The following is a 47,488-nucleotide window of genomic DNA, read 5'->3' as shown; positions in this document are numbered from 1 at the left end:
GATGTTCGAGTAGAGGCACCGGCCGCCGCAGAAGTCGAGGATGCCGCATGCCGTGCAGGGACCTCCGACGGTCGTCACCGGGAGGTGGAGGGGATCGGCGGTCGCAATATGTCCGACATAATAGTCCTTCATCCCGACCATGATGGGGCAGGGGGCGATATGCCCGTCGGTCATGATGCTGTAGTTCGCGTGGCCGCACCCGCACCGGAGCATGCTCGGCCGGGATAGCAGCATGTCCTGCACCGGGTCCATGAAGGGGTACCACCGGAGCACCCGGCCCTCTGTGCGCATCGTCTCGACCCAGAACGCGACGAGCGACCGGATGCCGGGGTTATAACTCTCCTTCACCCATGCGGCGTAGTCCCGCAGGTGGTAGTCGTTCCAGAAGTTCGCGTCCATCTGCCAGTGGACGGCCGGGAACGGGAAACGGTCGTTTGCCGTGAGGTAGCGGACGGCTTCCACGATATCGGTATCCTCGGTCACGGTCATCCGGGCGATCACCTCGCCGGCAAATCCGCCTGCCGCGAGAACCCGCAGGTTTCTCGTGATCCGACCAAACGTCCCCTCCCCGCGGTGAGCGTCGGTGAGCCCCTCGGGGCCGTCGATCGAGACCAGGATGGTGTCGAACCGGTTTGCGGTCGCGGGCTCGAGGCGGTCGAGGAGGGTCCCGTTCGTGTGGAGGATCAGGGCCGAGACCGGGGCATCGCGGGCGATCTCGCGGACGCGCTCGACGGCGAGGAGAGGTTCCCCGCCGTAGAAGGTCAGCACGGCATCGGGGTCCTTTGCAAGGAACCGGTAGAGATCGGCAAGGTCGATATCGAGGTCGACCGGGAGATCTTCGTCGACGGCGATGTCGCACGTCTCCGGGGGGTCGACGGTGAACGCCTTCCCCCGGCAGTAGGTGCAGCAGAGGTTGCAGTTGTCGGTCAGGATGAGATGATAGTACACGGGTGGTCTCGTACTATTTGGGCCGCCGGGCGAAAAAAATGTGGGGATCTAGGCCCCCTCTCCGCTGGTTTCCGGCTTACCATATCGGATAGTATAGATTCGACGTTTGAGAACGACCCGGCGCTCATGGGTCTTCACAGATCAAGAAACTCCTCTTTCGTAAGGTGGGCCTGCTTCAGGATTGAGAGGAGTGTCCCTCGCGGGATAGGGTCGCGTCGGGGAACGATAACAAGCAGCTTGTTTCCGTCTCCCCGATCTTATAGAGGGCTACATGACTTCCCTTTCCTCGATGGGGGGCGTAGTCGAATCCGGCTGCCTTCGGTTTCTTTATGACGTCGTCGGAAGAGATCAGAGGCAGTTTTGTCATGCCTCAACCTCGATGACCGAGGTGAACTTACGGGGTGATTTCAGTATCGGCTCAAGATCCTGCAATATCCCGAGTTCTTTTGCATTCTCAAGGTAGAGTTCGATCGCTTCACGGATGTTGTCCAGAGCTTCCTCCGGCGTATCGCCGCAACTGGCGACCTCAAGTTCCTGGCACCTGGAGACATACGCCCCTTCTTCTTCCCAGATCAGGATGGTTAACCGTACCTTTGTCAATCATGTCACCTCCAATAATTAACAGTTCATTTGCTCTTTATATTATTCTTCTCACAGAAGTTCGAGCGGCAAGCAGATTAAGCAGATTCTACCTCCTGGTTATCTCCGGGTTAAATCACTGTATGCCTGTTCGTTGCCACCGGCCGCAAAAAAGAATACACCACAGGAGAAACCGACTCGTATGTCTGAAGCAAAAGAAAACCTCGCCGAACAGGTCATCGACCCCCGTGACCTCGTCGCCTACCAGCCGGGCTCGATCGTCAGCCGGATGCTCGTCTACACGAAGGCCGGCACCATCACGGTCTTCGCCTTCGATGCGGGTGAAGGCCTCTCGGAGCATACCGCACCTTACGATGCCGTCCTCCAGGTCCTCGACGGGGAGACCCTCGTCACCATCGCGGACAGGGAGTATCCCATGAAGGCGGGCGACCTGATCATCATGCCGGCAAAGATTCCCCACGCGGTCCACGCCGTTACGCGGTTCAAGATGATGCTGACGATGATCCACGCGTGACCTGCGCCGTTGCAGGTCACTGCCTTCAGGTTTTTATAGGTTGGTGACCCGTCTCCCCCCATGCGCACTCCACGAGAACCTCGCCCGGTGGGAGGTCCGGCACCTGCCGGCTACCTGCCCATATCAGACTACGGAATCATCGGCAACCTCAGGACGGCGGCGCTCGTCGGACGGAACGGCTCGATCGACTGGTGCTGCTTCCCGTACCTCGACAGCCCGAGCGTCTTTGCCGCCATCCTCGATACCGGCCGCGGCGGGCGCTTCTCAGTCTCGGCCGTGGGAGCAAGTTCCGGCGAGCAGGGGTATATCGAAGACACCAACGTCCTGATCACCCGGTTCACAACGGACACCGGGAGACTTGCCGTGACCGACCTGATGCCGCTTGCAGGAGAGATCGCCGGCCGCGGCGGGTCGCATGCCCCGCCGGTGATCATCCGCATCCTCGAGTGCGAGGAGGGTGTCGTGGATGTGGCGGTCGAATGGTCGCCGCGGTTCGACTACGCCCGGATCCAGACGTGGATAGAAGAGGTCCCGGGCGGGTGGCTTGCCACCGGCGGCGGCGAGGCGCTGTTTCTCTGCGGTCTTGAGAGCGACGAGAGCGACGCGAGCAGGCGGGATGCCACCCTTCGCGCCCGGTTTACGATGCGGAAGGGCGACCGGAGGCTCCTTCAGACCCGCTGGGGTCTTGAGGACATGACCTGCGATCCCACCCGCGCCGAAGCGGCGCTTGCCGGGACGGTCCAGGTCTGGCGGACCTGGGCGCACTACGAGGATCTGGCGCAGACACCGCGCTGGGCCGGGGAGTGGCTCCCCTATGTCACCCGGTCCGAACTGACCCTGAAACTCCTGACCATGGCCGACACGGGAGCGATCGCCGCCGCGCCCACGACATCCCTTCCCGAGGAGATCGGCGGGGTCCGGAACTGGGATTACCGCTACGCGTGGGTCCGCGACGCCTCGATGACGGCCCAGGCCCTGGTCTCCCTCGGCCACCCCCGGGAGGCGATTGAGTTCCTTCAGTGGATGGAGCGGACGGCCGAGGCGCACACCGGAGCGCGGCAGCCGCAGGTGCTTTTTGCGTTGCACGATGCAACGGCCGATCTCACGGAGATCGAACTTGAACACCTGGAGGGCTACCGGGGCTCGCGCCCGGTCCGGGTAGGGAACGCCGCCGCCTACCAGTTGCAGCTTGAGATCTTCGGGGAGCTCGTCTCAACCGGCTACGAGCTCGCTCGCCGGGGCGTGAACCTGGGACCCGAAGCCCTCCGGTTCCTCTCTGCCGTCGCCGATTACGCCTGCAGGAGGTGGAAGGAGCCCGACCAGGGGATCTGGGAGATCCGGGGCCCGCCACAGCATTTCGTCTACTCGAAGGTGATGGTCTGGGTCGCTCTCGACCGGGCGATCTACCTCGCGGAGCACCACGGCCTCTCCGGCGACGTGGACCGGTGGAAGAAGGCCCGGGAGACCATCCGGGAACGGGTGCTCACCGAGGGATACGATCCCGAGGTGGGTTCGTTCGTGCAGGCGTTCGGGTCGAAAGCGCTCGATGCGGTCAATCTCAGGATCCCACTCGTGGAGTTTCTCCCCTTCGACGACGAGCGCGTGCAGGGGACGATCGATGCAACACTCGAATACCTGACGAAGAACGGCCTCGTCTACCGTTACCTCACCGACGACGGCCTCCCCGGCGGGGAGGGAGCCTTCGGCCTCTGCACCTGCTGGCTGGTGGACGTGCTGGCCCTGTCGGGGAGGGTGGAGGAAGCGAGGGAGATCTTTGATGGGATCGTGGCCCGGGCAAACACCGTAGGCCTTTTCCCCGAAGAGTTCGACCCCGAGACCGGGGAGTTCCTCGGCAACTTCCCGCAGGCCTACACCCACATCGGCCTCGTCAACAGCGCCCTGTACCTCGCGCATGCAGAAGGGCGGTGGGTCCCGGAGCACGCGCCGGCAGGCATCCCCCGGGAAGGGCTGCGGTGAGGCAGGGGGATCTCATTCTGCTGGCATCGATGCATGGTTTTTATGGCCACGCGTGACAACACGGCAATGATGGCTCCCTCTATCTCTCCCGACGAGTCGAGGACGACGGCGTGGCACGCTCTCCCGACAGATGATGTGGCCGGGCGGTTCGCTTCGCCTTCGGAAGGCCTCTCCGACATCGAGGCCGCCCGGCGACGGGAGATCTTCGGGGAGAATGCCCTCCCGCAGAAGCGGCCGCCGACGGTCTTTGAGGTCTTCCTTCGCCAGTTCATGAGCCCGCTCATCTACGTCCTCCTTGCGGCCGGGATCATTTCCATCCTCTTCGCCGACTTCACCGATGCGGTCTTCATATTCATCGTCATCCTGATTAACGCCGTCATTGGTACGTTTCAGGAAGTGAAGGCGGAGAGGAGCGCAACGGCCCTCCAGCAGATGCTCAGGATCTACGCACGGGTGAAGCGGGGCGGCCGCGAGGCGACGGTCCCGGCGGAGGACCTGGTCCCCGGCGACCGCGTTTCCCTGGAATCGGGCGACCGGGTCCCCGCCGACATCCGCATCCTCACGGCACGATCGCTCACCGTCGACGAATCGCTCCTGACCGGTGAGTCCCACGCGGTCAGGAAGAACCCTGATCCCGTGAATGCAGCCCTCCCTCCCGGCGACCGGCTGGGTATGCTTTATGCCGGCAGCACCGTCATGACCGGCCGCGGTAGGGGGGTCGTGGTCGCGACGGGCCAGCACACCGAGATCGGGCAGATCGCCGAGACGGTCACAGCATCGGAGACGGGCAAACCACCGCTCGTCCTCCGCATGGAGGATTTCTCCCGGAAGATCAGCATCGCCGTCCTTGCTGCCACCGGACTGCTCGCGATCATCGTCCTCGGCCAGGGGGTCCCTCCCCTTGAGGTCTTCTTCCTCGCCGTCGCGCTCGCGGTCTCGGCGATCCCCGAAGGGCTTCCGGTCGCCCTGACGGTCGCGCTCTCGATCGCTACGTCACGGATGGCGGGGCGGAACGTCATTGTCCGGTTCCTTGCGGCCGTGGAGAGCCTCGGGAGCTGTACACTGATCGCAAGCGACAAGACCGGCACCCTCACCGTGAACCAGCAGACCGCCCGTCTGGTCGTCCTGCCCACGGGTGAGGAGGTCTCTGTCATGGGCGCCGGGTATGTGGGTGAGGGGGAGGTCCTCGATACCCACGGCGCCCCGGTAGCCGGCGCTGCCCGTAGCCGCCTGGAGCGTCTGGCCCGGGCTGCGACGATAACCAACGAGGCCGCCCTGGAGCAGACCGATGAAGGAGACTGGGCTCACCGGGGCGACGCGATCGACGTGGCGTTCCTCGCGCTCACCTACAAGCTGGGGCTCGATCCGGCTCATATCCGCGAGAGCGCACCTCCCATTGTCGAGATCCCCTTCGAGTCCGAACGGCGGTATGCCGCCGTCTGGTATCCTGAGGGTGAAGAAGTCATGGTGGCGGTCAAGGGGGCTGTCGAGACGGTCCTCCCGTTCTGCCGGACCATGGCCACGGGGGAGGAAGGGAATGTCCCCCTCGACCCTGGCCGCGTGCAGGAGGACCTCGACAGCCTCACCTCCCGGGGATACCGGGTGCTCGCCGTGGCCCGTGGCCGTGCAGAGGGACCGGTCTCTGCGGAGAACCCCGAGCTGCCTCCCCTCGAACTCCTCGGCCTGGTCGGGTTCATCGATCCGATCCGGCCCGACGTCCCCGATGCCATCCGGCGGTGCCGTGACGCCGGGGTCGATGTGGTGATGGTGACGGGTGACCACCCCGCGACGGCCCTCGCCATCGCCCGGGAGCTTGCTATCGCGGCCTCTCCCGACGAGGTGATCACCGGCGCAGAACTGGGAGACGGCGAGATCGCGACATTCTCTGAGTTCGTCGACCGGGTGCAGGGTGCCCGGGTCTTCGCCCGGGTGACGCCGCTGCAGAAACTCCGGATCGTTGAGGCCTACCGAGAGAGCGGGGCCTTCGTCGCGGTCACCGGGGACGGGGTCAACGACGCGCCGGCGCTCCGGAGCGCGAACATCGGGGTCGCGATGGGTTCGGGGACCGATGTCGCCAAGGATACGGCGTCGCTGATCATCACCGACGACGACTTCGCCTCGATCGTCGCCGGGATCGAGGAGGGCCGGTACGCCTACGACAACGTCCGGAAGGTCGTCTATCTCCTGGTCTCGACCGGATTCGCGGAGGTGCTCCTCTTTCTGGTCGCTCTCCTCATCGGTCTGCCGTTACCGCTGCTCGCGGTCCAGCTCCTCTGGCTGAACCTGGTGACGAACGGTATTCAGGGGGTAGCGCTGGCGTTCGAGGGAGGCGAGCCCGGCGTCATGAACCGGCCGCCACGGAGGCCGGAGGAGGGGATCTTCAACCGGTTGATGCTGGAGGAGACGCTTCTCTCCGGTACGGTGATCGCTCTCATCGCGCTCGGTGCCTGGTATTGGTTTCTTTCATACGGGTGGGACGAGTTTGCGGCCCGGAACCTGATCGTCCTGCTGATGGTCCTCCTTGAGAACTTCCATGTCTTCAACTGCCGGTCGGAGTACCTCTCAGCTTTCCGTGTCCCGATAAGCCGCAACTACTTCCTGATCGCCGGTGTCGTCGCCGCACAGGGCATCCACATTCTCGCGCTCTATGTGCCCATCCTCCAGGACGTGCTCCAGTTGCAGCCGGTCTCCCTGCTTGAGTGGCTCACGTTGCTCGGCCTCGCCTCTCTCGTCGTGGTCGTGATGGAGATCTTCAAGGCGGTGAGGGAACACCGCCCTCCAGGTCACCAGACCGGGTACGGGGTCGGATAGACCTCCCACCGGTAGGGGAGGAGGACCTCGCCCACCCGGCTGCCGTCGGCAAGATCGGTCATGATGACGCTCCTCTTTGAGATCGTGTAGAGGGTCTCGTCCATGAAGAGCGACCGCTCTACCGCGTCGGGTGAGTTCCAGGCGTAGGAGGCGTCCCTCTCGGCATGGGCGACCGTGCCCACGAGAGTGAGCCCCTCCTCAGGGCTCACCCGGTAGATGTAGGCCCCCTGCCAGGTTGTGGTGGCATATGAGCCCGGATACCGTGACGAGGGATTCTCGATCCTTTTGACCTCGCTCACCGGGAGGACGAGGAGCCCCTTCTCCTCGATAAAGAGGAAGGCCTTGTGATCGCGAAGCGCGAGAGAGTCCGTCCCGGCCTCCCCGATCACGACGCTGTCGACCTGAACCGGTTTGTTCACGTCCGAGACGTCGAAGAGGGCAACCTTGAGGCCCGCGACCGAGACGCCGCCCCACTGGTTCTCGCTCGTCTCCTTCCCGACACCGATGATGTGGTCGGTCCCAATGGGGTGGAGGTAGTCGGAGTAGCCCGGGATCTTGAGCTCACCGAGGATGCCCGGGTGCTTCGGGTCCGAGAGGTCGATGACGAAGAGGGGGTCGATCTGCTTGAACGTCACCAGGTAGAGCCGGTCGCCGGCGAACCGGGCGGCGTAGATCCGCTCGTCCGGCGCGATATGTTCGAGTGTCCCGATGGTCCTCATCGCGGGATCGAGGACATAGACGTTGTTGTACTGGACCGACCCTTCCCGCGTCCATCCCTCGACGGTCGTTGCCACACGGAGGTTCCCCTCGTACTCGTCGAGCGAGAACTGGTTTAAGAGGTGCCCGGGGACCTCGCCCATCGCCCGGTAGTCGATCGCTCCCCGCTCGATCGCGAACCGGTGGATGATCGTCCGGTCACGGGTGCCGGTGCCGTCCGGCGGCGCCTCGAAGACTACGTCGCTGGAGACCGGCCCCATGTTCCGGTACCCGATGTAGAGGTTCTCCTGCGACGCAAAGAGGGTGGTGTCGTAGCCGAGGAGGAAGGTCTCGGCGTCGGGAGCGCCCGTGTCGTTCCGGACCGAGAAGCCGCCTGCGGTGTAGAAGACGTAGTTCTGCAGGGGACTTATCGGACGGTAGACGTCGGGCTGGATCGGCTCGCCGCTGCCGCCCCTCACCTCGGGAAGGGCGATCCTGTCCCGCACCCAGACCGGGGGCTCCTGTGTGATGGTGTAGACGTAGTCCCCGACCATCCGGGCGTCATAGTAGTTCCCGGTGAAGGTCACGTCGCGGACCCGCTCCGGGTCTTTTCGGTCGCTGATGTCGTAGACGTAGGCATGCGTCACCGTCCGCCAGACCGGGACCGGCGTTACGCTCCCTTCCACGGCGGTCATCTCCTCATCCGTCGTCGTGGCAAAGACCACCAGGCGGTCGCCGGCGAGGAAGAGCGCCTTCGGGCTCCCGTCGATCCGGGTCTCGGAGATGGTCTTCGCATCCTCCGGAGGGAAGGCCTCGATGATCACGAGCCTCTCGCCCGAGATGATGTAGATGTACTTCCCGTCGTTCTTCAGGAAGTCGGCCTCGTCCACGCCCTTCACCTGCACGTTCGTCGTGGAGTAGTCGCCGGCTGAGGAGGTCGGGGCGGACGTCGCCATCGGTGCCGGTGCGTAATCGCTTTCAGGCATGACGCCCCCGGTGGTCCGGGGGTAGCCGCTGCCGTTCCACCCTCCCTGTGCGTGTTCTTTCAGGAACGCTTCTATCTCCTCGTTCGATGCAAACTTCTGTAAATCTCCGTAGGCTTCTCTCCCCGCGTCCTCCGACGCGAAGGCGGTCCCGATGATCGCGGCGATCACCAGGCAGCCGATGGCGACTACCGTCGCCGGTTTCCAGTTCCCCATAGTCATCACCTTCCGATGAAGGATGATGCACGCGCGTGGGTATCAGGTTTGCGTAACCTACGAATATTTTCGAAGTCTTTTACCGTGGCCCGAAGGGCATATCCCCTCTCCCCTCAAACACCTGTGATAGCGATCCCGGCATTCGTGCCGGGCACGATGACGGAGGCTGCCGGTTACGTTCACATTCGACGAAGAGATTGCTGCCCTCAAAGCAGAACGCGATAATCTCCTCCGGTTCCCGGAAGAGGAGTTCATCGAGATCATCCGTGAGGTCGGGTTCTCCTGCGACTGCTGCGGACGGTGTTGCACCCGCGAGTTCAACGGCCACGTCTTTCTGCTCGAGGAGGACACCGACCGTGTCCGCAGGTTTGCGCCGGACGCCATCATCCCGGCGCCGGACTTCGATGCCTGCGACCAGCAGGGACACTTCTACGTATCGGGTTACGCCCTCAGGACAAAGCCGGACGGCTCCTGCATCTTCCTCTCCGACGGCAGGTGCAGCATCTACGCTCAGAGGTTTGCCATCTGCCGGATCTATCCCTACATGCTCCATCGAGAGGCCGACGAGACGGGCGCCGTCGACTGGCGGCAGATCGGCGGCTTAAACGAGCACGGGTGCTACAATACCCCGATCGACGCGGAAGAGTGCGCCCGGATCGCCCGGGAGACCCGTGCCTACGAGGCGGCCTTCATCGACCAGGCGATCCGGTTCCGGCGGGCTCTCCGCGACCTCTTTGCCGCCGAAGGGTTGCGCTACGTCCGGCGGACCTACGACCTCCTGATGCGGGACTTCCGGAAGGGTGCGGAGGTCGAGGTCCGGGTCTTCCACCGCGGCCAGTTTGAGCCGCATTGGGTCACCCGCGCGATGTACGAGTGATCATCCGGGCCCGACCGTATCTATTTCTGCTTCCCGCACCCTGGGTGCCTGATGGAGACCGTGGTCCTCCTCACCCTGCTGGTGCTCTCCGGTGGCGCCGTCCTCTTCATCACCGGCGTTGTCCGGGTTGACGTCGCCGCCGCTCTCGTGACTCTCGCGCTCGCGTGGCTCGGCCTCGTCACCCCGGTGCAGGCCCTCTCCGGCTTTTCGAGCAGCGCGGTGATTGCCATGCTCTCGGTGATGGTTCTCGGCCGCGGGCTCGACCGCACGGGGGTGACCGTCCGGATCGCCCGCGCGATAGTCGGGCTTGCCGGTCGTGATGAGCGGCGCCTGACCGCCGCCGTCTCGCTCGTCGCCGGCGGGATCTCGGCGTTCATGCAGAGCGTCCCACCGCCGTCTTCCTCCCCCTGCTCCTGCGGGTCTCGTCGCTCACGAGGGTCCCGGCATCGCACCTTCTCCTGCCGGTTGGCTACGCTGCAACTATCGGGGGGACTATCAGCATGGTCGGGGCGGGCACCCTCATCATCTTGAACGACCTCCTCAGACAGCGCGGGTATGTGCCCTTCGAACTCTTTGCCGTCGCCCCCGTCGGCCTGCCGCTCCTGCTCATCGGGATCGCCTTCTTCTACTTCTTCGGGGACCGGGTCCTTCCCCGGCGCGAGGGAACCAGGCTGACGCCTCAGGAGGAGTTGATCCGGAACTGGCGCCTGCCCTACCAGATATCCTACCTGCGGGTCCCTGCTAAAAGTCCCCTCGTCGGGAAGACACGGGAGGATGTCCACATGATATCGGGTTACGCCCTCCACCTCATCTCCATCGCCGAGGGCGGCGAGATCGTCTACACGCCGTGGCGGTATACCCGGTTCGCCGCCGGACAGGAACTCAGCATACTCGGGGAGGACCGGGACATCGAACGGTTCAAAGATGATTTCGATCTTGAATGGGTCCGGGCCGGGGAGAGCACCGCAAATGTCATGGCCGATCCAAACGTGGGGTTTGCAGAGGTGATCGTCCGGCCGTATGCTCCGGTCATCGGCAAGACGCTCCGCTACCTCGAGTTTCGGGTCACCTACGGTGCCGAGGTGCTGATCCTCCTCTCCGGAGAAGAAGAGCGGCGGAAGGACCTTGCCGACATTCCCCTGCGGGCAGGCGATGCGATGGTCGTCCTGGGCCGCTGGGAACGGCTCCGGGCGTTCGGCACGAGCCGGAACTTCGTTCTGGTGACTCCCGTCGAGGGGCGGATGGGGGTTCGCGAACGTGGAGCAGCGGCCGCCGTCCTCTGTTTTGCTGCCGCCGTCGCCCTCACCTACACGGGCCTATCGATCCCGGTGAGCCTCCTTTCAGGGGTGATCGCAATGATCCTCCTCCGGGTCATCCCGGTCGGCGAGGTCTACCGGGCCATCGACTGGCGGACGCTTGTCCTGATCGCCGGCCTCCTCCCGCTTGGCATCGCCATGGATACGACTGGAACCGCACAGTTCGTCGCCGACCGGTTGGTCGGCCTGGTCGCCGGGTACCCGACGCTCCTCATCCTCGTCGCAGTTGCCGTCCTCGCGACCACGTTCTCGCTCGTGATGTCAAACATTGCGGCAACCGTTCTCCTGGTCCCGCTCGTGCTCGTGATGGCGGGCTCGCTCGGCCTCGACCCCCGTGGATTGGCGCTCCTCACCGGGATCTGCACCTCGAACTCCTTCCTCCTCCCCACGCACCCGGTGAATGCCTTGCTGATGGGCCCCGGAGGCTACCGGAACCGTGACTATCTCGTGGCGGGGGGCGCTCTGACGGTCATCTTCATCATTGTCGCCGTCGGGATCATTTCCCTGCTCTATTTCTGACCGCTCCTCCCCTCGAAGGGGTAATCGTCGGTGCTGTGTCAACTCTCTCCGGGTAAACCTTTATGGGGCTCTGTGGCGACCAAGGATTCACTATGGAGCAGGAGTATGATCTCGTCGTTATCGGGACCGGGGTCGCCGGTTCCGACATCGCCTGGCACTGCAGGGATGCCGGGATGCGGGTAGCGATCGCCGATCAACGTGACTACGGGGGGACGTGCGCCCTGCGGGGTTGTGTCCCGAAGAAGGCGCTTGCCGGCGCCGCCGAGACGGTTGCCCGCGTCAGTAATCAGCAGGGGAACGGGATATCCGGGGATGTCTCGATCGACTGGCCGCGGCTGGTCGCCTTCGTGCGTTCGTTCACGGATCCCATCCCCCGGCGGAAGGAGGAGGGGTTCCAGGGGGCGGGGATCGAGACCTATCATGGGTCCGCCCGCTTCATAGGCCCGAACCGGGTCGTGATCGGGGACGATACCCTCACGGCCCGGTACGTCGTGATCGCCGCCGGTGCGCACCCCCGCCCCCTCGGCGTCCCGGGGGAAGACCTGGTGACCCCGAGCGACGACTTCTTCTACCTTGAAGCGCTCCCGGAGCGGATTGTCTTCATCGGCGGGGGCTACATATCGTTCGAGTTCGCCCATGTGGCTGCCCGGGCCGGCTCGTCGGTGACGATCCTCCAGCGGAGCGGGCGGGTGCTCTCGGGATTCGACCCCGATATCGTCGACCGGGTGGTGCTCGCGTCGCGTGAGGCCGGGATCGACGTCCGGGTGGATATGCCCCTTCTCTCGGTCGAGAAGAACGCCGCCGGCCTCCGGGTCCGGGCCGGGAAGAAAGGACAGGAGAAGACCTTCGATGCCGATATGGTCGTCCACGGCGCCGGCCGGGTCTCCGCGATAGAGGGCCTTGACCTTGCGGCCGGAGGGGTCGAGACCGACCGGCGGGGGATCGCGGTCAACGAATACCTCCAGAGCGTCTCGAATCCGGCGGTCTACGTCGCCGGGGACGCGAATGCGAAGAGTCCGCAACTGACGCCGGTGGCGGTGAGGGACGCCCATATCGTCGTCGACAACATCCTGCACGGCAACACCCGGACCGCGGACTACTCCGTCGTCCCGAGTGCCGCCTTCACGACCCCGCCCATCGCGTCGGTCGGGCTCACGGAAGAGGCCGCGAAGGAGAGGGGGATATCCTACATCGTCCATGCCGGGGATCTCTCGGCGCGCTTCACGAACCGGAGCACCGGCGAGAAGCATGCCGGCTACAAACTCCTGATCGACGGCGACTCCCACAGGGTCCTCGGGGCCCACCTCATCGGGCCCCACGTCGAGGAGGTGATCAACGTCTTCGCCCTCGTGATCCGGCACAACCTGACGGTGGAGGACCTGACGCTGGACGCGATCCCGTGGGCCTACCCGAGCCACACCTACGACATCATCCACATGGTCCACCCGCTGGTGAGGAAGTGAGATAAGTGATAAGCTGGAAGGTGATGCGGTTCGACTGATTGGGGACTCTTAGTTAGGGGCGCCAAACGGGTGGGGCAGTCGGCACCCCCGTTTCGGAAAGAGACGGTTTTTCACTTCTGGGCTTATAGCAGGCGTGATTCAGACTGCTGAAACAACCGAAACTATGAGCATATCTGGTCTGGTACACTGGACCGTGGGGATATCGCCACGCGGGGAGGGGCTGACAGGGAGGGGGCTGGCCCCCTCCCCTGTCTCTACCCCGTAAGATTCTACCTGTGACCCCCATTCGAAGACCTCCGGTCTTCTCAAACTCCTGCCGTTCCGGCAGTCGTTCCCCGCCCGGCCTCCGGCCTCCTCCTCCGCACCTGCGATGCTCATGCTCCGGCCCCATGGCCCGTCGCAATCTGCACCTGACGGTGCTCCAACTCCTGCCGTTCCGGCAGTCGTTCCCCACTCCAGGGGCGGGGGCAGTGCGTGGCGATATCCCGTAGAAAACCGTGCATGAGTTGTGACTGACTGAAGGACAGGAACCCGAACATCGGGGTACACAATCTCCACGATCCAGTGTAACGGATTCTCCTGGCTCCAGCCACTTTGACGGTCACAATCGCACTTTTAGCGCTTCCACTGCTCGATAAAAAGTGGCCAAAAAAAGATCGTGCCAGGGGGATTCGGGCCCCGGCCCCCGTTCTCACGCACCGGCGTCGGCGCCTTCTTCCTTTGCGCCCGTGCTCTCTTCAGCCGGTTTCTTCGCGGGCTTCTCGGGCTTCACGTAGGTGATGGTGTAGCGCTCCACCACGTGCTCCACCACCGGCGAGAAGTACTCCGGCTCCATCATGAGGCTCCCGAACGGGCAGCCCTCGACGCAGTCGCCGCAGGCGATGCAGCGCATGCGGTCTATCTCCCAGACCTTCTCTTCCTTATCGAGGCGGATCGCCTCGCACGGGCACCGCCGCGAGCAGAGGCCGCAGGAGCGGCAGGTGGCCGGGTCGAAGGTGACGTGCCCCCGGGTGAAGGGCCCCGTCCGCGCCGGGACTGCCGGGTACGGCCGGGTGTCCGGCCCGCCTGCGAGGTTCCGGAGAACCGTTCTTGTCATCTGAAAAATTCCCATCCCAAACTCACCTCTCCGTGCAGCTGATGCAGGGGTCGATCGAGAGGACGACGACCGGGACGTCGGCAAGCTGGGCGTTCGGGAGCATCTTCACCAGTATCGGGATGTTCGCGAGCGTCGGTGTCCTGATCCGGGCCCTGGTGAGGTGTTTGGTGCCGTTGCCCCGCAGGTAGTGGATGACCTCGCCCCGCGGCTGCTCCACACGGGAGAAGTACTCGCCGTCCGGCGTTCCCCTGACCTTCACGTCGAGGGGTCCTTCGGGAATCTGGTCGATCGCGCGCCGGATCAGGTCGATGGAGGCATAGACCTCCTTGACCCGGACGGCGCACCGGGCGTAGCAGTCCCCGGCGGTCTCCACGACCGGTTTGAAGCCGAGGTCACCGTAGGCGGCGTAGCCGGTCTCGCGGTGGTCGATCGCGACCCCGCTTGCCCTCACGGTCGGGCCGACGGCCCCGAGGGCGTAGGCGTCGTCCTTCCCGACGACACCGAGGCCCTGGAGGCGGTACTTCACCGTCTCGTCGTTCAAGAAGACGTCACCGAGGTCCCGGCACTGCTCCTCGAAGGGGTCGAGCGCGCGGTGCATCTCCGCGAGCTTCTCCGCCCCGATGTCGCGCCGGACCCCGCCGACCTTGCAGGTGCCCTGGATGACCCGTCCCCCGCTGGTGTCCTCGAGCACGTCGAGCACGCTCTCCCGGAGGCGCCAGGACCGCATGAAGAGGTTCTCAAAGCCCATCCCGTCCGCAAAGAGGCCGAGCCAGAGGAGGTGGGAGTGGAGACGCGAGGTCTCCGACCAGATCGTCCGGAGGTAGCGCGCCCGATCGGGGACTTCGATCTTCATGATCTCCTCGATACCCTGACTGTAGCAGAGTGCGTGCATGAAACTGCAGATCCCGCAGATCCTCTCCGCCACGTAGACATACTCCGTGAACTCGCGCTTCTCGATCAGCCGCTCAAGCCCCCGGTGGATGTAGCCGATGGAGGGGATCGCCTCCACCACGGTCTCGTCCTCGAGGACGAGGTCGAGGTGGATCGGTTCCGGCAGCACCGGGTGCTGCGGCCCGAACGGGACGATTATGCGTTCCGGCATTGGTCACCCCCCCTTCTCGTGACGCTGAACGGATACTTCTCCGCAGTCTTGATGAACGTCCCTTTGAAATCGATGTTGATCCCGACAACAGGGATCCCGAAGAGGTCGTGCATCTCGTTCTCGTAGACGAACGCCCCCCAGTAGATACCGGAGATGCTCGGGATCTCAGTATCAGGCCCGAGTGTCAGGCGGAGGTTTCTGTACTGGTAGTCCCTGTCGAACGAGTAGTTGACCTCGTAGGCCCCGCCGATGTCCGTGCACCCGATCTGGACAAGGCGGTACCCGCCGGCCTGGAGCCCTTCGACCTCGCGCATGAGGTCCTCCGGCGCGACGCTTATGGTAGTCTGCTCTGCGTTAACTGTCATGTGCTCTCACCTGCCTCTGCCGCATGCCGCGTTTCTTCTTTTGCCTGGGCGCTTCCGGTCATCTTCGCCCGTTTCTCCTCGAGGATCCCGAGCGCCTTCACGACACCGTCGATGATCATCTCCGGCCGCGCCGCGCATCCCGGAACATAGACGTCGACGGGGATAACCTTGTCGACACCTCCCGCGATGTTGTAGCACTCCCGGAAAATGCCGCCGGTTGCGGCGCAGATGCCTATCGCAACGACGACTTTCGGCTCCGGCATCTGCTCGTAGAGGTTTTTTACCACCGCCCGGTTCAACTCGTTGATCCCGCCCGTGATCATCAGGATGTCCGCGTGCTTCGGGTTTCCGGTGTTGATGATGCCGAACCGCTCCACGTCGTAGAGCGGCGTTAAGCATGCAAGCACCTCGATATCGCACCCGTTGCAGCTGGACGCATCGTAATGAAGGATCCAGGGTGATCGCTTCAGGAATGCCATGGTACTCATGCACCTCCGAGCATCATATAGGAGAGGATCGCCAGGTTCACGATCCCGAGGATCGCTGCGAGCCACCCACTCTTCAATGCAGCCTGCCACCGCGCCCGTGCGGTGACGTTATCGACGAAGATTTCCGCAAGGTAGGTGATAGCGACCGCAACGATCCCGATCACGGGGTTCCAGGCAAAGAAGAGGAATACGAACCCGAGGAGGAAGACGTTCTCGTACCAGTGGGCGATCTCGACCTGCGCGAGCGTGGAGCCCGAGAACTCCGTCGTGATCCCCTTGACGATCTCCTGGTGCGCGTGGTGCGACGTCGATATGTCGAAGGGGGACTTCCTGAGTTTGATGGTGAGAATGACCGCAAAGCCCAGGAAGACGCCGGGGAGGTAGAGGATCGCCGGCACGGTTGTTGTAACGATATCCGCGACGTAGAAACTCCCGCTGACCATGTAGAACCCGACGGCTGCAAGGATGATCATCGGTTCGTAGGCCATCAGCTGGATCAGTTCCCGCCCGGCCCCGACATGGCTGTAGGGCGAGTGGACCGCATAGGCCCCGAGCACCAGGAAGACGTGGGCGAGCGTGAAGGCAAAGACGATCAGCAAGAGGTCCCCTCCCGCGAAGAAGAGCGCGCCGGAGAGGGCGATGAAGATCAGGTAGGCGAGGACGTAGAAGTTCTGCGCCGTGGTGACGACGGCCCGCTCCTTCTCGAAGAGTTTGCCGACGTCGTAGAAGGGCTGCAGGAGCGGCGGCCCGACTCTTCCCTGCATCCGTGCGGTGATCTTCCGGTCGATACCGGCGATGAGGCCGCCGGTTATGGGCGCGAGGATGAGGAAGAGGACTGCGCCGATGAGCCAGTTCATAACGCCACCCCCGCAAGGGCCCAGGAAACCAGGATCAGGACGATGCAGACCGTCGCACCCGGTCGGAAGAGTTTCGCCTCACCGAAGTACTCGGTGAGGTAGTAGTTCCGCGTCTGGGCTTCCCGGGTCATGCCGAGGGAGCCTGCAAAATGCAGGTCCGGCGTCGCGGGCCTCCCGCCCATGTAGGCCGGGAGGTGTCTCGCGGTCCTCTTGAAGAGGAGGAACGAGACGGGGAGGATCAGCAAGAGGGCTATCATCAGGAGCATGATGGCGACGTTCGCATCTGCGAGGTGTGCCGTAACCCCATAGATAGCGAGGACGTAGGGCTCAATCAGTATCGAGGAGATGACCGGGAAGAGGAGGACGGCCGCTATCACGAGGCCGGTGATGATATAGAGCGGGGCCCAGGACTCTTCGAAGAACCCTTTCTCGACCCGTTCCGTGTTCCGGGTGACCGTGACGAGTTTACCCATCCACTTCGCCCAGAAGAAGACCGTGACGGCGCTCCCGTAGGCGAGGATGGCGATGAAGATCAGGCCGAAGGGGACCTGGACGAACGCCTCGATCGCCGCCCACTTGGAGATCAGCATGCCGAACGGCGCAAGGAACATACCGGCGATCCCGATGAACATCATCACCGCCATCTTCGGCATCCGGACGATCAGGCCTTCCATGTCCTCGATGTTGCGGCTCCCGGTCCGGTGCTCGATCGCCCCGGTTCCAAGGAAGAGGAGCGACTTCGCGACGGCGTGGAAGACGATCAGGAGGATCGCCGCCCAGACAAGCATGTAGGTCCCGACACCTGCACAGGCGGCTATCAGGCCGAGGTTCGCTATCGTCGAGTAGGCGAGGACCGATTTCGCGTCGCTCTGGGATATCGCTATCGCGGACGCAACCAGGAAGGTCACTCCGCCGACGAGGCCGATGGAGAACCCGGCGAACGTTCCGGCAAAGACCGGCGAGAACCGGACCAGGATGTAGACACCGGCCTTGACCATGGTGCTCGAGTGGAGCAGGGCCGAGACCGGTGTCGGGGCCACCATCGCCCCGAGGAGCCAGGAGGAGAAGGGCATCAGCGCAGCCTTCGTGATCCCGGCAAACCCTATCAGGACGGCCGGGATCAGGACGACGGCCGCGTCGGAGGAGGCGAGCACCCGGGCGAGATCGATCCCGCCGCTCGTCGCCTCGGTTGCGGCGAGGAAGATGAGCGCGACGACGAAGGCGACCCCGCCGAGGAGGTTCATCACCAGAGCGCGGAAGGCGTTCTTCGTTGCTTCCTCGGTCTCCGAGTAGCCGATCAGCAGGAAGGAGCTGATGGTGGTGACTTCCCAGAAGAAGAAGACCCACATGAGGTTATTGGAGAAGACCAGGCCGAACATCGCGGCAAGGAAGGCAAAGATGACGAAGAAGAAGAACGTCTGCCGGTCGCGCACCTCCGGGTGGTGATGGTGATACGTCTCCATGTACCTGACCGCATACACCGCGATCAGGCTCCCGATGAGCCCTATGATGAGGGCCATGATGATGGAGAACTGGTCGATGAAGAGGTTGTTGACCGCATGAAGGTTCCCCGAGAACGTTGTCTCGAGGTAGACCACCAGCGCCGCCTGGATGACGGCCAGCACGATTGCCAGGTAGTTCCTGAACTTTGCGCCCATGTAAATGATGAAGAGCGCGAGACCCATCTCGATGGCCACCATGGCGAGGCTGACTGTCTCCGACGGCGCGGCAAAGTAGACCGCGCCCTCGAATGCATACCGCATAAGCAGGTATATCGACGCCCCGCCGATAGCGAGAGCTGAGAGGGCGACCACCGCGTACCGCAATGCCGTCCGCTTCACGAACAACAAAAGACATGCGACGAGGATGGGGAACAGTATAAGAAAGAGCAGCGTCTGCAACTATTGTCCCTCGTAGGGTAACTATGCCCTACTGACATAATTAATCATTCTAAATGGGCACCCGGCGGTATCGGTCGGCGCACGTCCGGCACCGCTGCATCCCGGGTCACGGGAGGGGTGGCCGACCGGAAGACCGCGAAGACGCTCGTTTTCGCTTCTACTCCGGCCTGCACGGCAGCACACCCCGCACGCCCCCTTCATGCTCGCCGGGAGCGTCCCCGCGGTAGCGCGGGATGAAGTGGATATGGACGTGCATGACGTTCTGGCCTGCCGCCTCCCCGACGTTGACGCCGATGTTGTAGCCGTCGGGGTGCCGTTCACGATCGGTGAATTCCCTGCAGCCGTCGATGAGCCGCGCCAGAGCCATCCTCTCCTCGTCGGTCGTATCGAAGTAACTCGCCACATGCCGGAACGGGATCACAAGCAGGTGGCCGGGGCTGACCGGGTGGATGTCATAGCGGGCGTAGCAGAGGTCGTTTTCAAGAACAATATCTTCCGGGGCCGGGTTGCAGAACGGGCATGGCATGGCCTCTGCTCTTGTCCGGATAACTCATGAGGGTTTGGGCCGGGCCGCTCTCAGCCGAGCAGGCGGGCGAGGAGTTTTCCGACGAGGCCCCGAGAGAGGGCGATGGCGTGCTCGGTGCAGATCTCGTGGCAACAGTAGCACCGGATGCAGCGCGCAGGGTCAATCGTCGCCTTGCCCTCCGTGACGACGATCGCGTGTGCCGGGCATATCCGCTCGCATTTCCCACAGCCGATGCAGGCCGGCGCGTTCACGCCGGGGCGGGGGGCATAGATTCTCCCGAACCGCTGGACGACGGCGAGCATCACCCGCCGCCAGACGCCCGTCCTGCTCCCGGCGTAGGTCGAGGGTTTCCGGAAGTCCGGGACCGCGAACTTCTCGGGGTCGTCGCCGACCGTCCGGACTGCCTCCGGGTCGAGAAGTCCGCGCGCGGCCGCGCTTCTCGTGCTCCCGATCTCGAGCGGGTCCATGCCGATGAGCCGCGCGAGGACGGTATCCACGGCCGAGTAGTCGCTTCCGGCGAGGATCACCCCGATCCTGCGCGGGCTGCCGGCCTGGGGGCCGTCCCCCTCCATTCCGACAACTGCGTCCACGACCTGGAGCCGGGGCTTCATGCACTCGTTGAGGTCGACGAGCATCCTCCCGAAGGCGTACTCGTCCTGGAACCGGAAGTGGAAGACCGGTTTCTCAAGTCCCGGGATGAGCCCGAAGAGGTTCTTCGCCGCCCCGGTCATCCGGGTCCACATGTGGGTTTTTACCTTCGAGACGACCACGATCGCGTCGGCCTCGACGGCCGGGGTGATGATCGGGAACTGTTTCATCGTCTCCCCCTCCGGGAACGGGACGATCGCTGAGTCGGTATCGTAGTTCAGGACGGCGCCGGTCTCTTCCGCTACCGCTGCAAACCCGCTACGCGAATACGCCCGCCGCAGGTTCGCCTCGCTGTAGATGATCCCGGCTCCCGGGCTGTCGCCGATGACGACCCGGCACCCGTGCTCGATGAGGAGCCGGGCGACGGCAGCAACGACCGTCGGGTGGGTGGTGACGCACCGATCCGGCTCCTGACCCTGCAGGAGGTTGGGTTTGAGGAGGACCTGTTGCCCCGGCGCAACGAACCTCCCGATGCCGCCGGCAAGGTCGACCGCGCGGCGGACGGCGAGATCGACCCTTTCCGGTGTATAATCGTCGCATCGAACGACGGCGACGGTCGCATCCCGCCCGTCCGGCTGCACCACTTCACTCCTCCCCGAGGCGGCCGAGCGCCTCTTTTGCCGCGAGCATCGCCGCCCCCTGCTTTGTCCGCGCCTCCCCCTCGCCGAGAGGCGTCCCCCCGACGGCCACCCGGGCGGCCCAGACCGGGCAGCTCCCGGGCCCGGTCTGGCGGAAGGCGTACTCGAGGCCGCCGAGATTCTCCCGGGCGACGAACTCCTGGAGCCTCCCCCGGTAGTTCCTGTGGACGTCGCACTCCGCGATCTCGCTCTCGAAGATCGCGAGCACTACCTCCCGGGCAGCATCGAGGCCGCGGTCGAGGTAGATGGCGCCGATCAGGGCTTCGAACGCGTCGGCGATGATCGAGTCGGTCGGTGCCTGCCCCCGTCTCCTGATGACCCCATCGATGCCGAGACCCTGCCGCCGCACGATCTCGGCGAGTTTTGTGTTCCTCGTCACCTGGAGCCTCCGGTTCATCTCCCCCGGCGGGAGAACGTACCCGGTGTAGAGGTGGTCGGCGATGACGAAGTCGAGGACGTAGTTCCCGAGAAACTCAAGCCGCTCGTTGTCGTCGACCACCGTTACCGGGTACTCCCCGCCGTTCGCGTACGACCGGTGGGTCAGCGCCCGGTCGTAGAGGGGAAGGGCCGTATCGCGGACGTCGGTGAGCCCGAACGGTGGGCGGGCGAGGAGTGCTCGTACCTCCGCCTCCCGGTCACGGCTGAGGGGGAGCTCCGGGCGTCCGCGAGGCTCCTGCCCGAGGAGGCCGCCGGTACGAAGTTTTTCCCAGATGGTGGAGAGTCTCATGGTCGTTCGATACAGAGCATCTTGCTGCTCTTGCTGCTATAAAATGGCTTATGTCCAGTTGGATAAATCTTTGCCGAAGCCGGGGCCCGGGAAACCTTTTCGTCACCGGAAAATAGATCTCTATTCGTGAAACAGTCCGTAGCAGGTGAGGCGGGCGGCAGCGTCTACCTGGACATCGAGTTTGGCTACGTCTACGGCACCTGCCGGAGGGTCATGATGCCGATCGAGATAGGAGCGGTTGCCCACCGGCCGGAGGACGACAGCGTCCGCTATACGGGCGAACAGTTTCGCTACGATATCGATGTCGAGATCTGGAAGAAGGTGACCGACTCATGCGGCAAGACCGTCGGTGTCGCAACGACCGTGGCGAATATGGGCCATGAGGAGTACGGGAAGGTCTACGACCACGCGTTCCGGGTTCGGGAGAGCGAGATGCCGGCAGCACGGGCTACCGCCCGGCATGCGTCCGCCGACCTCCGCTCCTTCATGGAATCGGTTCTTTCGACGGGGGATATCGGTGAAGTAGTGGTCTTTGCGGCGGATATGGAGAAGAGAGCCTTCAGGACCGCGGGGGTCTCGCTCGACGGGTGCATGCTCACCGACCTCCAGAGGGAGATCCGGCGGCGTTTTGAGATGAAGCAGGTCCTCTCCCTCGACCGCCTCTCCCGCCTCATCGATTTTCGTGCCGACGGCTCCGTCGTCGCCTCGACTCATTTCCGCTACCCCGTTCCCGATGAGTACCGCCACCTCCTGAACGTTCACCGGGGGATGGGCGACGCCGTCCGGACATTCCTGCTCGCGCGGGAGTTCCAGGAGAGGCTCCCCGCTCTCGAGGCGCGGGTCCGGTCCCTGGTGGAGACCTGCGAGAGTGAGGGGTGACGGTTCATCCCCGGTGCTCGGACCCTGTCAGCAGAACGGTGCGCCACTTCTCTCTTGCCGCACAGAACGGTCCGGCGCTGGTTCAGCTAGTTCGGCTGCCTCCTGAATCAGCGTACGCGGTCCGGTCAGGAGGACATCGATCTCCGTGCCCGGCAGGATCTTCCCGGTCCCTGCGGGGACGTGAAGGCAGGCGTTCGCGCGGACCGCCGTCATCTGCGTCCCGGCTTTCCGGGGCAGGGGGGTGGCGGTGTACCGGCCCCCGGTCCGGGATACCGTCAGGAGGATGAACTCGTCGAACCCGGGATCGGCCAGGATCGCACCGTCGAGCCGGGCACGGAGGGTCTCCGGGGGCGGGGCATAAAACCCCCACGTCGCGAGCAGGGGGAGGAGAAGTTCCCGTACCGCGGCCATGGCGGCGATTGGGTATCCCGGCACCCCGATGACCGGTTTGCCGTCGACTTTTCCGATGATCGAGGGTTTTCCCGGTTTCATGGCGATACCGTGGACAAGCACCTCCCCGAGGTCGCCGATGACGCCGGCGGTGAAGTCCCGGGTGCCTGCCGACGATCCGGCGGAGACCAGGAGGAGATCGTTCTCCCGGATGCCTCTCGCGATAGCCTTCCTGAGTACTTCAGGATCGTCGCGGGCAATCGGGTAGCGTCTCGGTGAGGCGCCGGTCTCTGCAACCCAGGCCGCCGCCGCGGCGGTGTTGCTCTCGATCACCTCTCCCGGCCCCGGCCGCACGCCTGCCGGAACCAGTTCGCTCCCGGTCGGGAGGAGGCCGACCTCCACGAACCGGATATCGAGTTCGGTGATCCCGTAGGTGAGGAGCGCCCCGATGTCGCAGGGGCGTATACGGTGTCCGGCAGGAAGGATCATCTCACCCTCGCGGATTTCGCTGCCGGCGGGATGGATATGCTCACCGGGGGTCACCGCCTTCCTGGTGCGCCAGGCACCGTCCTCGCCGACGATATCTTCGATCATGATGACCGCATCGTGGCCGGGAGGAATCGGGTTGCCCGTATTCACCCGGTGAAACGTCCGGAGGGAGACGTCTCTTCCGTGGCCGGCACCCGGTGTCTCGCTGCTTACGACGGCGAAGCCGTCCCGTGCCGCAACATCCGTTGCCGGAACCGTCAGGGGCGAGCAGATGGATCTTGCCGTCACCCGCCCTGCCGCCCCGGCTACCGGGACCCGTATCGACCGGTCCGGGCACTTAAACGCGGAGAGCATCATCTCCCGGACTTCTGCAAGCGGTTGCAGCGTGAGGTATCGCCTCACCATAGTGCCACGTCCAGCCCGCCTGCGGTGCCGGGACTTCTGGAGTCCAAAAAAAGGTTAGTTCCGGGTGTAGAGATTTGCATACACCGTCTTGCCTTTCGCGGTCGGGTGGCGTTCGCCGAGGTCCCCGATGTAGTGGGTGAATGTAGCCGTCTCGCCGTCGACCTCCTGCTCCACCTCGCCGACCATCTGGAACCCGGGGAGCGGGTTTTCTATCGTCCCGTAGACGTAGATGTTGCCTTTCACCATCTGCCCGCCGACGCGGCCCTTGGCGTTGCCCTTGATAATGACCGTGCCACCTTCGCCGTGGGTGGAGACGTGAATATCCGCATCGCCACCGATAACGATCGTCCCGCCGTTGATGAACGTGGCGGTATCGTTGCCGACGGACCCGGCGACCCGGATCAGCCCGCCCTGCATGCCGCGCCACTCGCCGCGAGGCGATGCGCCCAGATGGTGTCCGGCGTTTCCGTCGATGACGAGTTCGCCGCCTTCCATCCCGATGCCGCAGAACGAGTCCACGTTGCCTTTCACGTGGATCTTCCCGCCCTTCATCCAGCCGCCGATATACATGTCGGCGTTGCCTTCGATGACGATCTCGCCGGCGGTCATCTGCTGGCCGATGCGCTTCACGCGGGTGCAGTCCCCACGGAGGATGATCTTCGTCTCGGCCGCCGTCGCGCCGCCGTCGCCGGCAACCGCGAAGTATGTTCCCAGTGCGCTCTTCTGCTTGCCCTCCCAGACGTCGAGGGCGGCTATCTCGGCAGCCTTTTTGCCTGCAACGTTGTCCGGAGTGATATTCTGCCCCTCAAGCATGAGTTCGGGGGGGTTGGTCAGGGTGAGGATTACTGTCTTCATGGTTATCGCCTCATTCTGTTGCGTCGACCTCGATTACCCGCGGGTTGTGGAGGTGTTCTTCGAAGAGCGAGTAGTTATCGAGCTTCACGCTGTAGTGCCTGAGGAAGTGCTCGTAGATGTCTCTCTGCACCTGTGCGTTCTCCGGAACCTTGACATCGACCCAGACGGTCCGCTTTGCCGGCTCTGCGACGACCTCGCCGTCTCTGACGGTCACGACGCCGTCTTTGACAAGCCAGGCGCACCGCGAGAAGGCCTTCTCGATCATTGCAGGGTCGGAGGGCATGTTCTCGGGGTTGAGGGCGTAGACGGCGATGTCGGCGTCCATGCCAGGGGCGAGCCCGCCGTAGGTGTTGCTGATGCCGAGCGCCTGCGCCGGTCCGGCCCGGGTCATCTGCGCGATCTCATACAGCGTGAGTTCGCGGTCGATACCGTCGATTGAGGTCGCGTCGATCGTCTTGTCCAGCCACTTGAACGTCTTCATCGTCGCGTCACGCGCAGCCCTGCTCATCAGCCAGGTGATGACGCGCGGGTAGCGGGTGAACGGCCCGGCGTTCGGGTGATCGGTGGTGATGAACGTCCGCATCAGGTCTTTGGAGAAGAGGGCCAGCTCCAGGCCGACCGCCCACTGGATGGTGCAGACCTTGACCTTCGGGCTGTAGATGTAGGGGACGACGCCTGCGGCCGTCTCGAGCTCGACGTCCACGTTTGCCCACTTCAGGTGGTTGAGGGAGCAGAGGTGGTGCTCGAACGGCCCGTCGGCGGTCATTGTGGTCGTCTCGTCAAGCGTCACCTGGCCCATATCGACGGTGAGGTTGTCGTGGGCGTTCACGTAGTCCATCACGTCTTTTGCCTTCGACTCGAAGTTCCCCCAGGAGTCGCCGCCGTAGGAGTGGAACTGGAGGTGCGTGATGTGCATCACCTGTTTGCGGCCGAAGTCGTTCTTCGGTGCGTAGCCCTCGGCGAGTTTAAGCGACTCAAGGGTGTCGACGTAGTTGCCGGGGTTCCCGAGGTTGTTGCAGTGCAGGTGCACCGAGTGCGGGAGGCCCAGGTGTTCGTTCGTCTCGATGAGGCCCTTCACGATCTCTGCCGGGGTGATGTCGAAGTAGGGAACCGGGTCGTGGATGTTGACACAGTTCAGCCCCCATCCCCAGGCCTCGGAGCCGCCGGGGTTGACGACCTTGATGCCGAACCCGCGGGTGGCCCGGAGGAGCCAGGCGGTGTAGGCGGCGTTGTTCTCGATCTCGTTGTTCTTGAGGTACTCGAGGGTGAACCAGTTGTTCCCGAAGACCGGCATCGCGGCGTTGTCGATGATCGGGGTGTCCCGGATCTCCTCGTGGACGTGCGGGGAGTGGAGCGGGGGCATCGCCGCCTCGTTGACGAAGACGTAGCCCATCCGCGCGTAGTCGTAGCCGGTCTTGAACGTCGAGGGGACCGAGAAGCCCATCTCCATTCGGCTGCACGTAGGGGATTTGAGGGGGCTCTTGAAGAGTTTGTCCTCCGGCCTGAAGAGCCGGCCGACGTTCACCTTCGGCCCGACGACGTGGGAGTGAACGTCCACGCCGCCCGCCATCACGGTCATGCCGGCGGCGTCGATCGTCTTCGGGTTCGAGAGGGTGCCCGTCTCGACGATCTTGCCGTCTTTGACCCCGATGTCCATCCGGTCGCCCTTGATGCCCTGCAGGGGATCAACGACGAACCCGTTCTTGATGATGAGTTCGCTCATGCTTTACTCCTCCGCGCGGACGCCAGCCGGGGCGGCCTTGATCTCGGCCTTCGCGGCCCCCTCTGCTTCGAGTTCGCAGAGCCGCTTGTGGATCCGCTCGAAGAGTTCCTCATCGCTGATGACACCCTCGGGCGGATCGATGACTTTGCGGTACTGGATCGGGACGTTGTCCATCCGGTAGACGATGCCCGGGACCTCGACCCCGACGATTCCGACCGGAATATGGAGGTCGGAGATCTCGCTCGCCATGCAGATGTTCGGATCGATGGTGATCCAGGGGTGCTTTCGGAGATGCTTGACCGCCTCGATCGGGAAGTGGGCGCCGGCATCGGTTCCAATGTTGATGAAAGCGTCGACCTCGTCGCGCATGGCAAGATCGACGGAACTCGTCTCACCGGGGTTCATGTGGGCGATGTCCTTCTTCGTCAGGTCGAGACAGTAGGGGAACCCGTACTGCCATGACCAGACCGCGCCCGGCCCGGTGATGTTGTAGTGGCCCCGCATCGCCATGATCGTCCACTTGGTGTAGTCGTTGAGGTCCCGGGTCAGGCTGATGGCGATATCCACGTTGTGGTTCCGGCCGTCGGAGTGGCAGAGCCCCATGCCGTAGAAGATGGTGCCGAACCGGGCCTTCTTCATGATATTGGCGACCTCGAGGATCTGCTCGCGCTTGATCCCCGCAACCTCCTCGGGGATCTCGTGGCCCCGGACGACGGCGCGGAACGCGTCGAAGAGTTCGTAGTCGTGCCCCTGCCTCACCTGCAGGTAGATGTCCGCCACCTGGGCGGTATCGGTGTGGCGGGGATCGATCACGATGATCTTGCGGCTTTTCTGGCCTTTGCCCGTGAAGAAACCGCGGGGGAAGATCGAGTAGCGGGACATGTGCCGCGGGTGGGCGTGAGCGGGGTTTGCGCCCCAGTAGAGGACGACGTCCGCGCGGTTCTTTGTCTCACCGAGGGTGCAGCTCGGGTAGCCGTTGTCGAATATGGCAAGGAACGAGGACCCGTGGCAGATGGACGCGCAGTTGTCGAGCACGGCCCCGGCTTTCTCGGCGACCTTGGCCGCGGCGGCCATGCCCTCGCAGTTGGTCGATCCAAACCCGTAGATCAGGGGTTTCTTCGCGTTGTAGAGGACTTTTGCCGCGTAGTCGACTGCCTCGTCGTAGGAGATATCCTTGTAGGTGCCGTCCGGCTGGCGGAGGCGGGGAAGCTTAACTCTCTCGCCACCCGTGGCGTGGTGGAAGATCTGGTTGCCGATGGCACAGGCATTTTCCACCTCGATGATCTGCTTTCCATCGTCCGATACGGTCACGACAAGGTCGTCGCAACAGACGCCGCAGTATGGGCATCCAACGTTCTCAACTTTCTTTGGCATTACTGATCACCTCTCCACAACCCGACGGCCCCCTGGACGAGTTCGAGTGCGCTCTTCCGACGTTCGCCGTTCACCGGTTCGACCGTTACGGGGAAACCGCTGTACTGGGGCTCCCCGGTCGCCTGGGTCCGCGGGGGAACAATCTGGTTTGCCCAGACGCCCTGTGGGATGAATGCAAGGCCGGGGTAGAGCGACTGACGCCCTTTGACGGCCTTGACGACCACGCTTCCGCATTCGCTCGTCACCCGTACCAGCTGGTTCGGGACGAGGCCCAGCGCCTTGACGTCGTCATCGTGCATCTCGATGATCGAGCAGGCCTCGAAGTATTCGGGGGTCGTTTTGCCCTTTTCCATCGCAACGCCTTCTTCGATGGAGCGCTGGGTGATCATGTTCAATGTAATCCTGTTCGCCATGGTTTTGCCTCTATGTGGTTGGTGAGATCAGCCTCCCGACACTCCGGCAAATCGGTTCCCGTAGGGCGTGACGCTCCCGATGAGGTGTGTTACGGGGGATCTGCTCGCCTGAATGAGAGGAACCTCTCTTGACGGAGCACGGGTGGATCACTTTGTCATAACTTGTAATGGTATGTATTTAACTATTCCGTATTTGTAAGTTATTTCAGGTGATCAACTTTACATCGCGAACCCTGAAGGGCTCTGTTTTCAAATATGGCGGTATTTTTGTGGGATATTAGGAAAATGGACGTTTTAATTCGGGGGTCTCGCTGTTGCCGGTCTGCCCCGTGTGTATGTCGTTCGGTTAACCTGTCGATGTCGGGGTATGGATCTGCCGGGAGCCGGCATGCGGGTCCGTGTCGGTGGTCTCTCTCAGGAGTCCGGGTAGTGGGGGTACTATATAGATATGCCTCTTTTACTTCTGGCAGTAATAAGGTAAGTTTCTAAAATCGCGGTCAGACATGGTCTGAATTTACAATAATTCCTTTCTGAGGGTAGATTTATATGTCCCGGGGTGCAACCTATAAAGTCGGGTACTTTCAGCCTCTCACTGGTGTGAGTTGTTTTAACTATTGCTATTAGTATTGTCTATTTTATTATTTAATTATACTCTTCCCCTCAGGATCGTCTGACGGATTGTCTGACAGTCCGGGGCGGCGAAATCCTTTTTAAGTTTCGCGTTCAACCATTTGAACCGTTCAATCTCAATTTTAAAATATCCGTTTGGGAATATAATTAATATGAATATTACTTTTTGCAAAAAAGTCCATCTAAATTCGCAAATTTTATTAATAACTCTCCTTCTACTCTTATAGTCCCTTTTGGGACGTGCAGTAGCGGCCTTCAGAGAACCGGAGCGGGTGTTTGCCCCGGCCTCTTTCATGAATGGAATGCATTGAACAAGGGTAAAAGGATGAAATACTATGGCTAAATACACGGAAACAATTGACCTCTATTCTGACGACGGAAAGCTGCTCAAGAGCGGCGTCACCCTCGACAGAGTCAGCCCGCTGGTTAACCCGGCCACAGGTAAGATCATCGACCTGACCAAGCGAACGATCAACGTAAACCTCGGGGGTATCCAGGATGCGCTCAAGGTTGGCAAGCTTGGAAAGGGCAAGATCAAGGGAAGAGAACTGGATCTCCCCATTATGGAGAACAAGGACGCCATCGTCGCCAAGATCAAGGAGATGATCCAGGTTGAGGAAGGCGACGACACTGAGATCATGGAGTTCAACGGTGGAAAGCTCCAGCTCGTCAAGGTCCCATCGAAGCGCCTGATCAACGCGTCCACCTACGACGCCGCGATCACCTCGGTCGCAGCCGCAACCACGTTTGCGATCGTCGACCAGTTTGACATCGACGCCTTCAACGCATCCACCGTCAAGGCGGCCTGCTGGGGCAGTTACCCGCACACCCAGGATCTGGAAGGCGCACTCGTCACGTCGATCCTGACCATCCCCCAGAACAACGAGGGTATCGGCTACGCGCTCCGGAACATCCCGGTCAACCACACCGTCATGATGACCAACCGGAACGCCCTGCAGGGTGCAGCACTCGCATCCACCCTCGAGACCGCCGGTATCTTCGAGATGGGATCCGCCGTCGGGCCGTTCGAGCGCGCCATGCTGCTCGCCTACGCCTACCAGGGCCTGAACGCCAACAACATGGTCTACGACCTCGTCAAGGCAAACGGCCAGACCGGAACCATCGGCACGGTCGTCCAGAGCCTGGTCGAGCGCGCCATCGAGGACAAGGTCATCGTCCCCGGCAAGAAGGGCGGGTACTTCCAGTTCTACGACACCAAGGACCCCATGCTCTGGAACGCCTACGCCGCTGCGGGAACCATGGCAGCCACCATCGTCAACTGTGGTGCCGGACGGTTCGCCCAGGCGGTCTCCGCGACGCTCCTCTACTTCAACGACCTGCTTGAGCACGAGACCGGTCTCCCGAGCACCGACTACGGCCGTGTCATGGGTACCGCTGTCGGGTTCTCGTTCTTCAGCCACTCGATCTACGGCGGTGGCGGCCCCGGTATCTTCAACGGCAACCACGTCGTGACCCGTCATGCAAATGGTGTGGCCATCCCGTGTGTGGTCGCTGCAGCGGCGCTCGACGCCGGAACCCAGATGTTCTCGCCCGAGAGCACCTCGAAGATCTATGCCGACACCTACGGTAAGATCGACGTCTTCAACAAGCCGATCAACCAGATCGCAAACGGAGCCTGAGCAGAGATCCAGAATGATGAAGGCCACATTCCCACGGGCGAGGATCGTGCCCATACGGGTGCTCAACCCTGAGATCGCTGAACACCTGCTCGATATGCCTGCCTGCATCCGCCGGATGACGATCCATGGTCGCGGTGCGATACAGCGCCCATCGGCCTTGCGGACCCCTGGAACGGGGGAGGCCCGGCGGTCACCCGGGACCCGCGGTGCGGCAGGTGCCTCTATACCTGGAAATATGGCTGGGAATCGTTCAAAATCGGAAATAGATAAGATATCAATCACTTTGAGGTGAATAAAACAATGGCATACAAGCCCCAGTACGGTCCCGGGACATCAATTGTCGCCGCGAACCGGCGCAAGCAGATGAACCCCGGCCAGAAGCTTGAGAAGGTTCGTTCCGTAACGGATGAGGACATCGTGCTGATCCTCGGTCACCGCGCACCCGGATCGGCATATCCGAGCGCCCACCCGCCGCTCGCCGAGCAGCAGGAGCCCGAGTGCCCCATGCGCAAGCTCGTCAAGCCCACCGAGGGTGCCAGGGCCGGCGACCGGGTCCGCTACATCCAGTTTGCCGACTCGATGTTCAACGCCCCCTCGCAGCCTTACCAGCGGACCTACACCGAGTGCTACCGCTTCCGCGGCATCGACCCCGGTACGCTTTCCGGCCGTCAGATCGTCGAGTGCCGCGAGCGCGACCTCGAGAAGTACGCAAAAGATCTCATCGAGACCGAGATGTTCGACCCCGCTCTCGTCGGCATCCGCGGTGCGACTGTGCATGGTCACTCGCTCCGTCTTGCTGAAGACGGCATGATGTTCGATATGCTCCAGAGGAACGTCCTCGGTGAGGACGGCGTCGTCAAGTACGTCAAGAATCAGATCGGCGAACCCCTCGACCGTGCGGTTGCCGTCGGCAAGCCTATGGACCAGAACTGGCTCAAGGCCCACACGACGATCTTCCACTCGCTCGTAGGAACCTCCTACCGCAATGACACCGAGTACGTCGAGTACGTCCAGCGCATCCACTCGCTGCGGACGAAATACGGCTTCATGCCGAAAGAGGAGTGATTACAATGGCAAAGATTGAGAGATCCCAGAAACTGTTCCTGAAGTCGCTCAAGGAGAAGTTCCAGGGGCAGGACGTCGAGTCCGAGACCGCCGAGTTCTACAAGTTCAACGGCGTCCGCCAGTCTCCCCGTAAGATGGAGTTCATGAAGGCCAGCCGCGCCGTCGAGATGGACCGCGGTGTCTCCATGTACGATCCCGAACGCTGCCACCTGGGCGGCATCCCGATGGGCCAGCGCCAACTGATGACCTACGAGGTCTCCGGCACCGGCGTCTTCGTCGAAGGTGACGACCTGCACTTCGTCAACAACGCTGCGATGCAGCAGATGTGGGACGACATCCGCAGGACCGTTATCGTCGGCATGGACCTTGCCCACCAGACCCTGCAGAAGCGTCTGGGCAAGGAAGTCACCCCCGAGACGATCAACGAATACCTTCACATCTTGAACCACGCGATGCCCGGCGGCGCCGTCGTCCAGGAACACATGGTCGAGACTCACCCCGGCCTCGTCGACGACTGTTACGTCAAGGTCTTCACCGGCGACCAGGAGCTCGCCGACGACATCGAGCCCCAGTTCCTGCTGGACATCGAGAAACTCTTCACCGCCAAGCAGGCCGAAGAGCTCAAGGCCGAAGTCGGCAAGAGTATGTACCAGGCGATCCACATCCCGACCGCGGTCTCGAGGACCTGCGACGGTGGAACGACCTCCCGGTGGTCTGCAATGCAGATCGGTATGTCCTTCATCGCTGCCTACCGCATGTGCGCCGGTGAAGCGGCTGTCGCCGACCTCTCCTACGCCGCAAAGCACGCAGGCGTCATCCAGATGGGATCCCACCTGCCCGCCCGGCGTGCCCGTGGCCCCAACGAGCCCGGTGGCATCAAGTTCGGTCTCTTCGCCGATATCGTCCAGGCGAACCGGAAGTATCCCAACGACCCCGCCAAGGCTGCCCTCGAGGTCGTCGGTGCCGGAACCATGCTCTACGACCAGATCTGGCTCGGCTCCTACATGTCCGGCGGTGTCGGATTCACCCAGTACGCGACCGCGGCCTACACCGACAACATCCTCGACGAGTTCACCTACTACGGTATGGACTACGCCAAGGACAAGTATGGGGTCGACTGGAAGAACCCGAGCCCGAACGACAAGGTCAAGCCGACCCAGGAGATCGTCAACGACCTGGCCACCGAGGTCACCCTCAACGCCATGGAGCAGTACGAACAGTTCCCGACCATGATGGAGGACCACTTCGGCGGGTCCCAGCGTGCCGGTGTCATCGCCGCCGCGTCCGGTCTGACAACCTCTATCACGACCGGCAACTCCAACGCCGGCCTGAACGCCTGGTACCTCTCCATGCTCCTGCACAAGGACGGATGGTCGCGTCTCGGCTTCTTCGGCTACGACCTCCAGGACCAGTGCGGGTCTGCGAACTCCCTCTCCATGGAGTCCGACCGCGGCCTGATGGGAGAACTCCGTGGCCCGAACTACCCGAACTACGCGATGAACGTCGGTCACCAGGGCGAGTACGCCGCGATCGTCGCGGGTGCCCACTACGGACGCAGCGACGCGTTCTGCTACAGCCCGCTCGTCAAGGTCTGCTTCGCCGACCCGAGCCTGAGGTTCGACTTTGCCGAACCCCGCCGCGAGTTCGCGAAGGGTGCAATCCGCGAGTTCATGCCCGCCGGCGAGCGTTCGCTCATCATCCCGGCGCGGTAAACTCCCCCATTACCCCTTTTTATTTGCACGTCCTCACAATCCGGTGATCGCAAACATTCCTGCCGATCATATGGAGAAGGTGGAGCGAGTGGTTCTCACTCGCCCACGTATTATGAAAGTGCGCGTTTTTCATACAGAATAAGTCGATATTTCGCTATATCGTCGCCTTTTCTAGCGCTCCTGTTCATGAATCGCCCACCCTGCTCACCGGGGGGCGCGCGGGGGTTGGAATGTGACGCGTGGTGCTGGTAGGCGAAACCAATGTTGCAGAGATGCCCTATGCTCGGGGGTGCCTGGAGATCCGGGCAAGTGTGAGAATCGGAGACTAAAGCCCGAAAACGGCTTTGTACAACAGATGGATATGTTAGACTCGTGGAAAGTGCCCCATACCGGACCGTGGGGACTGCGCACCGCTAGGTGCGAGGCAGGAGTTTGAGCACCGCCAGGTGCGATTGAGGAGGCCGGAGGCCGGGTGGGGAACGACTGCCGGAACGGCAGGAGTTTGAGAAGACCGGAGGTCTTCGAGTGGGGGTCACATGCTCCCATAAGTGGCGGAGACAGGGGAGGGGGGATGCCCCCTCGAAGACCAAAGGTCTTCTCATGCTCGCTACACTCGCACTCCCCGTCAGCCCCACTCCCAATGGGGATATCCCCTCGGAAGCCGTTTTCGGGCTTTCACAGATCATTGCCGGTATGATCGGAGGAAGCCGCTCCTGGCCCATGTCCGGCACCCGTGCAATCCTCTTCCAGCCTTGCACTTTCTCTCCCCACCAAACCCCCTATATTGCCGGAGTTCAAACACTCCCTCTGGAGACAGGAGGGGTTCATGGAGGTGACCGGCGACCGGATCGTCCTGCACGTGGATATGGACAGTTTCTTCGCCTCGGTGGAGGTCCGCCGCGACCCGTCCCTTGGCGGGAAGCCGGTTATCGTGGGCGCCGACCCGAAGGGGGGAGCGGGCCGTGGCGTGGTGAGCACCTGCTCGTATGAAGCCCGCCGCTACGGGGTGCACTCCGGCATGCCGATCTCCCGGGCGTATGCCCTCTGTCCACGCGGTGTCTACCTCCCGGTGGACCGCTCGCTCTACTCCCGGGTCTCGGCGGAGATCATGGCGATCCTCGCCCGGCACGCCGGCCGCACCGAGCAGGTGAGCATCGACGAGGCCTACCTCGACGTCAGCGACGCCGGCAGTTTCGCAGCAGCGGGAGCGCTTGCCGCCGCGGTCAAGCGGGAGATCCTGGAAGAGGCCGGGCTCACCTGCTCGATCGGCGTCGCCCCGTGCAAGGCCGTGGCAAAGATCGCGTCCGACTACCAGAAACCCGACGGGCTGACGGTCGTCGCCCCGGATGAGGTCGCGGCGTTCCTCGCGCCCCTGCCGGTTGGAAAGATCCCCGGCGTCGGGAAGAAGACCGGCGAGGCCCTCCAGCAGATGGGCATCCGGACCATCGGCGACCTCGCACGCCGCGACGTCCAGGACCTTATTGCCCGGTTCGGGAGGTGGGGCGTCCTGCTGCACCGCCTCGCCCGGGGCATCGACGATCGCGAGGTGCAGGATAGAGAGGAGTGCAAATCCATCTCCCGGGAGACGACGTTCGATCAGGACAGCGCCGACCCGTCCCTCCTCTCCGGAACCGTCGCGGGGCTCGCGGACGACGTCGTGGGGACGCTCGCCGCCGAAGGCCTCCGGTGCCGGACCGTCACGGTCAAGGTCAGGTATCGCGGCTTTCAGACGCATACCCGGTCCCGGACACTGGAACGGTTCACCGCGGACCCCGGGGTGATCCGGCGGGTTTCGTCTGCGCTGCTCCTGCCGTTCTTGAACGGCACGGCCGTCCGGCTCCTCGGGGTCAGGCTCTCGACGCTCGAGGGCGGCCGCACCCGGCAGACCTCGATCGACGAGTTCTGCTCCCCCTGATGCATTGGATGGGCGAACCTTCTTTACGTGGAGGACGCACTAGCCGGTATGCCCGATGTCTGGATCCTGCTCCTCGCCGCCGTGCTTCTCCTCCTCTTCGCGGTGCCGTTCGTCCAGCAGCAGATAACCAGGGCCCGCCGCCTCCGGGCGATCCGGGACCTGGAGGCGGAGCGCCGGACCCGGGTCATCGCCCTCATCCACCGGCAGGAGCGGGTCGCATTCCTCGGCATCCCGTTCTACCGCTACATCGACATCAACGACTCCGAAGAGATCCTCCGGGCGATCCGGCTCACGGATCCGGAGATGCCGATCGACTTCATCATCCACACCCCGGGCGGCCTTGTCCTCTCCTCCGAACAGATCGCGATGGCGCTCCGGCGCCATAAGGGGAAGGTGACAATCTTTGTCCCCCACTACGCCATGTCAGGCGGGACGCTCCTCTGCCTCGCCGCCGATGAGGTGGTGATGGACGAGAACGCCGTCATCGGTCCGGTCGACCCCCGGATCGGGGAGTACCCGGCGGCGTCGATCCTGCGGGTCCCACACGTAAAACCGCCGGAAGAGATCGAGGATGAGACCTTCATTCTGGTCGATATCGCATCAAAAGCCCAGAACCAGATGCGGGAGTTCGTGGCCGGCCTGCTCCACGACCGGATGGACGCCGGGCGGGCGGACCACCTCGCACGCCTGCTCGCGGAAGGAACGTGGACCCATGACTACCCGATCACCTTCGAGCAGGCGCGGGACCTCGGGCTTCCCGTCACGGTCGGTATGCCCGATGGGATTTATCGACTGATGGACCTCTTCCCGCAGGCGATGTCCCGCCGCCCGTCGGTCACCTACATCCCGATCCCCTATCGGGAGGAGAAGAAGGGGTAACACCCGGGGCATCCCAGCACTTATCCCGTACCCCGAAAGAGATCTTCTCAAGGATGTCTTCTGACCTGCAGCTCAGTCTTGATGCGTTCGACCGCACCCGACCTCCCCTCTGCGACGGCCTCCCGGACCACAATGGCTTCATCAGTCTCTGCTGCCGGTGCCCCTTCGCGGTCCGGGAGAGGGGTGCTGTCTTCTGCGAGGAGTTCGGCGTCACCATCCGGGCGCGGGCGAAGTACGGGCTCCGGGGCTGGCGTGAGGTCCGCGCTGCCGTCGTCGCTCGCGACGATGGGGTATGCTCGGTCTGCGGATCGGCGGGGGACCTCCACGTCCACCACCTCGACCTCGATCCCACAAACGATGACCTGGAGAACCTGCTCACCCTCTGCGGCTTCTGCCACGCCCGGGTGCATACCGAACTCCGCCGTGAGGGTGGGGCCGGGCGGGTGGCGCGGGTGATCCCGACGGTGCGGGGCCGTGCCGACCGGGACCCCGAGCGACGGCCTCCCGGCCGGACCGATGCCGCCTGACCCCCCTATCAGGGGCTGCTTTCTCCATGCCGGTACCGTCTGCAGCAGCGGAACGGTTATATCGTATGCCCGCTACCGATTGCCTGACCACGGGGGGAATGTCCGGAATGAGCATTACGGGAAAGCTCTTTGGGAGAGGTGGATCCGAAGATCGAGAGGGTCCGGAGACCGATGCTGGAGTGAGCAGAAAAGCGGTCTCTCTTGCCCAGCAGGGGCGATTCAACGAGGCGATCGGTTGTTTTGATCGGGCACTCGAGGAAGATCCGGCCAACGTGAAGATGTGGAACAACAAGGGTGTCTTTCTCGACCTCATCGGCAAAGACCAGGACGCGCTCGCCTGCTGGGAGAAGGCGCTTGCGATCGATCCCGGGTTTGCTCCGGCCTGGGTCTCCCGGGGGATGCTCTACCGGCGCCGCGACCGGCTCGATGAGGCGCTCGCCTGCTATGACCGTGCCGTGGAGCTCAACCCGGACTCCGCCGTCGCCTGGTACAACCGGAGCGGCGTCTTTGTCGCGATGCGCCGGCTTGACGAAGCGGTCGCCTGCTATGAACGGGTGCTCTCGATCGACCCTCATTTCGTCGCGGCATGGACCGATCTCGGCTACGCTCACTTCCTCCAGCACCGGCACGAGGAGGCCATCGCCTGCTACGATCGGGCCATCACGGACGATCCCGGGGGCGTCCGGGTCTGGAGCCTGAAGGGCGGTGCCCTGTACGCCCTCGGCGAGTACCGCAAAGCGCTCGAGTGCTTTGATAAAGTGCTCTCGATCGACCCGAAGTACGCCGCCGGGTGGAGCATGAAGTGCAGCGTCCTCTACCACCTTGGTATGTACCGCCACGCACTCACGTGCGCCGACAAAGCGCTTGAGATCAACCCCTCCTGCGAGCTGACCGCACAGGTCAGAAAGATGCTCCTCTCTCTCATCCAGAAATGGTGATGGGCTCCGTCCCCCTTCTTCCGGGTCCGCACCACCCGGATAACTCCGGAAGGTTGACGCCCGGCGCCGTCCAACCGGAGACTGTCATATCGGGCGGGAACTCTCCCCCCGGGGAGACTCCGACTGCCTATTACCCGGCAATGCCAACAGGTGGATGTAATCCATGCCAGTCGACCAGATCCCCATAGGCACGTTCTCGCGGATCACCCGGCTCTCGCAGAAGGCGCTCCGCCTCTACGACGAGCGGGGGCTCCTCGTCCCCGCGGCAAGAGACATCTGTACGGGATACCGTTATTACACTGTCGCCCAGGCTGAGCGAGGCATTCATATCAGGCACCTGCTCTGGCTCGGGTTTTGCCTGCCGGAGGTTGAGACCATCCTCGCGGCCCGGGAACGCGGCGATGCCGGGACAGTCCGGGATCTCTTTGCGCGGCGTCTTACTGCAACCGAGCGGGAGGCCGGGCGGCTGCATGCGATCGCGGAAATCCTGCGGATGCAGGATCCGTTGAACGGAGGATTCCGTATGTCTGTTACCGAACCTGCTATAAAAGAGATCCCGGCCCTGCGGGTGCTTACCCGCCGTGAGCTGGGTGTTTACCAGGAGACCATCCCCAGACTGATCGGGGAACTCTGCGGCTGTCTCTTCCCTGCTGACGGGCGGCAGCCCGCTGCAAAGGTGACCGGGCCGATCATGTTCATCTGCCACGACGAAGAGTATCGAGAGACGGACGCCGATATCGAGATGGCAATCCCTATCGTAGGGCCCATCAACCTCGACGGGTCCCGGATCGAGGTCCAAAACCTTCCGGGCGGCCGATTTGTCTCGGTACTCTACACGGGCCCCTATTCGGGGGTGGGGAAGGCCTACGAGCGGCTCTTCGCCTACATGGGCGAGCACGGTCTTGCACCGGCCGGCCCCTCGCGGGAACTCTATCTCAACGACCCCGCAGAGGTGCCGGAGGAGGAACTCCTGACCGAGGTCCTGTTCCCGGTGATCGCTCTCCCGGCGTCCCCCTGAACCGGGGACGGTCACCCTCCCGCTGCATCGACGTTAAAGACGTGGCAGCCCCATCCGGGGATGTCGAGGTAGAGCCCCGGGACGAGGAGGCTTTCCCCGTCCCGGTCGTACTGCGCCAGCCCCAGGAGGTCGACGAGCCGGACCGTCTTCCCGGCGAGGTCGGCCCACGGGAGCGGGACATAACACTGGCCCCGGTCCGGGGCGTAGTTGACGGCGACGACGAAGCGCTCCCCTCTCCTCTCCCGGGCGAAGGCGATGTAGCCGTCGTGGGACGGGTTCCCCTCCCATGCCGGGTTGCAGTCGAGGAGCCGCCATTCCCCGTCCCGGAATGCCGGCAGGCGGAGGCAGGTCAGGAGATTCCGGTAGAACTCTTCGATAGCCCGATCGGTCGGCTCCTCCGGCTCCCGGCAAAGATGCACGGGGACCAACTTCCGCCGTCCGGTAAACTGCCCCTGGTGGAAGAACCGGAGTCCGGGGCAGAGATAGGCGAGGACGGCGGCGGCCCGATGACGATCGGGAGGAAAGACCGCTGCCGCCCGGTCCTCGTCGTGGTTCTCGAGGAACCGGACGGACTTATCCTGGTATTCGAGGTCAGCCCGGAGGTGCTCCCGCACCGGCCGTGCCACTCCGTTCCGGAGCCGGTCATAGAGCCGTTTGTCGTAGGTGTAGTCGAACCCCTGCTGCTGGAGCGTCCACTCTAGGTCCCAGTAGACCTCCGCCATGAAGACGAAGTCCGGGTGGTCTCCATGCACCGCCTCGATTGCTTTCGGCCAGAAAGGTGCTATACTCCTCCCCCAGGTCTCCCGGAAGACCTCCGGGAGGAGAAGCATCGCCATATCGCATCGGACACCGTCGCACCACTCCGCGATCCTCTGGATCTCGGCGGTCATCGCCTCCTCGAGGGTCGGATTGGCGTAGTCGAGTTGCAGGGTGTCGGGCCAGCTGGAGTTGTAGGGATCCCTGCCGTGGGCGAGGACGGCCGATCCACTGTGGAGGTCCACCCGGGTGAAGTCCTGCGGTCGGCCCGCGAGGTCCTCCTCCGTGCCGCGGATATAGTAGTCCGGGTGGTCCCGCACCCAGAGGTGGTCGAGGGCGGTGTGGTTCGGGACGAAGTCGAGCATGAGGAGGAGCCCCTCTCCGTGCACGCGGTCGCGGAACCTGACGAGCGCCCCCGCATCTCCGAGGTCCGGGTGGAGCCGGTAGTCGGCGATGGCGAACCCGGAGCCGCAGATGTCCTCCTCTCTGAGGTCAGGGAGAAGGCTCCGGTAACCGCTGAGCCACTCCTCGTTCGAGCCCGAGACCCGGCGGCCGGCCTCCCCGGTCTCCCAGACCCCCATAAGGTAGACCCAGTCGAACCCGCAGGCCGCGAGTCCCGTGAGCCAGGAGTCGGGGATATCGTCGAGGGTGGCACGGGGACGCCCGGTCTCGCGGGCGAGACGTCGGAGGTGGATGCGGGCGTTGATCTCGTAGAGGGAGGGGTGGCGGGGGGCGTTCATCGTGGTTCCCCTGGATTCCCGGGATGATAGAGGTATCCCTGGACTCGAACTCTATTTCTCCAGGCGAGTCGTTACTCGAAAACGCTTCGCGTTTTCTCGAACTCCTTCCCCTTCGGGGAAGTCGTTCCCCTCACCAGATGGGAGAATGAAGGTCGTCGTCCCGCTGGAGCCCACGGAATGACCGGTGCCCCTGAACTGCATCGATGACCCGGCCGTTCGTCGCCCGCATCATGGCTTCGAGAGGCAGATGTATCCGGGCATCCAGGCAGTTGTAGAGAAAGTCCCGCAACACTTTCTCCGCCTGCAGTTCGGGGATGAGGCGGCGGTTGAGGAGGCCGGTATAGGTCTCACCGAGCGGCGCGCCGGTGGTGAGGTGGCGATCGACGGCGTGAGCAGCGAGTTCTGCGGTCCGGTGGGCGTAAAAGATCCCTTCGCCGAGGATGGGGCTTGCAAACCCGCCTGCATCGCCGACGAGAACCGTCCTCTCGTGAACCGGGGAGGGGATGTAATTGCCGAACGGCAGCGGGTATGCCGCTGGTTTCCTGTCGACGAACGCCGCAAGGCCGATGGTATTCAGGAACTCCCTGAAGCGCTCGGGGAGGTCTTTCCGGTTCTTCTGCAGCAGCCCCCCAAGCCCGACGATGATCGCCTCCCTGTTCGGGAAGACCCACCCATAGCCCCACCGGCAGGCGTCAAGGACAAGGAGTGGTGTCGCGAGTTCGGCTTCCAGTCGGATCGCGCCGTCACCGCTCATGAGTGCCTGCGCCTCCTTGCGAGGGATTGCAAGTTCCATGGCCCATCCGAGGTTCTCGCGCCACCGGTCATGCTCGACGACGCTCTCCGGGAGGGAACGGCGGACTCCGCTGTGAATCCCGTCAGCCCCGACGAGGACCCGGGCGGCATACCGGTCCCCGTCCGATGTCGTGACGGTGCGGCGGGCGTGGTCGATTGCGGTCACCTCCACGCCCTCGTGGATCTCTGCCCCGGCCTCAGCTGCCTTCCGGGCAAGGCAGGCATCGTAACGCTTTCGGTGGGTGAAATAGAACGGCTCCGCAAGGTCCCTGGCGAGGACGCGACTGCTTCCGATATAAAGTGCATAGTCGGTACCGGCAGAGTCGAGCAGCCCCTCCTCCCTGAGGGCGGGGATGGGCAGGTCAAAGACGCGGTCGAGAAACCGGATGGACTTCTGGCTGAGACAGCCCCCGCAGACTTTACCCCGGGGGTAAGTCTCCTTCTCGATGAGTGCCACCCGGTATCCGAATCCCGCGAGCAGGCAGGCGGCGGTGCTCCCGGCGGGCCCCCCACCGACAACGACGGCGTCATAAGCCGGTGAATCATCCGTGTTCATATCAGGATGATGATATGAATCCGGGATTTCCCTTATTCTTTTCCCCGGGCTGATCCGGTTCGACCGGATCGGTCCCGTGGGGGTGCTGCCATTCTATCGTCCAGCAATCTGTACCAGACGCTCATATCCTCAAGAGAGCCGCATATGTTGACGCAGCCGGGAACCGTCCCCGCGTGGGTGTAGCCTGCCCGGGCAAAGGTGATGTTTGCCGGGTATGAACGGGCCCGGACGATGGCGAATGCGGTCTTAATCCCGATTGAACGCATCTTCGTCTCCATCTGCTGCAGGAGACGGCCCGAAAATCCATGGCCCCGGTACTCCGGTAACGTCGCAAACCCGGTCATTTCCGCAAATTGCCCCTCCGGATCGGCGGCCGCAGAGGCGATCGCGGCGATCTTTTCGCCGTCGCGGATGCAGAAGAACCTGTGGTGCTTCTGCATCTCCCGCATGAGGTAGGCCGGGTCATGGACGGGGATCGGATAGGTCAGGAACACCTTCCGGTAGATAGCCGCGAGTGCCGGGGCGTCCGCCGGCGTGGCGGGGGTGCAGGTGAAGCCGGGGTCGAGTGCCGGGCTCGCGGCATTCTTCCGGCGCTTCTCCTCTGCAACCCCGAGGACGTCGTCGATCCCGTCCAACCAGTCGCTCTGGAGGGGGTCGCGGTAGGCTGCCATGTAGTAGCCGTCCTCCTCTCCCCGGTAGAGCCCGGGAATCCGCGCCCGTGGCAGGTAGCCGGACGATACGAAGTGGCCGCATGCCGCGGCGGGGACCCGTGCGAATAACCGCGAGTAGCCCCGGCCCCTTGCGAGCGCGAAGAGCCGGCCGGTGATCCCGGGAAGATCCACCAGCTCCAGGTGGAAGAGGTAGGCCCGGTCGTTGAACGGGCCGTGGTGGACCTGGCTCTCTCCGAGCATCGTGATGGTGTCGGCGTAGACACCCCGGTCTGGGCGAGATCCAGTCCGGCCCTGGCGTTGAAGAGGAACGTTCTTTGCCGGATGCCGCGTTGAGGCGGTCCCGGCGCCGGTGCGTGATCGATAGTTCTTCTGGTTGTTCTGATCTTGTAGTGAACCAAACATTGTTCTTGGGTGTAACTATAGTTTTCACAATATATAATGGGCTTCTCTATTTATCGTTGCGACTTGAACTATAGGTGCCTCCGTACACTTTCACCCCGCGCGCGGCATCGGTTCTTCTTCTCGGCGAGCCGATACCCTGGTTATGTCCGTTGCTGAGCAGAAACTCACCTACCTTACCGCCGCCGGCAGATTCGACCTCTGCTGCCCTGGAGAATGCATCCGGCCCCTCTCGGCTGCGCATTATGTCACCTACAACCGCCGGGCGGGCGGGTGCGGGCGGATGCTCAAGATGCTTCTCAACGGCACCTGCGCCTACGACTGCGGTTACTGCCCCGTCCGCCTCCAGCGGGAGCAGGTGAGTTTCTCCCCGGGAGAGTTCGCCGACACCTTCCTCCGCCTATGGCGAGACGGACTCGTCGAAGGGCTTTTTTTAAGCTCCGGCATCCCCCGGGACGTCGATCTCGTGATGCACGATCTCGTGGAGACGGGGGAGATCCTGCGGCGACGGGGCTACGACGGCTACCTCCATCTGAAGGTCCTCCCCGGGGCCACCCGGGCGGATATCCACGACGCCGCCCGGGTGGCGGACCGGATCAGCATCAACCTGGAGACGACATCCCCCGACCGCCTCGGGGGTATCGCCGGGGTGAAGGACTACCGTCAGGATATCCTGAAGCGACAGGCCTGGGTGGCGGAGGAGAAGCCCGGCCGTCACACGACCCAGCTCGTCATCGGGGCGGCGGACGAGACCGATGCGGAGGTCCTCGCCTGCCTCGCCGACCAGTACCGGCGGGTCCGGCCCTCCCGGGTCTATTTTTCAGCGTTCCGTGCCATGCAGGGGACTCCCCTGGCCTCGCACCCCGATACCCCGGCATGGCGGGCACGGCGGTGGTATCAGGCCGACTACCTTCTCCGCGACTACGGCGTTGCGGCCGACGATCTCCGGGTGGTCCTCGACGAAGACGGCCTCTTCCCGAACCGCGACCCGAAAGAGGTCCTTGCAGCCTCCCAGGGTCCGGTGAACGTCAACCTCGCCTCACGCCGGGCCCTCCTCCGGGTCCCCGGGATAGGGCCGAAGGGGGCCGACAGGATCCTCTCCTGCCGGAAGGAACGGCCGTTCTCCGGCCCGCCCGACCTTGTGCGTGCTGGTATTCGGGGGCATGCCGCCGGGCGCCACCTCACGTTCGGCGAGCGGGGCACGGTGCAGACACAGCTTCTTCTCTCGTCTGCGGATTCTCCCGGACGTGGTGAAGGTTACCGGACCTTCCCGAACTCCGTGCCCACATCGGCGGCGGATCGGTAGGTCCGGTCGCTGAACTGTTCGAGCGCCGCTATCACGCTCTCCGAGGCACCGTTCTTCCGGGCATGGGTGATCAGGTCCTGTCTGCCTACCGGGTAGTCTATACCCTTGAGGTAGACCTGCAGGTCGGCGGCCGAGAGGTGCGCGAGAGATGGAGCCCTTCTCGGGGCAACGGTGGGCTCTTCGCGGACCCCTCCGACGCCGGTCTCTGCGCGTGCCGGTTGCCCGCCGCGGACCTCGCTGCCGAACTCCGCACTCACGTCGGCGGCGGACCGGTAGGTCCGGTCGCTAAAACGCGTGAGCGTTGTGATCACGTGCTCCGGGGCGTTGTGCTCCCGCGCGTGGGCGATCAGGTCCTGTCTGCCTGCGGGGTAGTCCATGCCCTTGAGGTAAGTCTGCAGGCCGGCGGCCGAGAGATGTCCGGGGGACGGCCCACCGGCCCTAACAGGCCGTTCAGCTGCAGTTTCCTCTTCCTCGCCCCTCACGATGGATTCATACATCGGAGCGTGGGCCTCCGTCACCGGCCGCATCTCCTCCACGACTGCGGGCTTCTCCCGGATCTCCGTCCGTTCCGCCGTAACGGTTCCGCTCCCCGGAACCACCGTCGTCGGCCGCGTCACCTCGGTCCTCCCCTCCACCTCATCGGCTGTTATCGGCATCCCCTCGCGGCCGACCTTCTCCCGGACCTCTACCCGTTCCGTCGTGACGACCTCGCGGGGAGGGGGCTCCGTCCGGGTCACGGCCCGCGCTTCTTCCTGGCTTGGGGGGCCCATGGGCCGCCTCGACTCGATCAGGGCCCAGTTCGCTTCCTTCGGCCACTCGCTCTCCGAGAACCCGGGCTCGTTCTCAATCCTATGCTTGCTGATGTTCACCACGAAGACGTCGTCCCCCGGCCGGTAGACCATGGCCTCAATAGGGACCGCGAAGTGCTTCGCCCCGAGACCGAACATGCCCCCGGTTCTAAGCACCGCGTACGTCACTTTTCCTGTGGGGAGACCGACCCGCAGGCTCGAGATCTCCCCGAGGTCGTAGCCCTCCGGGTTCTTCACCCGCTTTCCCACAACATCCTCGGACGAGAAAAATTCCTGCCCTTCCGTCCTCCGTATCTGCTGCTCAAGAATCGTTTCCGCCATTGCAATCACCATCCTCCGGTATACCTCCGAAGGCGATCTTCACCTTCGCGCAGAGCGGGCGATGCGTGCTGCGACTATTTAAGTTCTACCCGGCCCCGGTACCGGGGCGTCTGCGGAGGGTTTTCCGCCGCAAAACGAGCCCCGGGAGGTGGGCGGTGCGGGTGTTCCCCGGCTGCCGCCCGGAATAAGGAGTTCCTTTCATTATTTGATATTGCCGAACTCCGTGCTTACATCGGTTGCGGACCGGTAGGTCCGATCGCTGAAGAGTTCGAGTGCCGTGATCACGTTCTCAGGGGCGTTATGCCCCCGCGCGTGGGCAATCAGGTCCTGTTTGCCTGCCGGGTAATCCATACCCTTGAGGTAGACCTGCAGGTCGGCAGCGGAGAGGCGTGCAACGGACGGCGCCGCTCTCCGGGTGACGGTGGACTCCCCGTGCATCTCTTCCGTGACGGTCTCCCCGCGTCGTGTCTCCATCCCCGTCGGCTGCTCCCCTCTGGTCTCTCTGCCGAACTCCACACTCACATCGGCAGCGGACCGGTAAGTCCGGTCGCTGAACTGCTCAAGTGTTGCGACGGCCTCCTCCGGAGCGTTATGCCCCCGCGCGTGGGCAATCAGGTCCTGTCTGCTCGCCGGGTAGTCCATGCCCTTGAGGTAAGACTGCAGGTCGGCGGCCGAGAGGCGTGCGAGAGATGGAGCCTTTCTCGGGGCAGCGGTGGGCTCTTTGGGGACCTCTCCGACGCCGGTCTCTGCGCGTGCCGGTTGTCCGCCGCGGACCTCGCTGCCGAACTCCGCACTCACGTCGGCGGCGGACCGGTAGGTCTGCTCGCTGTACTGCTCGAGTACCGTGATTGCGTCCTCCGGGGCATCACTCTTCCGGGCATGGGCGATCAGGTCCTGCTTGCTTGCCGGGTAGTCCACGCCCCTGAGGTAGGTCTGCAGGCTGGCGGCCGTGAGAGGCCCATGGAATGGGGCTGCCCTGGCCGGTTCCGTGCGGATCTCCTCGGAGGTGGTCTCCATCCCGACCGGCCGCCTGCCGCGAGTCTCGCTCCCGAACTCCACGCTCACGTCGGCGGCGGACTGATAGGTCCGCTCGCTGAACCCGTCAAGCGTCGTTGTCACGCTCTCCGGGGCGTTGTTCTTCCGCGCGTGGGCGATCAGGTCCTGTTTGTTCGCCGGGTAGTCCATGCCCTTGAGATAGACCTGCAGGTCGGCAGCGGAGAGGCGTGCAACGGACGGCGCCCTCCTCCGGGTCTCCGGCACCTCCTCGTGGACCTCTTCCACGACAGTCTCCGGGTGTCGGGTCTCCATCTCTGCCGGGCGCTCCCTCCGGACTTCCTCCACGACAGTCTCACCGGTCCGGGCGGGGAACGGGGTCGCCCTCTCCTCGGGGGTATGCGCCCTCTGCTCCCCACCCCAACCCTTTGCGACTGTCTGGACAGCCGGCTGCGGGATATCTCTCTCATCTCTCTGGAGCGTGGATTTCGCTGGTGTCGCTGCCGTTGCCCCTGTCGCCGCTGCTGCCGTGCCCGCCTCCCGGGCCGGCGGGACCTCCCGCTCCTCCTTTTGGAGCGTGGATCTTGCTGCTGCCGTTGCCACTGCTCCTGTCGCCGCCCCCATCGTGCCCGTCTCCCGCATCGGCGGGACCCCTCTCTCCGCAACCGGGGGCGAGGGCTCCATTGTCCCACGCACCGGGGGAGGCGTCCTGATCAGACTCCAGTCCCCCTCGTGAGGCATCCTGCCCCGGGAAAACCCGGGCTCACGGTCCAGTGTCCGCTTATCCGCATCCACGACTGCGACTCCCTCCGCCGGGCGGGTGCGAACCGCTTCCCAGGGGATGGCGAAGTGCTTCTCGCCAAACCCGAGAATCCCGCCGTGGGAGAGCACGGCGTACGCGATACAGCCTGTATCGCGGTCAATAGCGATATCGCTGATATCGCCAAGGTTCTCTCCTTCCGGGTTCCGTACTTTCACATCCCTGATGTCGCGTGCGCGCATCAGTTCTATCGTCTCTTCCGGTCTCGGCCGGGTCTCCAGCACCGACCCTGTCTGTTGTTCAGCCATCGTATTTCCCTCCAGTTCGTTTACCTGCGAAGGGTATCCCTTCAAGGCAGGGTGGGTAGAGGATCGAGGATACTTAAGGGTTTCCTGCTCGGGGAAACCGGACGAGATCCGGGATCGTGAAGGAATGGGGGGGGCTACCTGCCTGGAATTTGTCTCGCGGGGTTGAAGGCCGGAGCGGGAAGACCCCGGCCTTGAGGCCGGGGATGACACGGCACAACCCAGAAGGTTGTGCGTGTCAGGCAAATTTTCAATTTGCCGTGAAGCGGCGTCCGTTCGTCAATAGGATTATAGAAACCTATTTATTACTGTAAGTGTGATCCCCATTTGTATGCTTCGAGCCTACAAGTATCGGATGTATCCGACTCAACCGCAGATTCCGCTGCTCATGAGTCACATCCACGCTTGTCGGTTTGTGTACAACCATTCGTTAGAACAAAAGATCCGGGCATATGAGCAGAACGGAAAACGATTGTCGTGTTTCGATCTGAATAACCAGCTCCCTGCGCTGAAAGTGGAACACCCGTGGTTAGCCGACATCAACTCACAGTCGCTCCAGTATGCGAACCGGAACCTTGACAACGCCTTCACCCGGTTTTTCCGTGAGAAGAAGGGATTTCCGAAGTTCAGGTCGAAGAAGAATCCGGTACAGTCGTTTCAGGTACCGCAACATTACCGTGTCGAGTTCGAGTCTAACCGGGTCAAACTTCCCAAGATCGGTGACGTCAAAACGATCCTGCACCGAAAATTCACCGGGAAGGTGAAGTACGCGACGATTTAGGTGACGTCTACCGGGAAATGGTTCATCAGTATTCTCGTTGACGATGAACAACCCGATCCAAACCCGGTACCATTCACATCTGAGACGACGATCGGGATCGATGTTGGTCTGAAGGACTTCGCAACCTTCTCGACCGGTCGAGAAGGTTGCGAATCCCCGGTACTTGAAGAACTCGTTAC

At 63.3% G+C, this 47,488-nt stretch carries 42 protein-coding genes (1 of these 42 running past the window's edge); 19 read left to right on the top strand and 23 right to left on the bottom strand.

What is annotated here, in order from left to right:
- Both BRA49_RS02195 and BRA49_RS02190 read right to left on the bottom strand, forming a co-directional pair.
- Positions 1 to 948: radical SAM/SPASM domain-containing protein (locus BRA49_RS02195; protein WP_292383061.1), on the bottom strand; the 948-nt coding region annotated here is incomplete at its 3' end.
- A 363-nt stretch (positions 949 to 1,311) separates the two neighbouring features.
- The gene (locus BRA49_RS02190) at positions 1,312 to 1,548 is read right to left on the bottom strand and encodes a type II toxin-antitoxin system HicB family antitoxin (protein WP_292383059.1); all 237 of its coding nucleotides are present in this window, start codon (positions 1,546 to 1,548) and stop codon (positions 1,312 to 1,314) included.
- Positions 1,549 to 1,729: 181 nt separating this feature from the next.
- Here BRA49_RS02190 and BRA49_RS02185 point away from each other — a divergent pair, with 181 nt between their 5' ends.
- The 3 genes from BRA49_RS02185 (at position 1,730) to BRA49_RS02175 (ending at position 6,850) form a co-directional block, all read left to right on the top strand.
- Positions 1,730 to 2,062: a cupin domain-containing protein gene (locus BRA49_RS02185; protein ID WP_292383056.1), complete on the top strand. Its 333-nt coding sequence runs from the start codon at positions 1,730 to 1,732 to the stop codon at positions 2,060 to 2,062.
- 60 nt (positions 2,063 to 2,122) lie between these two features.
- Positions 2,123 to 4,039 (top strand): glycoside hydrolase family 15 protein, encoded by a 1,917-nt coding sequence (locus BRA49_RS02180; RefSeq protein WP_292383055.1) that lies wholly within the window; start codon positions 2,123 to 2,125, stop codon positions 4,037 to 4,039.
- A gap of 66 nt (positions 4,040 to 4,105) precedes the next feature.
- Entirely contained in the window at positions 4,106 to 6,850 is a 2,745-nt protein-coding gene (locus BRA49_RS02175) for a cation-translocating P-type ATPase (protein WP_292383053.1), read from the top strand.
- On the opposite strand, the gene BRA49_RS02170 is transcribed toward BRA49_RS02175, so the two are convergent.
- On the bottom strand, positions 6,823 to 8,745 hold the full coding sequence (locus BRA49_RS02170; protein ID WP_292383051.1) for a beta-propeller domain-containing protein: 1,923 nt from the start codon (positions 8,743 to 8,745) through the stop codon (positions 6,823 to 6,825). The genes BRA49_RS02175 and BRA49_RS02170 overlap by 28 nt on opposite strands.
- 79 nt (positions 8,746 to 8,824) lie before the next feature.
- Positions 8,825 to 9,172 (bottom strand): hypothetical protein, encoded by a 348-nt coding sequence (locus BRA49_RS13535; RefSeq protein WP_349680895.1) that lies wholly within the window; start codon positions 9,170 to 9,172, stop codon positions 8,825 to 8,827.
- On the opposite strand from BRA49_RS13535, the gene BRA49_RS02165 reads away from it, so the two are divergent.
- From BRA49_RS02165 to BRA49_RS02150, 4 genes are all read left to right on the top strand, one after another.
- A complete protein-coding gene (locus tag BRA49_RS02165) occupies positions 9,080 to 9,622 on the top strand; it encodes a YkgJ family cysteine cluster protein (protein ID WP_348531923.1) in 543 nt (180 codons plus the stop codon). The two genes, BRA49_RS13535 and BRA49_RS02165, sit on opposite strands and share 93 nt — an antisense overlap.
- A gap of 51 nt (positions 9,623 to 9,673) precedes the next feature.
- A complete protein-coding gene (locus tag BRA49_RS02160; protein WP_292383049.1) occupies positions 9,674 to 10,153 on the top strand; it encodes an SLC13 family permease in 480 nt (159 codons plus the stop codon).
- The gene (locus tag BRA49_RS02155; protein ID WP_292383727.1) at positions 10,036 to 11,457 is read left to right on the top strand and encodes an SLC13 family permease; all 1,422 of its coding nucleotides are present in this window, start codon (positions 10,036 to 10,038) and stop codon (positions 11,455 to 11,457) included. Before BRA49_RS02160 ends, BRA49_RS02155 begins: the two co-directional genes overlap by 118 nt.
- A 92-nt stretch (positions 11,458 to 11,549) precedes the next feature.
- Positions 11,550 to 12,920: a dihydrolipoyl dehydrogenase family protein gene (locus BRA49_RS02150; RefSeq protein ID WP_292383047.1), complete on the top strand. Its 1,371-nt coding sequence runs from the start codon at positions 11,550 to 11,552 to the stop codon at positions 12,918 to 12,920.
- A gap of 691 nt (positions 12,921 to 13,611) precedes the next feature.
- Here the strand turns inward: BRA49_RS02150 and BRA49_RS02145 are convergent.
- From BRA49_RS02145 to BRA49_RS02105, 9 genes are all read right to left on the bottom strand, one after another.
- Complete coding sequence (locus BRA49_RS02145) at positions 13,612 to 14,016, bottom strand: 4Fe-4S dicluster domain-containing protein (RefSeq protein WP_292383046.1); 405 nt, start codon at positions 14,014 to 14,016, stop codon at positions 13,612 to 13,614.
- A 22-nt stretch (positions 14,017 to 14,038) separates the two neighbouring features.
- A complete protein-coding gene (locus BRA49_RS02140; protein WP_292383044.1) occupies positions 14,039 to 15,118 on the bottom strand; it encodes a nickel-dependent hydrogenase large subunit in 1,080 nt (359 codons plus the stop codon).
- Positions 15,103 to 15,483, bottom strand: coding sequence for an NADH-quinone oxidoreductase subunit C (locus BRA49_RS02135; protein ID WP_292383037.1), 381 nt, complete (start codon positions 15,481 to 15,483; stop codon positions 15,103 to 15,105). Before BRA49_RS02135 ends, BRA49_RS02140 begins: the two co-directional genes overlap by 16 nt.
- Positions 15,480 to 15,962 carry an NADH-quinone oxidoreductase subunit B family protein gene (locus BRA49_RS02130; protein ID WP_292383725.1) on the bottom strand — a complete coding sequence of 161 codons (483 nt, stop codon included), beginning with the start codon at positions 15,960 to 15,962 and terminating at the stop codon, positions 15,480 to 15,482. Before BRA49_RS02130 ends, BRA49_RS02135 begins: the two co-directional genes overlap by 4 nt.
- A gap of 5 nt (positions 15,963 to 15,967) precedes the next feature.
- The gene (locus tag BRA49_RS02125) at positions 15,968 to 16,828 is read right to left on the bottom strand and encodes a respiratory chain complex I subunit 1 family protein (RefSeq protein ID WP_292383035.1); all 861 of its coding nucleotides are present in this window, start codon (positions 16,826 to 16,828) and stop codon (positions 15,968 to 15,970) included.
- Positions 16,825 to 18,729: an NADH-quinone oxidoreductase subunit L gene (locus BRA49_RS02120; RefSeq protein ID WP_292383033.1), complete on the bottom strand. Its 1,905-nt coding sequence runs from the start codon at positions 18,727 to 18,729 to the stop codon at positions 16,825 to 16,827. Before BRA49_RS02120 ends, BRA49_RS02125 begins: the two co-directional genes overlap by 4 nt.
- Positions 18,730 to 18,886: 157 nt before the next feature.
- Positions 18,887 to 19,255 carry an HIT family protein gene (locus BRA49_RS02115; RefSeq protein ID WP_292383031.1) on the bottom strand — a complete coding sequence of 123 codons (369 nt, stop codon included), beginning with the start codon at positions 19,253 to 19,255 and terminating at the stop codon, positions 18,887 to 18,889.
- 50 nt (positions 19,256 to 19,305) lie between these two features.
- Complete coding sequence (locus BRA49_RS02110) at positions 19,306 to 20,487, bottom strand: DUF362 domain-containing protein (protein ID WP_292383029.1); 1,182 nt, start codon at positions 20,485 to 20,487, stop codon at positions 19,306 to 19,308.
- Position 20,488: 1 nt separating this feature from the next.
- On the bottom strand, positions 20,489 to 21,268 hold the full coding sequence (locus BRA49_RS02105; RefSeq protein WP_292383028.1) for a ribonuclease III family protein: 780 nt from the start codon (positions 21,266 to 21,268) through the stop codon (positions 20,489 to 20,491).
- Between the two features lie 126 nt (positions 21,269 to 21,394).
- Here BRA49_RS02105 and BRA49_RS02100 point away from each other — a divergent pair, with 126 nt between their 5' ends.
- Positions 21,395 to 22,147, top strand: coding sequence for a hypothetical protein (locus BRA49_RS02100; RefSeq protein ID WP_292383026.1), 753 nt, complete (start codon positions 21,395 to 21,397; stop codon positions 22,145 to 22,147).
- A gap of 27 nt (positions 22,148 to 22,174) precedes the next feature.
- Here BRA49_RS02100 and BRA49_RS02095 read toward each other — a convergent pair whose 3' ends face one another.
- From BRA49_RS02095 to BRA49_RS02075, 5 genes are read right to left on the bottom strand one after another with little or no spacing between them, the layout of a single operon-like run.
- Entirely contained in the window at positions 22,175 to 23,431 is a 1,257-nt protein-coding gene (locus tag BRA49_RS02095; protein WP_292383024.1) for a molybdopterin-binding protein, read from the bottom strand.
- A 54-nt stretch (positions 23,432 to 23,485) separates the two neighbouring features.
- Entirely contained in the window at positions 23,486 to 24,286 is an 801-nt protein-coding gene (locus tag BRA49_RS02090) for a formylmethanofuran dehydrogenase subunit C (protein WP_292383023.1), read from the bottom strand.
- A 10-nt stretch (positions 24,287 to 24,296) separates the two neighbouring features.
- Positions 24,297 to 26,009: a formylmethanofuran dehydrogenase subunit A gene (locus tag BRA49_RS02085; protein WP_292383021.1), complete on the bottom strand. Its 1,713-nt coding sequence runs from the start codon at positions 26,007 to 26,009 to the stop codon at positions 24,297 to 24,299.
- A 3-nt stretch (positions 26,010 to 26,012) separates the two neighbouring features.
- Positions 26,013 to 27,383, bottom strand: a complete 1,371-nt coding sequence (locus BRA49_RS02080; protein ID WP_292383019.1) for a formylmethanofuran dehydrogenase subunit B — start codon at positions 27,381 to 27,383, stop codon at positions 26,013 to 26,015.
- Entirely contained in the window at positions 27,383 to 27,796 is a 414-nt protein-coding gene (locus tag BRA49_RS02075) for a molybdopterin dinucleotide binding domain-containing protein (RefSeq protein ID WP_292383017.1), read from the bottom strand. Before BRA49_RS02075 ends, BRA49_RS02080 begins: the two co-directional genes overlap by 1 nt.
- Before the next feature lie 965 nt (positions 27,797 to 28,761).
- Here BRA49_RS02075 and mcrB point away from each other — a divergent pair.
- From mcrB to BRA49_RS02035, 8 genes are all read left to right on the top strand, one after another.
- Complete coding sequence (gene mcrB, locus BRA49_RS02070) at positions 28,762 to 30,066, top strand: coenzyme-B sulfoethylthiotransferase subunit beta (RefSeq protein WP_292383014.1); 1,305 nt, start codon at positions 28,762 to 28,764, stop codon at positions 30,064 to 30,066.
- Positions 30,067 to 30,366: 300 nt separating this feature from the next.
- Entirely contained in the window at positions 30,367 to 31,131 is a 765-nt protein-coding gene (mcrG, locus tag BRA49_RS02065) for a coenzyme-B sulfoethylthiotransferase subunit gamma (RefSeq protein ID WP_292383013.1), read from the top strand.
- A 5-nt stretch (positions 31,132 to 31,136) separates the two neighbouring features.
- Positions 31,137 to 32,843: a coenzyme-B sulfoethylthiotransferase subunit alpha gene (gene mcrA, locus BRA49_RS02060; RefSeq protein WP_292383011.1), complete on the top strand. Its 1,707-nt coding sequence runs from the start codon at positions 31,137 to 31,139 to the stop codon at positions 32,841 to 32,843.
- An 826-nt stretch (positions 32,844 to 33,669) separates the two neighbouring features.
- Positions 33,670 to 34,758 (top strand): DNA polymerase IV, encoded by a 1,089-nt coding sequence (gene dinB, locus BRA49_RS02055; protein ID WP_292383010.1) that lies wholly within the window; start codon positions 33,670 to 33,672, stop codon positions 34,756 to 34,758.
- Between the two features lie 27 nt (positions 34,759 to 34,785).
- Positions 34,786 to 35,637, top strand: coding sequence for an SDH family Clp fold serine proteinase (locus BRA49_RS02050; protein ID WP_292383008.1), 852 nt, complete (start codon positions 34,786 to 34,788; stop codon positions 35,635 to 35,637).
- Between the two features lie 53 nt (positions 35,638 to 35,690).
- Complete coding sequence (locus BRA49_RS02045) at positions 35,691 to 36,164, top strand: HNH endonuclease (RefSeq protein WP_292383006.1); 474 nt, start codon at positions 35,691 to 35,693, stop codon at positions 36,162 to 36,164.
- 179 nt (positions 36,165 to 36,343) lie between these two features.
- Positions 36,344 to 37,102 (top strand): tetratricopeptide repeat protein, encoded by a 759-nt coding sequence (locus tag BRA49_RS02040; protein WP_292383004.1) that lies wholly within the window; start codon positions 36,344 to 36,346, stop codon positions 37,100 to 37,102.
- A gap of 163 nt (positions 37,103 to 37,265) precedes the next feature.
- Positions 37,266 to 38,120: a MerR family transcriptional regulator gene (locus BRA49_RS02035; RefSeq protein WP_292383002.1), complete on the top strand. Its 855-nt coding sequence runs from the start codon at positions 37,266 to 37,268 to the stop codon at positions 38,118 to 38,120.
- Positions 38,121 to 38,131: 11 nt separating this feature from the next.
- Here BRA49_RS02035 and BRA49_RS02030 read toward each other — a convergent pair whose 3' ends face one another.
- From BRA49_RS02030 to ablB, 3 genes are all read right to left on the bottom strand, one after another.
- Positions 38,132 to 39,616 carry an alpha-amylase family glycosyl hydrolase gene (locus BRA49_RS02030; protein WP_292383001.1) on the bottom strand — a complete coding sequence of 495 codons (1,485 nt, stop codon included), beginning with the start codon at positions 39,614 to 39,616 and terminating at the stop codon, positions 38,132 to 38,134.
- Positions 39,617 to 39,746: 130 nt separating this feature from the next.
- The gene (locus tag BRA49_RS02025) at positions 39,747 to 40,964 is read right to left on the bottom strand and encodes an NAD(P)/FAD-dependent oxidoreductase (RefSeq protein ID WP_292383000.1); all 1,218 of its coding nucleotides are present in this window, start codon (positions 40,962 to 40,964) and stop codon (positions 39,747 to 39,749) included.
- 32 nt (positions 40,965 to 40,996) lie between these two features.
- On the bottom strand, positions 40,997 to 41,875 hold the full coding sequence (ablB, locus tag BRA49_RS02020) for a putative beta-lysine N-acetyltransferase (RefSeq protein ID WP_292382998.1): 879 nt from the start codon (positions 41,873 to 41,875) through the stop codon (positions 40,997 to 40,999).
- Between the two features lie 304 nt (positions 41,876 to 42,179).
- On the opposite strand from ablB, the gene BRA49_RS02015 reads away from it, so the two are divergent.
- Positions 42,180 to 43,340 carry a radical SAM protein gene (locus BRA49_RS02015; RefSeq protein ID WP_292382996.1) on the top strand — a complete coding sequence of 387 codons (1,161 nt, stop codon included), beginning with the start codon at positions 42,180 to 42,182 and terminating at the stop codon, positions 43,338 to 43,340.
- Here the strand turns inward: BRA49_RS02015 and BRA49_RS02010 are convergent.
- Entirely contained in the window at positions 43,292 to 44,470 is a 1,179-nt protein-coding gene (locus tag BRA49_RS02010) for a DUF2795 domain-containing protein (protein ID WP_292382994.1), read from the bottom strand. The genes BRA49_RS02015 and BRA49_RS02010 overlap by 49 nt on opposite strands.
- A 201-nt stretch (positions 44,471 to 44,671) precedes the next feature.
- Positions 44,672 to 46,531, bottom strand: coding sequence for a DUF2795 domain-containing protein (locus BRA49_RS02005; RefSeq protein WP_292382993.1), 1,860 nt, complete (start codon positions 46,529 to 46,531; stop codon positions 44,672 to 44,674).
- A gap of 328 nt (positions 46,532 to 46,859) precedes the next feature.
- On the opposite strand from BRA49_RS02005, the gene BRA49_RS02000 reads away from it, so the two are divergent.
- Both BRA49_RS02000 and BRA49_RS01995 read left to right on the top strand, forming a co-directional pair.
- Positions 46,860 to 47,309, top strand: coding sequence for a transposase (locus tag BRA49_RS02000; RefSeq protein ID WP_292558996.1), 450 nt, complete (start codon positions 46,860 to 46,862; stop codon positions 47,307 to 47,309).
- Positions 47,310 to 47,488 carry the 5' portion of a hypothetical protein gene (locus tag BRA49_RS01995; RefSeq protein ID WP_292383754.1) on the top strand. 94 nt of this gene lie beyond the right edge of the window, so the window shows 179 of its 273 coding nt (coding positions 1-179); the start codon lies at positions 47,310 to 47,312; its stop codon lies off the right edge, out of view.

It is taken from the genome of Methanoculleus sp. UBA430 (genome assembly GCF_002506585.1).
In the GTDB taxonomy this organism is placed as follows: domain Archaea; phylum Halobacteriota; class Methanomicrobia; order Methanomicrobiales; family Methanoculleaceae; genus Methanoculleus.
The sequence above is the reverse complement of the archived record's forward strand: the minus strand, read 5'-3'. Positions and strand labels throughout refer to the sequence as shown.

What these genes read in the sequence shown, in the direction of transcription:
- BRA49_RS02030 (WP_292383001.1), bottom strand. Translation starts at nt 39,616, where the DNA reads ATGAACGCCCCCCGCCACCCCTCCCTCTACGAGATCAACGCCCGCATC.
- BRA49_RS02115 (WP_292383031.1), bottom strand. Translation starts at nt 19,255, where the DNA reads ATGCCATGCCCGTTCTGCAACCCGGCCCCGGAAGATATTGTTCTTGAA.
- BRA49_RS02035 (WP_292383002.1), top strand. Translation starts at nt 37,266, where the DNA reads ATGCCAGTCGACCAGATCCCCATAGGCACGTTCTCGCGGATCACCCGG.
- BRA49_RS02000 (WP_292558996.1), top strand. Translation starts at nt 46,860, where the DNA reads ATGCTTCGAGCCTACAAGTATCGGATGTATCCGACTCAACCGCAGATT.
- BRA49_RS02180 (WP_292383055.1), top strand. Translation starts at nt 2,123, where the DNA reads ATGCGCACTCCACGAGAACCTCGCCCGGTGGGAGGTCCGGCACCTGCC.
- BRA49_RS02080 (WP_292383019.1), bottom strand. Translation starts at nt 27,383, where the DNA reads ATGCCAAAGAAAGTTGAGAACGTTGGATGCCCATACTGCGGCGTCTGT.
- BRA49_RS02090 (WP_292383023.1), bottom strand. Translation starts at nt 24,286, where the DNA reads ATGAAGACAGTAATCCTCACCCTGACCAACCCCCCCGAACTCATGCTT.
- BRA49_RS02010 (WP_292382994.1), bottom strand. Translation starts at nt 44,470, where the DNA reads ATGGCGGAAACGATTCTTGAGCAGCAGATACGGAGGACGGAAGGGCAG.
- BRA49_RS02045 (WP_292383006.1), top strand. Translation starts at nt 35,691, where the DNA reads ATGTCTTCTGACCTGCAGCTCAGTCTTGATGCGTTCGACCGCACCCGA.
- BRA49_RS02150 (WP_292383047.1), top strand. Translation starts at nt 11,550, where the DNA reads ATGGAGCAGGAGTATGATCTCGTCGTTATCGGGACCGGGGTCGCCGGT.
- ablB (WP_292382998.1), bottom strand. Translation starts at nt 41,875, where the DNA reads ATGCTCGGAGAGAGCCAGGTCCACCACGGCCCGTTCAACGACCGGGCC.
- BRA49_RS02085 (WP_292383021.1), bottom strand. Translation starts at nt 26,009, where the DNA reads ATGAGCGAACTCATCATCAAGAACGGGTTCGTCGTTGATCCCCTGCAG.
- BRA49_RS02105 (WP_292383028.1), bottom strand. Translation starts at nt 21,268, where the DNA reads ATGAGACTCTCCACCATCTGGGAAAAACTTCGTACCGGCGGCCTCCTC.
- BRA49_RS02170 (WP_292383051.1), bottom strand. Translation starts at nt 8,745, where the DNA reads ATGGGGAACTGGAAACCGGCGACGGTAGTCGCCATCGGCTGCCTGGTG.
- mcrB (WP_292383014.1), top strand. Translation starts at nt 28,762, where the DNA reads ATGGCTAAATACACGGAAACAATTGACCTCTATTCTGACGACGGAAAG.
- BRA49_RS02130 (WP_292383725.1), bottom strand. Translation starts at nt 15,962, where the DNA reads ATGGCATTCCTGAAGCGATCACCCTGGATCCTTCATTACGATGCGTCC.
- BRA49_RS02160 (WP_292383049.1), top strand. Translation starts at nt 9,674, where the DNA reads ATGGAGACCGTGGTCCTCCTCACCCTGCTGGTGCTCTCCGGTGGCGCC.
- BRA49_RS02135 (WP_292383037.1), bottom strand. Translation starts at nt 15,483, where the DNA reads ATGACAGTTAACGCAGAGCAGACTACCATAAGCGTCGCGCCGGAGGAC.
- mcrA (WP_292383011.1), top strand. Translation starts at nt 31,137, where the DNA reads ATGGCAAAGATTGAGAGATCCCAGAAACTGTTCCTGAAGTCGCTCAAG.
- BRA49_RS02125 (WP_292383035.1), bottom strand. Translation starts at nt 16,828, where the DNA reads ATGAACTGGCTCATCGGCGCAGTCCTCTTCCTCATCCTCGCGCCCATA.
- BRA49_RS02185 (WP_292383056.1), top strand. Translation starts at nt 1,730, where the DNA reads ATGTCTGAAGCAAAAGAAAACCTCGCCGAACAGGTCATCGACCCCCGT.
- dinB (WP_292383010.1), top strand. Translation starts at nt 33,670, where the DNA reads ATGGAGGTGACCGGCGACCGGATCGTCCTGCACGTGGATATGGACAGT.
- BRA49_RS02145 (WP_292383046.1), bottom strand. Translation starts at nt 14,016, where the DNA reads ATGACAAGAACGGTTCTCCGGAACCTCGCAGGCGGGCCGGACACCCGG.
- BRA49_RS02140 (WP_292383044.1), bottom strand. Translation starts at nt 15,118, where the DNA reads ATGCCGGAACGCATAATCGTCCCGTTCGGGCCGCAGCACCCGGTGCTG.
- BRA49_RS02075 (WP_292383017.1), bottom strand. Translation starts at nt 27,796, where the DNA reads ATGGCGAACAGGATTACATTGAACATGATCACCCAGCGCTCCATCGAA.
- BRA49_RS02175 (WP_292383053.1), top strand. Translation starts at nt 4,106, where the DNA reads ATGATGGCTCCCTCTATCTCTCCCGACGAGTCGAGGACGACGGCGTGG.
- BRA49_RS02015 (WP_292382996.1), top strand. Translation starts at nt 42,180, where the DNA reads ATGTCCGTTGCTGAGCAGAAACTCACCTACCTTACCGCCGCCGGCAGA.
- mcrG (WP_292383013.1), top strand. Translation starts at nt 30,367, where the DNA reads ATGGCATACAAGCCCCAGTACGGTCCCGGGACATCAATTGTCGCCGCG.
- BRA49_RS02005 (WP_292382993.1), bottom strand. Translation starts at nt 46,531, where the DNA reads ATGGCTGAACAACAGACAGGGTCGGTGCTGGAGACCCGGCCGAGACCG.
- BRA49_RS02025 (WP_292383000.1), bottom strand. Translation starts at nt 40,964, where the DNA reads ATGAACACGGATGATTCACCGGCTTATGACGCCGTCGTTGTCGGTGGG.
- BRA49_RS02095 (WP_292383024.1), bottom strand. Translation starts at nt 23,431, where the DNA reads ATGGTGAGGCGATACCTCACGCTGCAACCGCTTGCAGAAGTCCGGGAG.